This window comes from Azospirillum sp. B2RO_4 (assembly GCF_051124815.1).
Classification (GTDB): Bacteria; Pseudomonadota; Alphaproteobacteria; order Azospirillales; family Azospirillaceae; genus Azospirillum.
This window is the reverse complement of the sequence record NZ_CP118487.1, coordinates 595822-651245: the sequence shown is the minus strand read 5'-3', so window position 1 is coordinate 651245 and position 55424 is coordinate 595822. Positions and strand designations below refer to the sequence as shown.

At 66.9% G+C, this 55424-nt stretch carries 53 protein-coding genes and 2 tRNA genes (2 of these 55 only partly in view); 37 read left to right on the top strand and 18 right to left on the bottom strand.

The window, feature by feature from the left end; all coding sequences use genetic code 11:
• Positions 1-730: the final stretch of a PAS domain-containing sensor histidine kinase gene (locus tag PWS46_RS20545; RefSeq protein WP_434622511.1), read on the top strand. The gene continues 1046 nt to the left of window position 1, outside the view; 730 of the gene's 1776 nt are visible here — the last part of the coding sequence; its start codon lies off the left edge, out of view; its stop codon occupies positions 728-730.
• 55 nt (positions 731-785) lie between these two features.
• Here PWS46_RS20545 and PWS46_RS20540 read toward each other — a convergent pair whose 3' ends face one another.
• Positions 786-1022: a hypothetical protein gene (locus PWS46_RS20540; RefSeq protein ID WP_014188024.1), complete on the bottom strand. Its 237-nt coding sequence runs from the start codon at positions 1020-1022 to the stop codon at positions 786-788.
• Between the two features lie 282 nt (positions 1023-1304).
• On the opposite strand from PWS46_RS20540, the gene PWS46_RS20535 reads away from it, so the two are divergent.
• Positions 1305-1397, top strand: a tRNA-Ser gene (locus tag PWS46_RS20535).
• A gap of 630 nt (positions 1398-2027) precedes the next feature.
• Positions 2028-2279 (top strand): hypothetical protein, encoded by a 252-nt coding sequence (locus PWS46_RS20530; protein WP_434622509.1) that lies wholly within the window; start codon positions 2028-2030, stop codon positions 2277-2279.
• On the opposite strand, the gene PWS46_RS20525 is transcribed toward PWS46_RS20530, so the two are convergent.
• Positions 2224-3105: a DUF3108 domain-containing protein gene (locus PWS46_RS20525; RefSeq protein ID WP_434622507.1), complete on the bottom strand. Its 882-nt coding sequence runs from the start codon at positions 3103-3105 to the stop codon at positions 2224-2226. The two genes, PWS46_RS20530 and PWS46_RS20525, sit on opposite strands and share 56 nt — an antisense overlap.
• Before the next feature lie 160 nt (positions 3106-3265).
• Between PWS46_RS20525 and PWS46_RS20520 the strand changes: the two genes are divergently transcribed.
• From PWS46_RS20520 to PWS46_RS20505, 4 genes are all read left to right on the top strand, one after another.
• A tRNA-Val gene (locus PWS46_RS20520) sits at positions 3266-3340 on the top strand.
• 199 nt (positions 3341-3539) lie between these two features.
• Positions 3540-3704 carry a sugar tyrosine-protein kinase gene (locus PWS46_RS20515; RefSeq protein WP_085084036.1) on the top strand — a complete coding sequence of 55 codons (165 nt, stop codon included), beginning with the start codon at positions 3540-3542 and terminating at the stop codon, positions 3702-3704.
• Positions 3705-3887: 183 nt separating this feature from the next.
• Complete coding sequence (gene panC, locus PWS46_RS20510; protein WP_434622505.1) at positions 3888-4769, top strand: pantoate--beta-alanine ligase; 882 nt, start codon at positions 3888-3890, stop codon at positions 4767-4769.
• Positions 4770-4941: 172 nt separating this feature from the next.
• Entirely contained in the window at positions 4942-5352 is a 411-nt protein-coding gene (locus tag PWS46_RS20505; RefSeq protein WP_434622503.1) for a flagellar basal body-associated FliL family protein, read from the top strand.
• 47 nt (positions 5353-5399) lie between these two features.
• Here PWS46_RS20505 and oxlT (PWS46_RS20500) read toward each other — a convergent pair whose 3' ends face one another.
• A complete protein-coding gene (oxlT, locus tag PWS46_RS20500) occupies positions 5400-6707 on the bottom strand; it encodes an oxalate/formate MFS antiporter (RefSeq protein WP_434622501.1) in 1308 nt (435 codons plus the stop codon).
• Between the two features lie 374 nt (positions 6708-7081).
• Between oxlT (PWS46_RS20500) and PWS46_RS20495 the strand changes: the two genes are divergently transcribed.
• Together PWS46_RS20495 and PWS46_RS20490 are read left to right on the top strand one after the other, a co-directional pair.
• Positions 7082-7726 carry a thiamine phosphate synthase gene (locus PWS46_RS20495; protein WP_434622499.1) on the top strand — a complete coding sequence of 215 codons (645 nt, stop codon included), beginning with the start codon at positions 7082-7084 and terminating at the stop codon, positions 7724-7726.
• Between the two features lie 156 nt (positions 7727-7882).
• Positions 7883-8572, top strand: coding sequence for a GntR family transcriptional regulator (locus PWS46_RS20490; protein ID WP_085084025.1), 690 nt, complete (start codon positions 7883-7885; stop codon positions 8570-8572).
• A gap of 32 nt (positions 8573-8604) precedes the next feature.
• Here the strand turns inward: PWS46_RS20490 and pyk are convergent, their stop codons facing one another.
• Positions 8605-10071 carry a pyruvate kinase gene (gene pyk, locus PWS46_RS20485; protein WP_434622497.1) on the bottom strand — a complete coding sequence of 489 codons (1467 nt, stop codon included), beginning with the start codon at positions 10069-10071 and terminating at the stop codon, positions 8605-8607.
• A 199-nt stretch (positions 10072-10270) separates the two neighbouring features.
• On the opposite strand from pyk, the gene PWS46_RS20480 reads away from it, so the two are divergent.
• The 3 genes from PWS46_RS20480 to PWS46_RS20470 all read left to right on the top strand — a co-directional run bounded on the left by PWS46_RS20480 (position 10271) and on the right by PWS46_RS20470 (position 13498).
• A complete protein-coding gene (locus tag PWS46_RS20480) occupies positions 10271-11056 on the top strand; it encodes an NUDIX hydrolase (protein WP_434622495.1) in 786 nt (261 codons plus the stop codon).
• A 172-nt stretch (positions 11057-11228) separates the two neighbouring features.
• Entirely contained in the window at positions 11229-11765 is a 537-nt protein-coding gene (locus PWS46_RS20475; protein WP_434622492.1) for an NAD(P)-binding domain-containing protein, read from the top strand.
• Complete coding sequence (locus PWS46_RS20470) at positions 11762-13498, top strand: pyruvate, phosphate dikinase (RefSeq protein WP_434622490.1); 1737 nt, start codon at positions 11762-11764, stop codon at positions 13496-13498. The genes PWS46_RS20475 and PWS46_RS20470 overlap by 4 nt, the downstream gene beginning before the upstream one ends.
• A gap of 22 nt (positions 13499-13520) precedes the next feature.
• On the opposite strand, the gene PWS46_RS20465 is transcribed toward PWS46_RS20470, so the two are convergent.
• Positions 13521-14450 carry a histone deacetylase family protein gene (locus tag PWS46_RS20465; protein WP_434622488.1) on the bottom strand — a complete coding sequence of 310 codons (930 nt, stop codon included), beginning with the start codon at positions 14448-14450 and terminating at the stop codon, positions 13521-13523.
• Between the two features lie 71 nt (positions 14451-14521).
• Entirely contained in the window at positions 14522-14977 is a 456-nt protein-coding gene (locus tag PWS46_RS20460; protein ID WP_434622486.1) for a CBS domain-containing protein, read from the bottom strand.
• Positions 14978-15374: 397 nt separating this feature from the next.
• Between PWS46_RS20460 and PWS46_RS20455 the strand changes: the two genes are divergently transcribed.
• Positions 15375-15596, top strand: coding sequence for a hypothetical protein (locus PWS46_RS20455; protein WP_085084011.1), 222 nt, complete (start codon positions 15375-15377; stop codon positions 15594-15596).
• Positions 15597-15701: 105 nt separating this feature from the next.
• Here PWS46_RS20455 and PWS46_RS20450 read toward each other — a convergent pair whose 3' ends face one another.
• A complete protein-coding gene (locus PWS46_RS20450) occupies positions 15702-16145 on the bottom strand; it encodes a GNAT family N-acetyltransferase (protein WP_434622483.1) in 444 nt (147 codons plus the stop codon).
• A gap of 525 nt (positions 16146-16670) precedes the next feature.
• Here PWS46_RS20450 and oxlT (PWS46_RS20445) point away from each other — a divergent pair.
• The 7 genes from oxlT (PWS46_RS20445) (at position 16671) to PWS46_RS20415 (ending at position 23964) form a co-directional block, all read left to right on the top strand.
• Positions 16671-17978, top strand: a complete 1308-nt coding sequence (oxlT, locus tag PWS46_RS20445; protein WP_434622480.1) for an oxalate/formate MFS antiporter — start codon at positions 16671-16673, stop codon at positions 17976-17978.
• 287 nt (positions 17979-18265) lie between these two features.
• Positions 18266-19009: a sulfite exporter TauE/SafE family protein gene (locus PWS46_RS20440; RefSeq protein ID WP_434622478.1), complete on the top strand. Its 744-nt coding sequence runs from the start codon at positions 18266-18268 to the stop codon at positions 19007-19009.
• 229 nt (positions 19010-19238) lie between these two features.
• Positions 19239-20270 (top strand): 2-dehydropantoate 2-reductase, encoded by a 1032-nt coding sequence (locus PWS46_RS20435; protein WP_434622475.1) that lies wholly within the window; start codon positions 19239-19241, stop codon positions 20268-20270.
• A 75-nt stretch (positions 20271-20345) separates the two neighbouring features.
• Positions 20346-20831: a CBS domain-containing protein gene (locus PWS46_RS20430; RefSeq protein WP_434622473.1), complete on the top strand. Its 486-nt coding sequence runs from the start codon at positions 20346-20348 to the stop codon at positions 20829-20831.
• A 131-nt stretch (positions 20832-20962) separates the two neighbouring features.
• Positions 20963-22132, top strand: coding sequence for a Re/Si-specific NAD(P)(+) transhydrogenase subunit alpha (locus PWS46_RS20425; RefSeq protein WP_434622471.1), 1170 nt, complete (start codon positions 20963-20965; stop codon positions 22130-22132).
• A gap of 13 nt (positions 22133-22145) precedes the next feature.
• A complete protein-coding gene (locus tag PWS46_RS20420; RefSeq protein ID WP_434622469.1) occupies positions 22146-22565 on the top strand; it encodes an NAD(P) transhydrogenase subunit alpha in 420 nt (139 codons plus the stop codon).
• Between the two features lie 4 nt (positions 22566-22569).
• Positions 22570-23964, top strand: a complete 1395-nt coding sequence (locus PWS46_RS20415; protein ID WP_434622467.1) for an NAD(P)(+) transhydrogenase (Re/Si-specific) subunit beta — start codon at positions 22570-22572, stop codon at positions 23962-23964.
• 205 nt (positions 23965-24169) lie between these two features.
• On the opposite strand, the gene uraD is transcribed toward PWS46_RS20415, so the two are convergent.
• Entirely contained in the window at positions 24170-24712 is a 543-nt protein-coding gene (uraD, locus tag PWS46_RS20410; protein WP_434622465.1) for a 2-oxo-4-hydroxy-4-carboxy-5-ureidoimidazoline decarboxylase, read from the bottom strand.
• 8 nt (positions 24713-24720) lie between these two features.
• Positions 24721-25638, bottom strand: a complete 918-nt coding sequence (gene puuE / locus PWS46_RS20405) for an allantoinase PuuE (protein WP_434622463.1) — start codon at positions 25636-25638, stop codon at positions 24721-24723.
• A gap of 311 nt (positions 25639-25949) precedes the next feature.
• Here puuE and uraH point away from each other — a divergent pair, with 311 nt between their 5' ends.
• From uraH to PWS46_RS20385, 4 genes are all read left to right on the top strand, one after another.
• Positions 25950-26300 (top strand): hydroxyisourate hydrolase, encoded by a 351-nt coding sequence (uraH, locus tag PWS46_RS20400; RefSeq protein ID WP_434622461.1) that lies wholly within the window; start codon positions 25950-25952, stop codon positions 26298-26300.
• 124 nt (positions 26301-26424) lie between these two features.
• A complete protein-coding gene (gcl, locus tag PWS46_RS20395; RefSeq protein WP_434622459.1) occupies positions 26425-28194 on the top strand; it encodes a glyoxylate carboligase in 1770 nt (589 codons plus the stop codon).
• Positions 28195-28348: 154 nt separating this feature from the next.
• Positions 28349-29269, top strand: coding sequence for a LysR family transcriptional regulator (locus PWS46_RS20390; protein WP_434622457.1), 921 nt, complete (start codon positions 28349-28351; stop codon positions 29267-29269).
• Positions 29270-29382: 113 nt separating this feature from the next.
• Positions 29383-30126 (top strand): SDR family oxidoreductase, encoded by a 744-nt coding sequence (locus tag PWS46_RS20385; protein ID WP_434622455.1) that lies wholly within the window; start codon positions 29383-29385, stop codon positions 30124-30126.
• Here PWS46_RS20385 and PWS46_RS20380 read toward each other — a convergent pair.
• Positions 30007-31095, bottom strand: a complete 1089-nt coding sequence (locus PWS46_RS20380; RefSeq protein WP_434622453.1) for an AraC family transcriptional regulator — start codon at positions 31093-31095, stop codon at positions 30007-30009. The genes PWS46_RS20385 and PWS46_RS20380 overlap by 120 nt on opposite strands.
• A gap of 1 nt (position 31096) precedes the next feature.
• A complete protein-coding gene (locus PWS46_RS20375; RefSeq protein ID WP_434622451.1) occupies positions 31097-31942 on the bottom strand; it encodes an IclR family transcriptional regulator in 846 nt (281 codons plus the stop codon).
• 121 nt (positions 31943-32063) lie between these two features.
• Here PWS46_RS20375 and PWS46_RS20370 point away from each other — a divergent pair, with 121 nt between their 5' ends.
• The 7 genes from PWS46_RS20370 to PWS46_RS20340 all read left to right on the top strand — a co-directional run bounded on the left by PWS46_RS20370 (position 32064) and on the right by PWS46_RS20340 (position 40859).
• Positions 32064-32927 carry a GntR family transcriptional regulator gene (locus PWS46_RS20370; protein WP_434622449.1) on the top strand — a complete coding sequence of 288 codons (864 nt, stop codon included), beginning with the start codon at positions 32064-32066 and terminating at the stop codon, positions 32925-32927.
• Positions 32928-32970: 43 nt separating this feature from the next.
• Positions 32971-34734: an oxalyl-CoA decarboxylase gene (oxc, locus tag PWS46_RS20365; RefSeq protein ID WP_434622447.1), complete on the top strand. Its 1764-nt coding sequence runs from the start codon at positions 32971-32973 to the stop codon at positions 34732-34734.
• A gap of 45 nt (positions 34735-34779) precedes the next feature.
• Positions 34780-36054: a formyl-CoA transferase gene (frc, locus tag PWS46_RS20360; protein WP_434622445.1), complete on the top strand. Its 1275-nt coding sequence runs from the start codon at positions 34780-34782 to the stop codon at positions 36052-36054.
• Positions 36055-36307: 253 nt separating this feature from the next.
• Positions 36308-37507, top strand: a complete 1200-nt coding sequence (gene sucC / locus PWS46_RS20355; RefSeq protein WP_434622443.1) for an ADP-forming succinate--CoA ligase subunit beta — start codon at positions 36308-36310, stop codon at positions 37505-37507.
• A gap of 1 nt (position 37508) precedes the next feature.
• Positions 37509-38384: a succinate--CoA ligase subunit alpha gene (gene sucD / locus PWS46_RS20350; RefSeq protein ID WP_434622441.1), complete on the top strand. Its 876-nt coding sequence runs from the start codon at positions 37509-37511 to the stop codon at positions 38382-38384.
• Between the two features lie 122 nt (positions 38385-38506).
• Positions 38507-39454: an IclR family transcriptional regulator gene (locus PWS46_RS20345; RefSeq protein WP_434622439.1), complete on the top strand. Its 948-nt coding sequence runs from the start codon at positions 38507-38509 to the stop codon at positions 39452-39454.
• A gap of 406 nt (positions 39455-39860) precedes the next feature.
• Positions 39861-40859, top strand: coding sequence for an NAD(P)H-quinone oxidoreductase (locus PWS46_RS20340; protein ID WP_434622437.1), 999 nt, complete (start codon positions 39861-39863; stop codon positions 40857-40859).
• A 21-nt stretch (positions 40860-40880) separates the two neighbouring features.
• Here PWS46_RS20340 and PWS46_RS20335 read toward each other — a convergent pair whose 3' ends face one another.
• The 3 genes from PWS46_RS20335 to PWS46_RS20325 form a co-directional block, all read right to left on the bottom strand.
• Positions 40881-42320 carry a hypothetical protein gene (locus PWS46_RS20335; RefSeq protein WP_434622435.1) on the bottom strand — a complete coding sequence of 480 codons (1440 nt, stop codon included), beginning with the start codon at positions 42318-42320 and terminating at the stop codon, positions 40881-40883.
• Between the two features lie 12 nt (positions 42321-42332).
• Positions 42333-43052: a BON domain-containing protein gene (locus tag PWS46_RS20330; protein ID WP_434622433.1), complete on the bottom strand. Its 720-nt coding sequence runs from the start codon at positions 43050-43052 to the stop codon at positions 42333-42335.
• A gap of 120 nt (positions 43053-43172) precedes the next feature.
• On the bottom strand, positions 43173-43940 hold the full coding sequence (locus PWS46_RS20325) for an N-acetylmuramoyl-L-alanine amidase family protein (RefSeq protein ID WP_434622430.1): 768 nt from the start codon (positions 43938-43940) through the stop codon (positions 43173-43175).
• 338 nt (positions 43941-44278) lie between these two features.
• Between PWS46_RS20325 and PWS46_RS20320 the strand changes: the two genes are divergently transcribed.
• Entirely contained in the window at positions 44279-44446 is a 168-nt protein-coding gene (locus tag PWS46_RS20320) for a hypothetical protein (RefSeq protein WP_167393191.1), read from the top strand.
• Positions 44447-44724: 278 nt separating this feature from the next.
• Here PWS46_RS20320 and PWS46_RS20315 read toward each other — a convergent pair whose 3' ends face one another.
• Positions 44725-45111, bottom strand: a complete 387-nt coding sequence (locus tag PWS46_RS20315) for a hypothetical protein (protein WP_109074646.1) — start codon at positions 45109-45111, stop codon at positions 44725-44727.
• Between the two features lie 236 nt (positions 45112-45347).
• Between PWS46_RS20315 and purU the strand changes: the two genes are divergently transcribed.
• On the top strand, positions 45348-46214 hold the full coding sequence (gene purU / locus PWS46_RS20310; protein WP_085083946.1) for a formyltetrahydrofolate deformylase: 867 nt from the start codon (positions 45348-45350) through the stop codon (positions 46212-46214).
• A 24-nt stretch (positions 46215-46238) separates the two neighbouring features.
• Here the strand turns inward: purU and PWS46_RS20305 are convergent, their stop codons facing one another.
• Positions 46239-47042, bottom strand: coding sequence for a response regulator (locus PWS46_RS20305; RefSeq protein ID WP_434622427.1), 804 nt, complete (start codon positions 47040-47042; stop codon positions 46239-46241).
• Between the two features lie 954 nt (positions 47043-47996).
• On the opposite strand from PWS46_RS20305, the gene PWS46_RS20300 reads away from it, so the two are divergent.
• Together PWS46_RS20300 and PWS46_RS20295 are read left to right on the top strand one after the other, a co-directional pair.
• Positions 47997-48500 carry a hypothetical protein gene (locus PWS46_RS20300; RefSeq protein WP_434622425.1) on the top strand — a complete coding sequence of 168 codons (504 nt, stop codon included), beginning with the start codon at positions 47997-47999 and terminating at the stop codon, positions 48498-48500.
• 355 nt (positions 48501-48855) lie between these two features.
• Entirely contained in the window at positions 48856-50490 is a 1635-nt protein-coding gene (locus tag PWS46_RS20295) for an AMP-binding protein (RefSeq protein ID WP_434622423.1), read from the top strand.
• 11 nt (positions 50491-50501) lie between these two features.
• Here PWS46_RS20295 and PWS46_RS20290 read toward each other — a convergent pair whose 3' ends face one another.
• Together PWS46_RS20290 and PWS46_RS20285 are read right to left on the bottom strand one after the other, a co-directional pair.
• The gene (locus PWS46_RS20290; RefSeq protein WP_434622422.1) at positions 50502-51365 is read right to left on the bottom strand and encodes a ChbG/HpnK family deacetylase; all 864 of its coding nucleotides are present in this window, start codon (positions 51363-51365) and stop codon (positions 50502-50504) included.
• Between the two features lie 68 nt (positions 51366-51433).
• Entirely contained in the window at positions 51434-52384 is a 951-nt protein-coding gene (locus PWS46_RS20285) for a DMT family transporter (RefSeq protein ID WP_434622420.1), read from the bottom strand.
• A 401-nt stretch (positions 52385-52785) separates the two neighbouring features.
• Here PWS46_RS20285 and PWS46_RS20280 point away from each other — a divergent pair, with 401 nt between their 5' ends.
• Complete coding sequence (locus PWS46_RS20280; protein WP_434622418.1) at positions 52786-54384, top strand: ABC transporter substrate-binding protein; 1599 nt, start codon at positions 52786-52788, stop codon at positions 54382-54384.
• Positions 54385-54611: 227 nt separating this feature from the next.
• Positions 54612-55424 carry the 5' portion of an ABC transporter permease subunit gene (locus tag PWS46_RS20275; protein ID WP_434622416.1) on the top strand. 198 nt of this gene lie beyond the right edge of the window, so the window shows 813 of its 1011 coding nt (coding positions 1-813); its start codon is at positions 54612-54614; its stop codon lies off the right edge, out of view.

Sequence of the window (55424 nt, the reverse complement as noted above, 5' to 3'; positions counted from 1 at the left end):
CATCGGCCTGACCGCCGCCAGCCATATCGGCGAGCAGGCGCAGGCTCTGCGCGACCGATTCGCCGGCAACACGCTGCGGCGTTCGGATTTCCTGGAATTCCTGGATGGCTTGAGCGAAAGCAGCCGCCTGCTGATGGCCAACATGGACCGCGCGGCGTCCCTGGTGCAAAGCTTCAAGCAGGTGGCGGTCGACCAGTCCTCCGGCGACCGGCGGGTGTTCGAGCTGGGCGGCTATATCCGCGAACTGCTGTTCTCGCTGCGGCCCCGTCTGAAGCGCACCAACCTGAAGGTGGCGGTGGAGTGCGACGACGAGCTGACGATGGACAGCTTCCCCGGCGCGCTGGGGCAGGTGCTGACCAATCTGGTCATCAATGCCGTCGTCCACGCCTATGGCGACGGCGAGCGCCTGTCGGAGACGCCGTCCGGCACGATCAGGATCACCGCCCAGCCGGATGGCGCCGACAAGGTGCGGATCGACTTCATCGACGACGGCGCCGGCATCGCGCCGGAACATCTGTCGAAGGTCTTCGACCCCTTCTTCACCACCAAGCGCGGACAGGGCGGGTCGGGTCTTGGGCTGCACATCGTGTTCAACACCGTCACCGGCCCGCTGGGCGGCACCGTGTCGGTGCAGTCCTGGCCGGGGCAGGGCACCCGCTTCACCATCCTGCTGCCGCGCGAGGCGCCGGCCATGCAGCCGGTGCTGGCGGCGGAGCCGGCCTTGGGCTGAGGCGGAACCGCGGTCGGTCAGGCGGCGACCGGCGATGGTTCAGGCGACAGGGGGATCAGGCGACGTGCAGTTCGTGGAATTGCAGATGCTTGGGCCGCCGGCCGCGGCGCTTGGGGGCCGCGAAATTGGCAAGCGCACCGTTTTCCCCGCGCAGTTCGGCGTTCAGTTCCTGCACGCAGCGCTGCAGCAGTTCCTTTTCGCGCTGGTCCTCGCGGTCGGTGATCTCCAGGCAACTCAGCTTGATCTCGACAAGGTCGATCAGCGTTTCGGCGCAACGGCGTGACAGGGTCATGGCATCCTCCACGGCGACGGGGTGCGGCGTCACTGTCCGGCGGGGCGGGCCTTCGCGATGCCCCCGCGCGACCGAGTTGTGCGTCACCCAGGCTTTTTATTGCTCATGGTGGCATCATATCCGCCTTCCGTTAAAAAGTACCTAAAATTTTATACAGATTTGTCCTTCTCTGTCGATTTTCGGGAAAAGCGGATTTGTGCATCCGTAAGCGTTGACAAGGCTACGGCCGGCCGTTAGAACGCTCCCCACGCCAGCGGTGCCCCACGGGCAACCGCACTGGCTGGAGGGGTGGCCGAGTGGCTGAAGGCAACGGTTTGCTAAACCGTCATAGGGTTTAAAGCCCTATCGTGGGTTCGAATCCCATCCCCTCCGCCACCTTGCTTGGCAGATGCCAAGCCATTGATTTTCCCGAATGATTGAAATGTTCGACGTGCGCCGATGGTGCATGGTCCATCGGTGCGCGATGGAGCAATTCGGGGCACGATCTCTTTCCAATGTTCGGCAAGCCAGCGCACAAATCCCCCATCCTCGGGAGGAAGGCGCATTGTGGCCTCTTGTGAACAGGGCGGTTGGGAGCGGGTCGGGGTGCACGAACTGCACCTCGTGGCCGACCGCGCCGCCGGAGCTCGATTGAAAGCCGGTCGGTACCGGATGCGGCACCGATGGTCGCATACACTGATACTATCCCTTTGGACAGCAGGGGTATCCCTCAGGACCCGCGTGCCGGCTCTTTAAAGCCCCTAAACTGTTAGGGTCGATCCGGTTCCGCCGGGCGACAGGACGTCGATCCGGGGGAGGACGCGCCATGATGCAGGAAGATGCCCTGATGGTCGGTCCGCTGACCTTCATCGCCACAGTCCTGCTGCTGACGCTGGCCGCAACCGGCAGGCACAACAAGCAATCAAGAACCTGCCGGTTGCGGGTCGGGCGGCGGCGCGTCATGCCGCCGCCCGGCCGGCGTCACGGCGGTGGCCGATGGGAAGGAACTCCACCATGGTTTCTCGCATGGCTCGGATCGTTCATATGGGCAAGCTGGGCGGCTATGCGGCGTTGCTGGACGGCGCGCTGCTGGAACTCGACAGCCGCATCCTCTGGCCGTCGGTTCCGGCGCTGACGGAGGCCCTGCGGCAGGCCGGCATCACACCGTCCGACCTGATCCTGGACACCCGGTCTCCCGCCGGCATCATGCCGGCCGCCGCGGTCAGCGCGCCGGCGGCGGCATCGCACCGGAACGGCGGTCTGCCGCTGGCGGCGTGACGCCGGTCAGGTGAACCACCACGCTGCCGAAATCGCTGTCCGTCTCCAGCCGCACCGGCAGGGGCGGATAGCCGGCGGCGACCGGGGCCAGCCACAGATCGACCGGCGGCCTGTCCGACGGGCTGCTGCGCTGCCAGAAGCGGCCTGCCGGCGATGACTGGGCATAGCCGGCCACCGGCTTGTAGGTCACCCGGCATTGCTGTGCCACGCCGGCGAAGACCGAATAGCGCGACGGGTCGACGATCCGCCGCCCCACCTCGCTGAACACCATGTCGTAGCGGCGGCGGCCGTCGAACACCGGCAGCGACCGGTCACAGCCTTCGCTCGCCCCGACCGCGAACAGCAGGTCCAGCACGGCGCTCAGCGGGTCCAGGGTGCCGCGCTGCAGGGCCGGCGGCACCGGCTCGCGGTCGTCCTTCTCCGGCGGCGGCGAGACGCTGGCGTCGACATCGCCCTGGGGCCCATAGGTCAGGGTGACGTTGCGCGGCTCGCCGCGAAGCTGGCTGGTCTGGCGGTGGCTGGCCGGCCGCAGGTCGTCGCCGCGGACATATCCGTTTGTCAGCGAATCCGTGCGCCAGCTGAACAGCCGGCCGATGGTGCCGCCGGTCACCGCCGACACCTCGATCCGGTAACGGTCGCCGGTCACCTCAAGCATCGCTTCGACGTCGAGTGCGGTGATGCCGCCGACGAAGACGCGGTAGGTCGCCTTTACCGGCTCCGCCGACGCCGTGGCGGCGGCGAGGGGAAGCAGGGGAAGGGACAGGCCGGCCGCCATCAGGGCTGCCCGGACAGGTTTGGGAAGGCGGCGGTGGCTGGGCTGGGGCACGATCCGGGGCTCCTGCGGTCGGCTGATCTTTTTTAAGATGGGGATTAAACTGATGCTTGACACCCGGTGGGGAAGGCCGTAGAAACCCGCCCACCGCAGCGGCGGTGGCCGACGAAAGACGGCAGCGACGCAAAAGAGTTCGGTAAGAGTTTCACGGTTCGGGCGCGTAGCTCAGCGGGAGAGCATTCGCTTCACACGCGAAGGGTCACAGGTTCAATCCCTGTCGCGCCCACCATCACGAAAAGGCTTCGGACGAAAGTCCGAAGCCTTTTTGCTTTCCGGCACCGATGGCTGCGGGCCGCACGAAAATATTCATTATATAATGCTTATATGATTGGCGAATCCGCGGTCGATTGACGCAGATCAGCCCTTTGTGCGCTGCAATGCGGTAATAGGGAGGCCATCCCTGTCACCCGCTTCGGAAAGCCAATCAGATGGACGATACCCGTATCGCTTTGCTCTCCCTCGGCCTGCTGGTCGCCGTGCTCGCCGTCATCATCGGTTCCGTGGTCTTCGTCCCGTCCTTCACCGCCCTGCTGGCCACGCTGCTGGCTTGGGCCAACCTGGCCTATCTGGTCGGCATCACGATCAAGCGCTGATCCGGTTCCGCGGCGGGGGGCAGCTTTCCCCGCCGCGGGTGTCGGACCCTTGGGGTCGGGCAACAGTCTGTCCTGCGGAAAGCTTTTCTGGACAGGAACGGTCGGGCGGGTTATCCAGCGCCCGGTTTCGCCGTGCCCCCGATTTCGCCGCTCCCCGATCCTGCTGCGCCAAGGACCGACGCCATGACGCCGACCACTGCCACGACCTCCAGTCCGCTGCCGATCCTGAGGACGGTGGAGGACCTGAGAGCCCAGGTCGCGGCCTGGCGGCGGGAGGGGCTGACCGTCGCGCTGGTGCCGACCATGGGGGCGCTGCATGACGGTCATCTGGGCCTGGTGCGGCGCGGCCGCGAACTGGCCGACCGGGTGGTCGCCAGCGTCTTCGTCAATCCGACCCAGTTCGCCCCGCACGAGGATTTCGACCGCTACCCGCGCGACGAGAGCGGCGATTCCGCCAAACTGGCCTCGGCCGGCTGCCACGCGCTGTATGCGCCGACCGTGCGCGCCATGTATCCGGAGGGCTTCGCCACCGCCATCTCGGTCGGTGGCCCGGCGGAGGGGCTGTGCGGCGCCTTCCGGCCGCAGATGTTCGGCGGCGTCTCCCTGGTGGTGACCAAGCTGTTCCTGCAGGCCCTGCCCGACGTCGCGGTTTTCGGCGAGAAGGATTACCAGCAGCTGATGGTGATCCGCCGCTTCACCCGCGACCTCGACATTCCCGTGCGGGTCGAAGGGCTGCCGACGGTGCGCGAGGCCGACGGGCTCGCCATGTCGTCGCGCAACGCCTATCTCAGCGCCGACGAACGCGCCCGTGCCCCCGAACTGCACCGGGCGCTGACCACGGCGGCCGAGGCGCTGGCGCGGGGGGCGGAGCCCGACGGCGCCCTGACCGGCATCCGCGGCCGCATCGCCGAGGCGGGGTTCGGCGCCATCGACTATGTCGAACTGCGCGACGCCGAAACGCTGGAGCCGGTGACCGCCGTCACCCGTCCGGCCCGCCTGCTGGCCGCCGCTTGGATGGGCAAGGCCCGCCTGATCGACAATGTGCCGGTGATTCCCGCCGGTTGAACCTTGCCGGCTGATATGGGCCGCCCCAATGGCATTTGACCGGCATTTGTTGCGCGCCTAACATGAGTTTCGTCGGGCATGGTCCCGATGGGAATCGGACCCCCGCCATGGGGGCGGAAAGGCGATCTTGCGGCTCGTCCGTCGCAACCGGCAGGGGGAAACGGTTTCCCTGATGCCGCTCGTTCTGACCGGCCTCCTGCTGACGCTGGCGGCGCTCGGCGCTGGCGGCGCCATGATCGCCGGCCGCAACCGGGCTCCGGCGCCGCAGGCGCAGACGGGTCCCGACAAGAAATACGCCGCCCTGCCGATGATGACCTTCAGCCTCGGCGGCGGCGATGCCCGGATGGTGGACGTCAAGGTCCTGCTGGAGATTGATCCGTCGGTAGACGGCAAGGTCGCCGACCCCTATGTCCCCCGCATCACCGACCGCCTGTCCGACCGGATGCGCCAGATCGACCCCGCGCAGCTGACCGGCGCCGACGGGGCGAAGCTGATGAAGAGCACCATCGCCGGCGTGCTCGACCGCGAACTGCGCGGCGTGCGGGTGAAGGAAATCCTGCTCGACCGCATGGTGGTCAGGTAGGGGCCGGAAACGTCCGGCCCCCCCTTGGACGAGGTGATTGGACGAGGTCAGTCGGCCAGCCGGGTGGTCAGGCGCGGTGCGGTGCTGCGGGCCGCCGCGATATAGCGGGCGCGCAGCGGCTTCAGGACGAACAGGGCAAGGAAGGCGGCCAGCGCGTTGACGATGGCGACGCTGTAGAAGACCGTCTGCCAGCTGCCGGTCGCCTCCACCATCAGGTTGCCGACGGGGACCATCAGGGCGGCCACGCCCTTGGCGGTGTAGAGCATGCCGGCGTTGGTCGCCGCGAAGCGCGAGCCGAAGGTGTCGGCGCAGCAGGCCGGAAACAGGCTGAAGATCTCCCCCCAGGCGAAGAACACCAGACCGGTCAGGATGACGAAGGCCACCGGATCGGCGCCGTATGCGCTGAGCGCCATCACCCCGACCGCCTCGATGGTGAAGGCGATGAACATGGTGTTCTCGCGCCCGATATGGTCGGAGACCCAGCCGAAGAAGGGCCGCGTGATGCCGTTCATCACCCGGTCGATGGACAGGGCGAAGGTCAGCGCCGGCAGGGTCAGGCCCAGAAGGCTGACCGGCGCGTCGATCAGGCCCATGTCGGTGGCGATGGGGCCGAGCTGGGCCGTCACCATCAGGCCGCCGGCGGCGACCATGGTGAACATGCCGTACATGATCCAGAAGACGGGGGTGCGCAGCATCTCCTGCGGGGCATAATGGCGGCGCTGCGGCGCAGCCGTGCCGCGGCTCTGGCCGTATCCCAGCTTGGGCGGGTCGGTCATGAAGCAGGCCAGCACCAGGATCACCAGCCCCTGGCCGAGGCCAAAGGTCATGAAGGTGGTCTCGAAGCCGGACGACTCGATCATGGTGGCGATCGGCACCACCGTCAGGGCGGAGCCGGCGCCGAAGCCGGCGGCGGTCAGGCCGGCCGCCAGCCCGCGGCGGTCGGGAAACCATTTCAGCGCATTGCCGACGCAGGTGCCATAGACGCCGCCGGCGCCGATGCCGCCGATCACCGCGGCCAGATAGAGCAGCGCCAGAGAATCCGCCACCGCGTTCAGCGCCCAGGACAGAGCGCACAGCGCGCCGCCCACCAGCACGACGATGCGCGGGCCGAACTTGTCGACGAACCAGCCCTCCACCGGCACCAGCCAGGTTTCGGTGACGATGAAGATGGTGAAGGCCACCTGGATCGCGGTGCGACCCCAGCCATGCTTGTCGTCGATCGGCTCGACGAACAGGGTCCAGCCATATTGCAGATTGGCGATCATCGACATGCAGACGATGCCGATGGCCAGCTGCATCCAGCGCCCGCCCCAGGGTGCGACCTGGGCCGTATTGCCGTGCGTCTCACGCACCATGTCCTTCCTCCCCAATGCACCCGACATGTTCTGTTCGGCGTCTTTTGTTCGGCATCTTCTGTTCGGATGTCCGGACTTGTATGGTCTTCGGCCCTGTTTTTCGGTTCCGTCCGTCCGGTTCGATAAAGGCTGCGGGACGGGACTTGTGCTGCCAACTTATGGTTGCTGGCATGCCAAATGCCCCATGCCTCCCTCACGATCATCAGTTTGACTGACTATGTCAATACGAACCATTTGTCGACACAGTGACATGCATGCGAATTGTCCATATGAATCCGCTGGAATTCCGCGATCCGGAAAATACGGTGGTCCGCGTCTGGTCGAACGCGCCAAGCCGTTGCGGGGATGATCGGCCGAACAGGAGGACTCCACCCATGCCGTTGCCCGATCCGCCGCTGCTGGTCATCACCGACCGCCGCCTGGCCGAGCAGCCGTTGCCGCAGGTTGCTGAATGCCTGTTCGCCTGCGGCGTGCGCTGGCTGTCGTTGCGGGACAAGGATTTGCCCGATGCCGAGCGGCTGGAGCTTGCTCGCGCATTGATGGTACGCGCCCGGCCGTGGGGGGCCTGCGTCACCCTGCATGGCGACCCGGCGCTGGCGGCGGCGGCGGGGTTGGATGGGGTGCATCTGCCGTCCGGCGGTGACCCGGCGGCGGCGCGTGCGCTGTTGGGGCCGGGGGCGCTGATCGGGCTTTCACTCCACGACTCGGAGGGCGCGGACGTGATGGAGAGCGGCAGGGGGCAGGCCGATTACGTGACCCTGTCGCCGGTTTTCCCGTCCGCCAGCAAGCCGGGCTATGGGCCCTGCCTGGGTGCCGCCGGGCTAAGGACGTGGGTAGGACGCGGCATGCCGGTGATCGGGCTGGGCGGCATCGACCACGCCGGCAGGGTGGCCGAATGCCGGGCTGCCGGGGCGGCGGGCGTGGCGGTGATGGGGCTGGCGATGCGCGACCCGCAAGCGCTGGCGCCGCTGCTGGACGCGCTGGCGCCCGACAAAGCAGCCGTGCCGTCTTCCGGTTGACCTCTGGCGCGTTCCACGCCGGTCGCCCTGGACATTTCAACGGCTTGCATGCATCTGGTATGTAGGATACGAAAATGCCGGAAGCCTAATGCGTAACCATGCTAGGGCTTACCGGGTGCGCCGCGACCGCCGGCGAGACATGAGGACAGCCACTCCATGACCTTTCCCGCTCTCAACGTCCAGCCCCTCGACACCGGAACCACCTTCCGCAGTCAGGTCTACCACGCGCTGAAGCAGGCGATCACGGAGATGGACATCTACGACCATGACCGCGAGATCCGGCTGGACGAACGGCAGCTCAGCGACAAGCTGGGCGTCAGCCGCACCCCGATCCGCGAGGCGCTGACCCTGCTGGAGCAGGAGGGCTTCATTCGCCTGCAGCCGCGCCGCGGCATCTTCGTCGTCCGCAAGACCAAGACCGAGATCGTCGAGATGATCCAGGTCTGGGCCGCGCTGGAAAGCATGGCCGCCCGCATGGCCGCCGAACATGCCCCCGCGGCGGAGATCCACAAGCTGTGGGACCTGTTCGGCAGTTTCGAGCAGCGCAGCCCGAAGGACCATGTCAGCGAATATTCCGACGCCAACATCGCCTTCCACAAGAGCATCATCCAGCTGAGCGGGTCGAAGCTGATCCAGGACGTCACCGACAATCTGTTCATCCACATGCGGGCGATCCGCAAGCTGACCATCGGCCAGGAGGACCGCGCCGAACGCTCGATCCACGACCACCGCGCCATCATCAAGGCCCTGGAAGAGCGCAACGCCGACCTCGCCGAACGGCTGGTGCGCGAGCACACCATGGGTCTTGCCGCGCATGTCGAGAAGCATTGCGATTTCCTGGAGTGAGGGCGCGGTCAGGGGGGCGTTAGCCCCCCACCTCAAACCGTCACCGCCTCCTTCTGCGCCGCCTCCACCTTCGGCATATCGTCGCCGTCGATGGTCACCACCCGCAGGGAATTCGTTTTGCCGGGCGTTCCGAACGGCACGCCCGCGGTGACCACCAGAGACTGGCCGGAACTGCCGATGCCGGTTTCCGCGGCGGCGGTCAGCGCCCGTCCAACCATTTCCGAGAAATTCGCCACGTCGTCGGTCAGCACGGCATGAACGCCCCAGGCCAGTGACAGCCGCCGCGCCGTCGCCTCGTTCGAGCTGAGGCCGAGGATCGGCACGCCCGGCCGTTCACGCGACGCGCGCAGCGTGGTGGAACCCGTGGTGGTGTAGGTGACGATGGCGGCGGCGCTGATGGTTTCCGCCACCTGTCGCGCCGCGGCGGTCAGCGCGTCGGGGGCGGTCGCCTCAGGGCTGGGATGGTCGGCGTCCATGATGCGGCGGTAGAGCGGGTCGCCCTCCACCCGGCGGACGATGCGCTCCATCATCGCCACCGCGTCCACCGGATAGCGGCCGGAGGCGGATTCGGCGCTCAGCATCACCGCGTCGGCGCCGTCATAGACGGCGTTGGCGACATCGGAGGCTTCGGCGCGGGTCGGGGTCGGCTCCGACACCATGGATTCCAGCATCTGGGTGGCGACGATCACCGGCTTGCCCATGGCGCGGCTGAGCCGGATCATCTTCTTCTGCAGGCCCGGCACGTCTTCCGGCGGCAGTTCGACGCCGAGGTCGCCGCGCGCCACCATAACCGCGTCGGACAGCTCGATGATGCGGTCCAGCGTCGGCAGGGCAGCCGGCTTCTCGATCTTGGTCATCACATGGGCGCGGTTGCCGATCAGCTCGCGCGCCTCCAGGATGTCCTCCGGCCGCTGGACGAAGCTGAGGCCGATCCAGTCGACGCCGAGGTCGAGGCCAAAGGCGAGGTCGCTGCGGTCCTTTTCCGACAAAGCGCTGAGCGCCAGCGCCGCGCCCGGCACATTGACGCCCTTGCGGTCGGACAGGGTGCCGCCGGCCACCACCTCCGTCTCGGCGAAGTCGGGGCCGCAATCCAGCACGCGCAGCCGGATGCGCCCGTCGTTCAGCAGCAGGTCGAGGCCCGGTTCCAGGCTGGCGAACACCTCCGGATGGGGCAGGCAGACGCGGCGGCCGTCGCCCGCCGCACGGTCGAGATCCAGGCGGAAGCGGTCGCCGATGGCGAGATCCACCGGCCCGGAGCCGAAGGTCCCGACCCGCAGCTTCGGCCCCTGGAGGTCGAGCAGGACGCCGATCGGCCGGCCCAGGGTCTGTTCGGCGGCGCGGATGCGGGCGTAGCGCTCCGCATGTTCGGCCTGGGTGCCATGGCTGGCGTTCAGGCGGAAGACATTCACGCCCGCGCGGGCCAGGGCCGTGATCTGGCTTTCCGAAGAACTGGCGGGACCCAGCGTGGCGACGATCTTTGTGCTGCGGTGAAACGGCATGACGACAGCCTTCCTCCGCCCGGCCCTTTGCGAAAAGGGGCGGGACTGGCGAATGATGATGAGCGAGGTTCGGTGTTGCCGGGATGCTGGAAGTCCTAGGCCGGACGGTCAAACGGCACCCGCCCCTTATTCCGCATCGTGAGAGTGGTTCTTTTCGCGTCACATGGACAGCCGAACCGCCTGTCGGCGACACTGGGGCATGTCCGAGATCGCCACTTCCACCCCCGTTCCGCCCCATCCGGCCGCCACGCTGATCCTGCTGCGCGACGGCCCGGACGGGCTGGAACTGCTGGTGATGGAACGCAACGCCGGCCTGCGCTTCGCCCCCGGCGCCACCGTCTTTCCCGGCGGCCGGCTGGAGGCGGCGGACCATCACCCGCTGTGGCGCGCCCGCTGGCCGGAGGGGGATCCGCCCGCCGACCTCGCGCACCGGGTTGCGGCCCTGCGGGAGTGCGTGGAGGAGTGCGGCCTGCTGCCGACCTGCGCCCCGCTTTCCTCCGCGGTGCTGGCGGATCTGCGCCGCGGACTGGCGGCGGGGGAGGGCTTCGCCGCGGCGCTGGCGCGGGTCGGAGTCGCGCCCGCGCTCGACCGCATGACGGTGCTGGCCCGCTGGATCACGCCGGAGATGCTGCCGCGCCGGTTCGACACCTTGTTCTTTCTGGTCATGGCGCCGCGCGGGCAGGAGCCGGTCTGCGACGGCGGGGAGGCGGTCGGCGTGCTGTGGGCCACCCCGCGCCGCCTGCTGGCGGAGGAGGAGGCCGGACGTCGCCGGCTGGTCTTCGCCACCCGGATGACCCTGCTGCGGCTGGCGCGATGTGCCGACACGGCGGCTGCGATGGCCAGCGGGGCGGTGTCCGGCCAGGGCTTGCCGACGCCGATCATGCCGCAATTGGTGGAAACGGCGGCCGGACCGGTGTTCCGGATTCCGGCCGGCTGCGGCTTTTTGCCACTGGAGACATCCGCCGGAAGTGTTAGGCTTGGGTAAGATTAGGCAAGCTCAGGCGGGTTTCCGCGATGTGAAAATTGCGCGGACGTGCTATTGTGCGACGCGACATGAGCAATCAATCTCCAGCCTGACGCTCGGCGCCGGATGATGGCGCTCCGCGCGGAGGCGGGAGGATCGCGGAATGGATGTCGGGTTCATCGGGGATGGGGAGATGGCCGAAGCGATCATGGACAGGCTGCGCGACGCCGGGCACCGGCTGCACCGCCACCCCCATGGCCGAGGCGCCTTCCGCGACCGGGCCGGAGCGTGCGACGTGGTGATGATGCTGTTGCCCGACGCCCGCGCGGTCGAGAGCGCCTTGTTCGCCGGGGACGGCTTCGCCGCCGCCCTGCCGCCGGACGGGCTGGTGATCGACCTGTCCTGCATTTCGCCGGTCGAGGCTTCGGCCAACGCGACCCGGCTCGCCGATCTGGGCGCGCTGCTGGTCGACGCGCCGGCAGGCGCCGGTTCCATCGTCGATCTCGGCGGCACCGACGCGGCCTGCGCGCGGGCCGAACCGCTGCTGCGGCTGTTTACCGATGGCGTCGTTTTTGCCGGCGGTCCCGGTTCGGGGCAGCGGGCACGTCTGGTACGGGTATCGGACGGAAAGATGGCGGACAGGAAAAACGACGATCCGGATGGACTGCACCGGCTGCTGCGTCTGATGGCCTTCGACGGGCCGGCTGAATCCAGGTTGGGCACATCATGAACACCTCCACCGCTCCCGACATCGCCCCGATGCGCCGCCCGGCCTCCCGCGTCTTCGCGACCGCACATGACATGATCGTCCCTTTCGGAGCCGGTCTTGCCGCCGGTCTGGTCGCCGGGCGGGCCGATGTGGGGCGGCTGGGCAACAAGGGCGGTCGCCTGGTGGAGATGGCGGCGCTCGGCATTCCGGTGCCGCCGGGCTTCGTCATCGCCGCGGAGGCCGGGCGCGGGCTGGGCGCGGATGACGCGCTGCCGGCGGAGCTGCTGAAGCGGATCGACGACGCCGTCCTGGCGCTGGAGCGGCAGGCGGGCGGGCGTTTCGGTGACAGCAAGGGCGGTAGGGACTTGGGCGGCGGGCCGCTGCTGCTGTCCGTCCGCTCCGGCGCGGCGGTGTCGATGCCGGGCATGATGGACAGCATCCTGAACCTCGGTCTCAACGACCGGACGGTGCAGGGGCTGGCGGCGGCCTCGGGCGATGCGCGGTTTGCCTATGACTGCTATCGCCGGCTGGTCCAGTGTTTCGGCTGCGTTGTCATGGGCGTGCCCGGCCACCGGTTCGAGGCGCTGCTCGACGAATACAAGGAGGAGAACGGGCTTCAGCGCGACGGCGAGCTGACGGCGGAGGACTGGCGCAGCCTGATGCCGCGCTTCCTGCGGCTGGTCGAGACGCGCTGCGGCCGGCCCTTTCCGCAGGACCCGGCGGAACAGCTGCGGCTGGCGGTGGCGGCGGTCTTCCGCTCCTGGATGAACCCGCGGGCGGTCGCCTTCCGTGCCCTGCACGATGTTCCGGAGGATCTGGGGACGGCTGTGACGGTGCAGGCGATGGTGTTCGGCAACCGCGGGCCGGAGTCCGGCACCGGCGTTCTGTTCACCCGCGATCCCTCCACCGGCGCACCCGGCCTGTGCGGCGAGTTCCTGGCCGATGCCCAGGGCGAGGACGTCGTGTCCGGCACCTGCGATCCCGACCCGCTGAGCGCCAGCCAGCCCAACCCCGACCGCTCGATGGAGCGCCGCATGCCGGCGGTCCATGCGGAGCTTTGCGCGGTGGCCGAACGGCTGGAACGCGCCTTCGGCGACATGCAGGACATCGAGTTCACCGTGGACGGCGGGCGCCTGTTCATCCTGCAGTCGCGCAGCGGCAAGCGGTCTTCCGAAGCGGCCGTCCGCATCGCCGTCGACATGGCGGAGGAGGGGATCATCACCCGCGACGAGGCGGTGAGCCGCGTCGATCCGCAGGCGCTGGACGAGTTGCTGCGCCCGACCCTGACGCCGGAGGCGCTGGCCGCCGCCATCGCGACCGGGCTCCCCGCCTCGCCTGGGGCGGCGACCGGGCGGGCCGCCTTCACGACGGAGGACGCGCAGCGGCTGGCGCGTGGCGGCGCGCCGGTGATCCTGTGCCGGCCGGAAACCTCGCCGGAGGACATCCATGGCATGCAGGCCGCCGTCGGCATCGTCACCGCGCGCGGCGGCTTCACCAGCCACGCCGCCACCGTCGCCCGCGGCATGGGCCGCCCTTGTGTCTGCGGTGCCCGCGGGCTGCGCATCGACCTGGAAGAGGGGGTGATGCGGGCTGGCGAGGTGACGGTGCGCACCGGCGATTTGCTGACCATCGACGGCAGCAACGGCGCCGTTGTGCTGGGAACCGCGACGCTGCAGCGGCCGGCGCCGGACGGTGCGACCGCCCGGCTGCTCGACTGGGCGCGGGAGTGCGGGGTGGGGCTGGCGGCGGATTGACGGGGAGGTCGGAATGCGGGCGTTATGCCCGCATCAGCGCCGTCAGATGGGCGGCGCAGCCTTCCGCCAGTCCGGTCGCGTCATAGCCGCCCTCCAGCGCAGACACCACCCGGCCGCCACAGACGCGGTCGGCAAGCTCGACCAGCTTGCGCGTTACCCATTCGAAATCCTCGGCGGTGAAGCCGAGCTGGGCCAGCGGGTCGCGCTTGTGGGCGTCGAAGCCGGCGGAGATCAGCAGCAATTCCGGCTGGAATGCCTCCAGCGCCGGCAGGATGGCGCGCTCCACCGCCTGGCGGAATTCGACGGAGCCGCTGTAGGGCTCCAGCGGCAGATTCAGGATGTTGCCGTCGACGCCGCGCTCCCATGAATTGCCGGTGCCGGGATAAAGCGGCGACTGATGGGTGGAGGCGAAGAACAGGTCGGGGTCGTCGGCGAACATCGCCTGGGTGCCGTTGCCGTGATGCACGTCGAAATCGACCACGGCGACGCGGCTCAGCCCATGGGTCTTGCGGGCATGCTCGGCCCCGACGGCGATGTTGTTGAAGACGCAGAAGCCCATGGCGCGGGCCGGTTCGGCATGGTGGCCGCAGGGGCGCACCGCGCAGAAGGCGTTGGTCGCCTCGCCGGCCAGAACCGCGTCCACCGCGGCGCAGACCGATCCGGCGGCGCGCAGGATGGCGCCGCGCGACCCCGGCGACAGCAGCGTGTCGCCGTCCAGCCGCTGATACCCGTCGGCCGGCACCGCAGCGAGCACGGCATCGACATAAGCGCGGTCATGGACGCGCGACAGCTGCTCCACATCGGCCTCGGGGGCGGACCGGCGCTCCAGGTCGCGGAACTCCGGCCGGTCCAGCACTTGCCACACGACGGCCAGCCGTTCCGGCGCCTCCGGATGGCCGGGGCCGGTGTCGTGCGCGAAGCAGTCGGGATGGGTGAAGATCAGGGTGGTCACGGGGCGGCCTCTCCCATAGGAAAGGCGCCGCCGGACAGGATGTGCCGGCGGCGCCATGGTCGGGGAATGGTTCAGTGGGCGAAGGTTGTGGCCGGCGGCGGCTCGGCGACCGAGGCGACGGTGCCTTCAAGCTCCTGCAGATGCAGGCGGGTGAAGTCGCGCGCGCTGACGACGCCGACCAGATGGCCGTCCTCCAGAACCGGAAGATGGCGGATATGGTGCTTGTCCATCAGCTGCAGCGCCTGCTGGACGCTGTCCGACGGGGTGCAGGTCACCGGCTGCCGCGTCATCAGCTGCGACACCGGCATGGACAGCAGCGAGCCGCCGCGCTCCAGCAGGGCATGGACGACGTCGCGCTCCGAGAGCACGCCGGCCAGCGTGTTGCCTTCGGTGCGGCAGACATCCTTGACGATCAGGGCGCTGATGTTCTCCGCCTTCATCAGCTTGACGGCCTCGGCGACCGTTGCGCTGGTCCGCACGGCGACGACGCGGGATTCCTTGGTGCGCAGGATATGTTCGACCTTCATGGCGTGACTCCTGATCGGCTGGCGGCTGGCAGGAAGACCGTCTGTCGGGCGGCTCCCCTCGGGGCGGCAAGGCGCCCGGCCGGGCGTCGTGCTTTGAATATGGTATGCCAAATACAGTACGCCACGCAAACAATTTCTATGTCGGCGTAAGCGATGGTGCAGCGCAATCGGAATCACTCTGTTGGGACCGTAATGCCAAAGCACAAGAGGCAAAATGTTTGATGTGCGGTATGTTTGTTATGCACACGAAACACCGGAGGCATGCGGTATTCGCATGTCCGGCATCGTGTACCTTGTATACCAAAAAACTTGAAGCTTATGCTGCGGCGCGTCATAACAGAATGGTCACGCCGAAGCCGACCAAACAAAAAAAGCACCCCACCGAGACACTGGAGCGATGAACATGTTGGAAATGCTGGTTCTGGCGCTTGTGCTGTCCGTCTTCGGCGGCACGGTCCATTATATTCTGTCGATGCAGATCGCGGCCGCCGGCAAGTCGCAGCGCGATTTCTCTTCCGCGCCGCTTCGCCTCGCCAACCCGACCGAAGCCGATCTCAAGGAACCGGAAGACGAACTGCCGCCGGGCCCGGCCTGGGCGAGCTTCCCCCGCGCCTTCTGATCCGCGGGTTCACATCCCCGATTTTTGAGAAAGACGGCCGTTCCAGGCCGTCTTTTTCGTTTTTACCCCAATCGGGCCTTTCGACCGATCAGGCATTTGGCCCGGTCAGGCGAGCGGCAGTACCAGCTGGAAGCTTTTGATGGTCATCCGCTTGCGGTGATAGAAGCGGTGGGCCTCGCCGCGCTGGATGCCGGAGATGATCTCCATCTGGGCGCAGCCACGCTCCCGCGCCTCGCCCGCCAGCCAGTCGAACAGCTTGTCGCCCAGCCCGTAGGACCGCTTGGCGGAGCTGGTGACCAGATCCTCCACATACATATAGCGACCGCGCGACAGCGTTTCATGGACGCGGAAGCCGCCGCAGCCGGCGATCTCGCCGTCCAGCCGCAGAAGGGCGAGGTTGTAGCCGTCGTCCATCTGCCGGCTAATCTGCGCGCGGTAGGCCTCGGGGTCGGTCATGTGGGTCCGCAGCTCCTTCATGACCGGGTAGCTGGCGGCGATATCGGCATCGTCACGCGCCACGACGATCTCGATGTTCTGCTGCTGGTCCATGGCGGTCGACTCCTTATCAATATGGGTTCTGCCGGGAAGGGCGTCAGCACCGGCGGCGGAGACCATGCCGGCCGGCAACTTGCCGGGCCGAACCATGCCGTCGGGACTGGCATACCATATGCCAATAGATTGTCCGGCTGAAAGCGGCGCCGCCCCGCTTTCCGCGTGCCGGAAAATCAAAATGCGATTGTCGCCTCCGGCTCATAAGCGAATGCAGCCTGCAGAAACAGTTCGCCCCTTCTACTAATCGCTTGTCAGGTGTCAGGCATCTGGTATACCATATTGAAAATTCCAGATCGGACCCCAGCATCGACCGGGACCGCACCGAACTGGTGGGGGGCGAAACCCGTCACCCGATCCTGGCAGCGCCCCGAGGCCGCATCCTCGCCGCGCTGCCAAGCACAAGCGAACAACAGCGTCAAATCTCTGAAAGCATCTAAGAAGACGCCAAAAGTAACGCCTAAGCATCAAAACAGAAGCGACGCCCGAATCGGCAGAGAACCGCTTCCTAGGAGGAGATAGAAGATGCAGCATACGAATTCGGAGGCGCAGGGAGCACCGCTCGGCGGCCGCTGGATGCAGTTGGTCATCGGCGTGATCTGCATGTCGATGATCGCGAACCTGCAATATGGCTGGACGCTGTTCGTCAACCCCATCGATGAAAAGTACCATTGGGGCCGTGCCGCCATTCAGGTCGCCTTCACCATTTTCGTCGTGACCGAAACCTGGCTGGTGCCGGTCGAAGGCTGGTTCGTCGACAAGTTCGGTCCCCGCATCGTCGTTGTGGTCGGCGGCATCCTTTGCGCGCTGGCTTGGGTCATCAACTCGATGGCCGACTCTCTGGCGCTGCTGTACCTCGGTGCGGCCATCGGCGGCATCGGCGCCGGCGGCGTGTACGGCACCTGCGTCGGCAACGCGCTGAAGTGGTTCCCGGATCGCCGCGGTCTGGCCGCCGGCGTGACGGCTGCCGGTTTCGGTGCCGGTTCCGCGCTGACGGTCGTGCCGATCGCCACCATGATCCAGACCTCGGGCTTCGAGCAGACCTTCCTGGTGTTCGGTCTGGGCCAGGGCCTGATCGTCTTCGCGCTGGCCTGGTTCCTGAAGGAAGCCGACCCGGCCCTGCTGCCGAAGAACAAGGCCACCATCAACCAGAGCCGCCGCAACTACACCCCGCAGGAGACGCTGAAGTCGCCGGTCTTCTGGGTGATGTACCTGATGTTCGTCATGGTCGCCGCCGGCGGTCTGATGGCCACCGCCCAGCTCGGCCCGATCGCCAAGGACTTCCACCTCGACGGCGCTCCCGTCAGCATCATGGGCCTGACCCTGCCGGCGCTGACCTTCGCGCTCACCATCGACCGCGTGCTGAACGGCGTGACCCGTCCCTTCTTCGGCTGGGTGTCGGATCATATCGGTCGTGAAAACACCATGTTCGTCGCCTTCGCTATCGAAGCGGTCGGCATCCTGGCGCTGAACCAGTGGGGCCATCATCCGGTCGGCTTCGTCATCCTGACCGGTCTGGTGTTCTTCGCCTGGGGCGAGATCTACAGCCTGTTCCCGTCCTGCTGCGCCGACAGCTTCGGGTCGAAGTTCGCCACCACCAACGCCGGCCTGCTCTACACCGCCAAGGGTACCGCCTCGCTGGTCGTTCCCTTCGCCAACATCATCGTGGCGTCCAGCGGGTCCTGGCAGACGGTGTTCTTCTTCGCCGCCGCGGTCAATGCCATCGCCGCCTTCATGGCCCTGTTCGTCCTGAAGCCGATGCGTGCCCGTCAGATCGCCGAGGACACCGTCCAGCCGGTCGGCGGCAAGCTGGCCACCGAGGGCGCCGACTGAAAGGAAAGGGGAGTCCCCGCTGACCGGGGGGCCAACCGGGACTCCGGATAAAGGGCGGCATCTTTCACCGCCGAATTCACCGCCAATCGGCACGACAAGCCGGCATCGGGACCACCGCATTGGTCCCGGTGTCGGTTTGTCGCGTTTTGGGAGGCTGTTTCGTGAACTGCTCGAGGAGGTGAGCGTCACAAACCACCCGTCCCGGCAGAGCCCGCTTCAAAGGCTGATATTCTGTATACAGAATACGACTTGCACCGTCAACACCGATCGAAAGGGGTGGATCGATCATGCTGGGTATCGTCGTCCTGATGCTGGCGGCTTTTTCCTCGGGCGCGTTGAACGCCGTTGCCGGCGGCGGCGCCTTCATCACCTTTCCGGCCCTGCTGTTCGCCGGGGTGGCGCCTGTCGCCGCCAATGCCTCCAGCACTGTGGCGCTGTTTCCCGGACAGGCGGCCAGCAGCTGGGCCTACCGGCGGGAGATCGCGGCGGGCGGGCAGGTGAATGTCCCGGTCTTCGCCGCGCTCAGCCTTGTCGGCGGGCTGATCGGCGCTCTGCTTCTTCTGCTGACGCCGAATGCGGTGTTCGCCCGCTTCGTGCCGTGGCTGCTGCTGTTCGCGACAGCCGTCTTCGCCATCGGCGCCTATGCGCCCGGCATCGTGTCCAGGCTGCGGCTGGGCGGGCGCAGCGTGCTGGTGGTTCAGTTCCTGATCTCCATTTATGGCGGCTATTTCGGCGGCGGCATCGGCTTCCTGATGCTGGCGGCGCTGACCCTGTTCGGGCTGCGCGACATCCACGCCATGAACGGGCTGCGGCTGTTGCTGGCGATGCTGATGAACGCCGCGGCGGTCGGGACCTTCATCGTCGCCGGGGCGGTGTCCTGGCCGGAAACGCTGGCGATGGCGGTCGCGGCGATCGCCGGCGGCTATGCCGGCGCCATGGGGGCCAAGCGGGTCGACCCGAAGCTGTTGAAAACGCTGGTGGTCATCATCGGAACGGCACTGACCCTCTACTTCTTTGCGAAAGGAGCCTGATTCGATCGGGTAGGCGCCCGGATCCGCAATCTTCTGCCGCAACCCCCCACATTCCGCATTGACATACGGTATGTGGTATACCAAACTCCAAACACAGTTTGCGCGACAGACTGTTGGATGCCGCTGCAAAGCAACCGGTCTGCCGATGGATGCGGCCGGTGTGGGCAGGCTGGCGTCGTCCAGCCCCACAGCATTCAAAAAGTGAAATCGGGGGAGAGGGGAATCCGGCATGAAGATCTGCATCTACGGATCCGGGGCCATCGGCGGCTATCTCGGCGTGCGCCTGCACCAGGCGGGTGCCGAAGTCAGTCTGGTGGCGCGCGGTGCGCATCTGGCGGCGATGCGCGAGAACGGCGTCACCTTGCTGATGGGGGAGGAGAAGACCGTCGTCCACCCCCGTTGCACCGACAACCCGGCCGAGCTCGGCCCGCAGGACTATGTGATCGTCGCGTTGAAGGCCCACTCCGTCCCCGGTGTCGTGCCCGCGATGCAACCGCTGCTGGGTGACGACACCGCCGTCGTCACCGCCGTCAACGGCATTCCCTATTGGTATTTCCATGGCACCGGCGGCGAGTTCGACGGCCGTACGCTGGAGACGGTCGATCCGGGCGCCGTGCAGTGGAACGGCCTGGGTCCGCAACGCGCCATCGGCTGTGTCGTCTATCCGGCGACCGAGGTGGTGGAGCCCGGCGTCATCCAGCATGTCTATGGCGACAAGTTCTCGCTCGGCGAACCCGACGGATCGAAGTCGGAGCGTGTCGTCGCCCTGTCCAAGGCGATGGAGGCCGGCGGCCTGCGCGCCCCCGTGCTCGACCGCATTCGCGACGAGATCTGGCTGAAGCTGTGGGGCAACCTGTGCTTCAACCCGATCAGCGCGCTGACCCACGGCACGCTGGAAGGCATCTGCGGCGATCCGGACACCCGCGCCGTCGCCAAGGCGATGATGCTGGAGGCCAAGGACATCGGCGACAAGCTCGGCGTCCATTTCCGCGTCGACGTGGAACGCCGCATCAACGGTGCCGCCGCGGTGGGCGCGCACAAGACCTCCATGCTGCAGGACCTGGAGCGCGGCCGGCCGATGGAGATCGATCCGCTGCTGTCGGTGGTGCAGGAGATGGGCCGCATGGTGGGCGTGCCGACGCCGACCATCGACGTGGTGCTGGCGCTGGTGAAGCAGCGGGGCGAGAACGCCGGCTGCTACAGCCGGCCGCAGCCCGCGGCGGCTCCCGCCTCCGCCCCCGAAGTGGTCGCGGCCCAGTAATCAAGACAGTGGCACGGCCGGCGCCGGGTCCGAAGGATCACGGGGCCGGCCGCATCGAACAGGGGGAGGAGCGCCATGAAGGTCGAGGACATTCTCCGCAAGAAGGGCACGCGCATCGGCATGGTGCGCATCAACGAGACGGTCGCCACCGCGCTGCGCCTGATGAAGGCGGAGAACACCGGCGCGCTGGTGGTCAAGGACGTCTGCCGCACCGAAGGCAACACGGTGGTCGGCGTCATTTCCGAACGCGACGTGGTCCGCGCGCTGGTCGACCGCGGACCCGGCATCCTGGAGCAGGCGGTATCGGCGCTGATGACGCGCGATCCCTACTGCTGCAACCCGTCGGATTCGGTACGCCATGTGCTGAGCCTGATGGACGAGCACGGCATCCGCCACGTCCCGGTGCTGGAGGGCACGACCCTGGTCGGCGTCGTCAGCGTCCGCGACCTGATCCGCCGCCAGTTGGAAGATCTGCCGGTGGACAATCAGTCGGCTGGCGAGCTGCCCATCGCGGCCTCTGCCGCCGAAAGCTGGGACTTCCCGGTCGTCGCCAACCAGTGACCAGTGCCGGTGGGGCCGGCGCAAACCGGTTGCCGGCCCGCCCGACTTTGCCGCTTCGGCGCTAGTCCGCCTTGATCTGGACGCGGGTGGATTCTGCCCGCCGCCATGGCCGGCCTTCGAAAGCAAACGACATGAAGATCGCGATACCCAGGGAGCGCCGCCCGGGCGAGCGCCGCGTCGCAGCGTCTCCCGAAACCGTCAAGAAATTCAAAACTCTCGGTCTGGACGTGGTGGTGGAGAGCGGGGCCGGCCTCGGCTCCAGCATCACCGACGCGGCCTATGAGGCGGCGGGGGCGTCCATCGCTGCCGACGAGGCGTCGGCGCTGGCCGATGCCGACATCGTGCTGAAGGTGCAGCGTCCGCTGATCGCCGCCGAAGGGGGTGAGGACGAGCTGGCGCTGATGCGCAAGGGCGCGCTGCTGTTCGCCATCCTCAACCCCCACAACAGCCGCGACCATGTGAAGGCCTATGCCGATGCCGGCGTGAACGCCTTCGCCATGGAGTTCATGCCGCGCATCACCCGCGCCCAGGTCATGGACGTGCTGTCCTCCCAGGCCAACCTCGCCGGCTACAAGGCCGTGGTGGATGCCGCTTCGGAATATGGCCGCGCCTTCCCGATGATGATGACCGCCGCCGGCACCGTTCCGCCGGCGCGCGCCTTCATCATGGGCGTCGGCGTCGCCGGCCTGCAGGCCATCGCCACCGCCAAGCGCCTCGGCGCCATCGTCTCGGCCACCGACGTGCGCCCGGCGGTGAAGGAGCAGGTGCAGTCGCTGGGCGGCAGCTTCGTCGCCGTCGAGAACGACGAGTTCAAGCAGGCTGAGACCGCCGGCGGCTACGCCAAGGAGATGTCCGACGACTACAAGCGCCAGCAGGCGGCTTTGGTGGCCGAGCACATCAAGAAGCAGGACCTCGTCATCACCACCGCACTGATCCCCGGCCGCAAGGCGCCGATCCTGGTGACGGCGGAGCATGTGGCGTCGATGAAGCCGGGTTCGGTCATCATCGATCTGGCGGTGGAGCAGGGCGGCAATGTCGAGGGCGCCAAGCTGGGCGAGGTGGTGACCACGGCCAACGGCGTGAAGATCGTCGGCCATGCCAACTACGCCAGCCGCATCGCCGAGAGCGCCTCGCTGCTCTACGCCAAGAACCTGCTGGCGCTGCTGACTTCCTTGCATGGCAAGGACACCGGCGTGGCCGTCAATTGGGACGACGAGATCGTCAAGGCCATCGCGCTGACCCGCGACGGCGCCATCGTGCATCCTGCCTTCGCGGACGCCCGCGAAGCGCAACCCGCGTGAGGAGGCGGATCCCATGGAACACCCGGATCCCGCAAGCAACATCGCCGCATTCCGTGAAACCCTGGCGAACCTGAGCAATCAGGTCGATCTGCTGGCCGCTCAGGTGGCCCATTCGTCCCAGCCCGTCGCCGAGGCCGCCGGCGGCCATGGCAGCTTCTTCGTCACCGGCCTGACGGTGCTCGTTCTGGCCTGCTTCGTCGGCTACTACGTCGTCTGGCGCGTCACCCCGGCCCTGCACTCGCCGCTGATGGCGGTCACCAACGCCGTGTCGTCGGTCATCATCGTCGGCGCCCTGATCGCCGCCGGACCCGCCGGTTTGGATTTCTCCAAGGTCCTGGGCTTCCTCGCCGTCATCCTGGCATCCGTCAACATCTTCGGCGGCTTCCTCGTGACCCAGCGCATGCTCTCCATGTTCAAGAAGAAGGGCAAGTAAGACCATGGAAACCTTGTCGGCCCTTCTATACCTCGTCGCCTCCATCTGCTTCATCATGGCGCTGCGCGGGCTGTCCAGCCCGGAGACCTCGCGCCAGGGCAACATCTACGGCATGGTCGGCATGACCATCGCCATCCTGACCACGCTGGCCTCGCCCATCGTCCAGTCCTATTGGATGATCGTGCTGGGCATCGCCATCGGCGGCGCCATCGGCTACGTCGTCGCCAAGAAGATCGAGATGACGGCGCTGCCGCAGCTGGTCGCCGCCTTCCACTCGCTGGTCGGTCTGGCCGCCGTCTTCGTCGCGCTCGCCGCCTTCTATTCGCCGGAGGCCTATGGCATCGGCGTCCGCGGCGCCATCGCCAAGGGCTCGCTGATCGAGATGGCGCTGGGCACCGCGGTCGGTGCGATCACCTTCACCGGCTCCATCGTCGCCTTTGCCAAGCTGCAGGGTCTGGTCACCGGCAAGCCGCTGGTCTTCCCGATGCAGCATCCGCTGAACGCGGCGCTGGGCGTGCTGACCGTCATCCTGATCGGCTGGCTGGTGCAGTCGAATGCCGACGCGGCGATGTGGCTGATCGTGGCGGTCGCCCTCGCCCTGGGCTTCCTGCTGATCCTGCCGATCGGCGGCGCCGACATGCCGGTGGTCATCTCGATGCTGAACAGCTATTCGGGCTGGGCGGCCTGCGGCATCGGCTTCACCCTGCAGAACAACCTGCTGATCATCACCGGTGCGTTGGTCGGTTCGTCGGGCGCGATCCTGTCCTACATCATGTGCAAGGGCATGAACCGCTCGATCTTCAACGTCATCCTCGGCGGCTTCGGCGGAGAGGCTGCGGCGGCCGGCGGCGAGGCCAAGGGTCCGCAGGGCTCGGTCAAGGCCGGTTCGGCCGAGGATGCCGCCTACATCATGAAGAACGCCCAGTCGGTGATCGTGGTGCCGGGTTACGGCATGGCGGTGGCCCAGGCTCAGCATGCGCTGCGCGAGATGTCCGATGCGCTGAAGCATGAGGGCGTCGACGTGAAGTACGCCATCCATCCGGTGGCGGGCCGCATGCCCGGTCACATGAACGTGCTGCTGGCCGAAGCCAACGTGCCCTACGACGAGGTGTTCGAGCTGGAGGACATCAACCGCGACTTCGGCACCGCCGACGTGGCCTTTGTCATCGGTGCCAACGACGTGACCAACCCGGCCGCCAAGACCGACCCGTCGAGCGCCATCTACGGCATGCCGATCCTCGACGTGGAGAAGGCCAAGACGGTGTTCTTCATCAAGCGCGGCATGGCCGCCGGTTACGCCGGCGTCGAGAACGAGCTGTTCTTCCGCCCCAACACCATGATGCTGTTCGGTGATGCGAAGAAGGTCACCGAAGAGGTCGTCAAGGCGATGGAAGCGTAGGGAATATTGGATGAAAAAGCGCGCCGCTCCGGTTGGGGCGGCGCGCTTTTCTGTTTTTGGAGGATCCCCTCTCCCCCCGCTCACGCGCAAACGAAGTTTGCGCTGACGCGACAGGCGGATCGAAGATCCGCTGAAAGCGGGGAGAGGGTTAGGGTGAGGGGGATGCGCGGCGGGACCTTTGCAAAAATCCTGCGACGTTTCCCCCTCACCCCATCCCTCTCCCCGGGGGGGAGAGGGGGGCATCCACCAGATCGTCCAACCTGAAACCGGCGATCTTGTAGATCTCCTCCAGCGCCCGGCCGAACTCCACGTCCGGGTCATTCGCCACACGGCTGCGCATTGCCGCCAGGATTTCCTGCTTGCTGCTGAAGCGCACCGCCATGATGAAGGGGAAGCCGAAGCGTTCGCGATAGGCGCGGTTCAGGTCTCGCTGTTCCTGCGCCTCCGCCTCGGTCAACTCGTTCAACCCCGCCTTCGCCTGCTCGGTCTGCGAGAAGGCGGTCAGGTTGGCCGGGCGGCTGGCGCGGTCGGCAAGGTCGGGGTGCGACAGGATCAGGGCACGCTGCCGCTCCGACCCGGCATGGCGGACGATGTTCGTCATCGCGGCGCGCAAGGCGGGAGCATCGGCGAATGGGCGTTTGTCCCAGGCGGCTTCGGCCACCCAGGGGCTTTCCTCGAACACCGCGCCCAGCGCCGCGACGAAGGCGGCGCGGTCCATGCGGTTCAGATCGTCCAGGCTGTAGGGCATCTGCGCTCTCACTTCGCGGTGTAGGGGTGTTCGGCGATCCAGTGGCGGGCGATGTCCAGCCGCGTCGCCACCCACGCCTTGTCATGGCTGCGCACATAGTCGAGGAAGCGCGCCAGCGCCGCCGCGCGTCCGGGACGACCGACCAGACGGCAGTGCAGCCCGACCGACATCATCTTCGGCGCCGTCTCCCCCTCCGCATAGAGCGTGTCGAAACTGTCCTTCAGATAGGCGAAGAACTGGTCGCCGCTGTTGAAGCCCTGGTTCGTCGCGAAGCGCATGTCGTTGGCGTCGAGCGTGTAGGGCACGATCAACTGCGGCCGGCCATGGCTGTCGTCCCAATAGGGCAGGTCGTCGGCATAGGAATCGGCGTTGTAGACGAAGCCGCCTTCCTCGGCGACCAGCCGCCAGGTGTTGGGGCTGCAGCGCCCGAGATACCAGCCGAGCGGGCGCTCTCCGGTGACGCGGGTGTGGACGTCGATGGCGCGCAGCATGTGTTCGCGCTCCACCTCGGCCGGCAGATGCTGATAGTCGATCCAGCGCCAGCCATGGGTCGCGATCTCCCAGCCGGCGGCCTTCATCGCGGCGACCACCTCCGGATTGCGCTCCAGCGCCATGGCGACGCCGTAGACGGTGACCGGCAGATTGCGCTCGGTGAACAGGCGGTGCAGCCGCCAGAAGCCGGCGCGCGAGCCGTATTCGTAGATCGACTCCATGTTCATGTGGCGCGCGCCGGGAATCGGCTGGGCGCCGACGATCTCCGACAGGAAGGCCTCCGACGCGGCGTCGCCGTGGAGGACGCAGTTCTCGCCGCCCTCCTCGTAATTGATGACGAACTGTACCGCCACCCGGGCGCCGCCCGGCCAGTTGGCCTGCGGCGGGGTGGCGCCATAGCCGATCATGTCGCGGGGATAGGCGGGCTCGGTCATCGTCGTCTCGCTCGCTGCGGTCGAAGCGGGGACTACGCTAAGCCATTGGCGGCAGGGGGTTCAATCGGCGGATTGGGCGCGGGGATGAAGACAGTTTCCGGATTTCGCGGGGTGGGCTTGTGATGTGGATGCGCTTAAGCTGTGGGGTGTGAGATGTCGTCGGCTGACGATGCCCCCACCCTGACCCTCCCCCGCTGGGCGGGGGAGGGGATCAGACCTTTGTCGGCGTTCAGCGGCAGTCCCTCCCCCGCCCAGCGGGGGAGGTTAGGTGGGGGTCTAACGCCGACAACGCGCAGAATGGAGACCACCCCATGGGCCGCCTGACCACCCACGTCCTCGACATCGCAGCGGGCCGTCCGGCACCGGGCATGCGCATCCGATTGACGGCGCTCGACAGCGGCACCGTCCTCGGCGAGTTCACAACGAACGCCGACGGCCGGCTCGATGCCCCCGCACTTCAGGGCGAGGATTTCAAACCCGGACGCTATGAGCTGCTGTTCATGGCCGGCGAGTATTTCCGCCGCAGCGGTGTCATTTCCGGCGACGGACCGGACTTCATCGACGAGGTTCCGCTGCGTTTCGGCATCAAGGACTCCGCCCAGCATTACCATGTGCCGCTGCTGGTTTCGCCCTGGGCCTATTCCACCTATCGCGGCAGCTGACGCGCTCTCCCCCGTTCGCGCCGCTTTCCAGCCTGTGGAAAAGGCAACCCATTGATTTGCCGCACCCACCATCCGCGCGCTTAGCTGTCCCTGGGAATAATCGCGTTTGGTGAGGAGTCGAGCGATGGCGAGAATGACGGCGGCGGAAGCGGCGGTGCGGGTGCTGGAGCGGGAGGGCATCGACGTCTGCTTCGGCGTCCCCGGCGCCGCGATCAACCCCTTCTATGCGGCGATGCAGCGGCGCGGCACGATGCGCCATGTCCTGGCCCGCCATGTGGAGGGCGCCTCGCACATGGCCGAGGGCTATACACGGGCCAATGCCGGCAACATCGGCGTGTGCATCGGCACCTCCGGCCCGGCCGGCACCGATATGATCACCGGCCTCTATTCGGCGATCGCGGATTCGATCCCGATCCTGTGCATCACCGGACAGGCGCCGCGCGCCCGGCTGCACAAGGAGGATTTCCAGGCCATCAACGTGCCGGACATCGCCAAGCCGGTGACCAAGTGGGCGCTGACCGTGCTGGAGCCGGCCCAGGTGCCCTACGTCTTCCAGCAGGCCTTCCACCTGATGCGCAGCGGCCGTCCCGGCCCGGTGCTGATCGACCTGCCGATCGACGTCCAGATGGCCGAGATCGAGTTCGACGAGGAGGCCTATGAGCCGCTGCCGGTCTACAAGCCGGCGGCGACCCGCCAGCAGGTCGAAAAGGCGCTGGCGATGTTCGCGGCGTCGGAGCGTCCGCTGGTGGTGGCCGGCGGCGGCATCATCAACGCCGACGCCTCCGACAAGTTGGTGGAGTTCGCCGAGTTGCTGGGCGTGCCGGTGATCCCGACCCTGATGGGCTGGGGCACCATCCCCGACGACCATCCGCTGATGGCCGGCATGGTCGGTCTGCAGACCGCCCACCGCTACGGCAACGCGACGATGCTGAAGTCCGACTTCGTGCTGGGCATCGGCAACCGCTGGGCCAACCGCCACACCGGCTCGGTCGAGGTCTACACCAAGGGCCGCAAGTTCGTGCATGTCGACATCGAGCCGACCCAGATCGGCCGGGTGTTCATGCCCGACCTCGGCATTGTGTCGGACGCCGGCGCGGCGCTGGACATGTTCATCGCGGTGGCGAAGGAGTGGAAGGCCGCCGGCAAGTTCAAGGACCTCGGCGGCTGGGTCAAGGACTGCCAGGGCCGCAAGCGGTCGATGCACCGCCGCAGCGACTTCGATCAGGTGCCGATGAAGCCGCAGCGCGTCTATCAGGAGATGAACAGCGCCTTCGGCCAGGACACCACCTACGTCACCACCATCGGCCTGTCGCAGATCGCCGGCGCGCAGTTCCTGCACGTCTACAAGCCGCGGCACTGGATCAACTGCGGCCAGGCCGGCCCGCTGGGCTGGACCCTGCCGGCGGCGCTGGGCGTGCGGGTGGCCGATCCGAAGCGGCGCATCGTCGCCCTGTCCGGCGACTACGACTTCCAGTTCATGATCGAGGAACTGGCGGTCGGCGCCCAGCACAAGCTGCCCTATATCCATGTGCTGGTGAACAACGCCTATCTCGGCCTGATCCGGCAGGCGCAGCGCGCCTTCCAGATGGACTTCCAGGTGCAGCTGTCCTTCGAGAACATCAACGCGCCGGAGATCGGCGTCTATGGCGTCGACCATGTCGCGGTGGCCGAGGGGCTGGGCTGCAAGGCCATCCGTGTCACCGAACCCGACCGCATCCAGGACGCCTTCGCCCAGGCCCAGGCCTGGATGGACGAGTATCAGGTGCCGGTCGTCGTCGAGCTGGTGCTGGAGCGGGTGACCAACATTTCCATGGGCACCGACATCGACAACGTCACCGAGTTCGAGGAGACGCTGGACCTGCCGGTGGACGAGAGCGAGACCGTTCTGGTCTGACGATCCTGACCGTCTGACGAAAGCCGCCGGGGCGCCGATGCGCTCCGGCGGCTTTCTTTTTTGACGGAATTGCTGCATCGCGCAAATTCCCTCGCCGCAGCGTGCGTGCTAGCGTCGATGCCGATCCGTAGCCGGAAAGGGAGTCCGCGCGAGCATGGCGTTGCTTGAGAACATGCGCATCTTCGTCCGCGTCGTCGAACTGGGCAGCCTGTCGGCCGCCGGACGGAACCTGCGCATGTCGCCGGCCATGGTCAGCCACCGCATCCAGCAGCTGGAAACCCATCTCGGCGTCCGCCTGCTGAACCGCACGACGCGGCAGTTGCAGGCAACCGAGACCGGCATGGACTTCTACCAGAGCTGCCTGGAGGTGCTGGAAGCGGTGGAGCGCGCCCACAGCAGCATCGCCGCCGGGTCCGGCGTACCGTCGGGCAGCGTGCGGGTGACGGCGCCTCTGGGCTTCGGCCGCCGCATCCTGGCGCCGCTGGTCCCCGACTTCTGCGCCGCCCACCCGCTGGTGGAGGTGCGGCTGCGCCTGTCCGACCATCTGCTGGATCTGCTGCGCGAGGCGGTGGACGTGGCGGTGCGGATGGCGACGCTGAAGGATTCAAGCTTCGTCGTGCGCAAGATCGCGGATGTGCGCCGCGTGCTGGTGGCTGCGCCCTCCTATCTGGCGGAGCGCGGGACGCCTTCGATGCCTGCCGACTTGTCCGGCCACAACTGCCTGCTGCTGCGCTTCCCCGGCACCCAGCAATATCAATGGAGCGTGCTGGAGAATGGCGAGCCGGTGAAGCTGCCGGTGTCGGGCCGCTTCGACGCCGACGACGGCGACGTGCTGACCGGCTGGGCGCTGGACGGGCGCGGCATCGCCATGAAACCGCTGTGGGAGGTGGCCGAGCATCTCGCCAGTGGCGCCCTGGTGCCGGTTCTGCCGGACTTCCCGCCGGAGCCGGTGACGCTTGCCGTGCTCTATCCCCACCGGGCGCTGGTGCCGGCCAAGGTGCGGGCCTTCGCCGACCACATGGTGCCGAAGATCAAGGCGGCGCTGACGGCGATCTCGCCCGATACGATCCAGTAGGGCGGTGAGTACCGTCATTTCCTGAACGATCGCGCAGATCTTGCGAACGCCGGCGCATTCAGCGTTCGGCGCCCGGCGTCTATCGTTTCCGTCCACCACAACGGAGACGACTCATGAACACCTCGACATCCACTCCGAAGGTCGTGGCGATCACCGGTGCCAGCAGCGGCATCGGCGAGGCGACGGCCCTGCGTCTGGCCGCATCCGGCGCGAAGCTCGTCCTCGGCGCCCGCCGGGCGGATCGGCTGGAAGCGCTGGCTCGACGCATCGCGCAGGCCGGCGGCGAAGCGGTCTTCCTGCCGACCGATGTCCGTCGGCGCAATGACCTGACCGCTCTGGTCGGGCTGGCGTGTGAGCGGTTCGGACGGCTCGATGTCCTGATCAACAACGCGGGGATCGGTCCGATCTCGCCGCTCGACGAACTGCGGGTCGAGGATTGGGAAGACATGGTCGACGTCAACATCAAGGGCGTGCTCTACGGCATCGCTGCGGCGCTGCCGGTCTTCCGTGCCCAGGGAAGCGGCCATTTCGTCACCACGGCATCGACCGCTGCACACCGCACGGTGCCGACCATGGCCGTCTATGCCGGAACGAAGGTCGCCGTCCGCACCATCTGCGAAGGGCTGCGGCAGGAAGCCGGCGAGACCCTTCGGGTGACGGTCATATCCCCCGGCTTCGTTCGCACGGACTTTATCGACGGCATCACCAGTGCGGAGGTGCGGGCGCGGCTTGCCGCATCACGCGACGCGCTTGGGATCCCGCCGGACGCCGTCGCCCGTGCCATCGCTTTCGCCATCGACCAGCCCGCCGATGTCGACATCAACGAGATCATCGTGCGCCCCACCGCGCAGGCCTGACCGCCGCGCCGAAAGACCGGTTGCCGCATGCCGGTTGCGGTAGAGGCTCGGCGCCAAACCGAAGGTCCGCTTGAAGGCGTTGCTGAATGCGCTTTCCGACTGGTAGCCGAGCGACAGGGCGATGGCCGACACCGGCGTCGTGCCGCAGCACAGCTCCCGCTCGGCCAGCCGCATGCGCCAGTTCAGCAGATAGGTGAGCGGCCCGACCCCGGCCGCCGCCTTGAATCGCACGGCGAAGGTCGTCCGTGACATGCCCACTGCCCGTGCCAGTTCCCCGAGTTGCCAGGCGCGGCCGGGATCACCGTGCATCAGCCGCAGGGCGGGAGCGAGGCGTGCGTCGCGCAACGCGCCGGCCCAACCGTGACCGAGCGGACCGGATGTGGCGAGATGGGCGCGGATGATCTGGACGAACAGCATCTGCGCCAATTGTCCTGCCACCAGGGCGGTGCCCGGCCGTCCTCCGGCCAATTCCGCCCCGAGCTGGTCGAGCAGCCAGCGCATGGCCGGCGCCTCCGGCGCTCCCGACCGAACATGGATCAGCGGCGGCAACACGTCGCGGAGCAGGTGGCCACGGATTGGATCGAGCGTGACATGCCCGCCGACCGCCAGGAACTCCGCGCCATTGCCGACCGTCACCCGGTCACCCTTCGTCGGATCACCGGCCGCCGCGGCAAAGGCGACGCCGCCGTCCGCCGCCGGCAGGTCAAGGTCGCTGCCGAGCCGAAAGGGCCGCTCCGCGCCCAGCATGATCACATCGCCGGTGTCGAGGTGCCGCGGCTCATCGATCCCGTCCACCGCCAGCCAGCCGTTGCCCGTCATGATGGCGATGAATTTGATCATCTCCGGCGGCGGAAAGCGCAACGCCCAGTTCCCGCCAGCCTCCAGCCGGCCAGACACGGCGCAGCGGCTGCCCGCCAGCGTCAGGATGTCCGAGAGTGGATCGCCGTCCGCAAAAGGGCGGACCTCCACCTCACACCCCCCGCGCCCGCACCAGCAGCACCCGCGCCTCTTCCGCCGCGCGGGTCAGGTGGGGCAGGAACTGCACCTCCATCTCCGGGCAGGTGACGCGGGCGGCCTGGGCGCTGATGTTCATCGCCGCGACCACGCCGCCCGACGCGGTGCGGATCGGCACGGCGATGGAGCGCAGCCCCAGCTCCAGCTCCTGGTCCACCAGCGAGAAGCCGCGGTCGCGCACCCGCTCCAGCTCACGCTTCAGGGCGTCGGCCGCGGTGATGGTCCGCTCGGTGTAGGGCTTCAGCGGCACCCGCGCCAAATAGGCGTCAAGCTCCGGCTCCGGCAGCGCCGCCAGCAGGACGCGGCCCATCGAGGTGCAATAGGCGGGCAGGCGGCTGCCGACATTCAGCCCGACCGACATGATCCGCTTGGTCGCCGCGCGGGCGATATAGACCACGTCGTCCTCGTCCAGCACGGCGGCGGAGCAGGATTCCTGCACCGCGCCGCTGACCTGTTCGATCAGCGGGTCGAGGATCGTCGCCAGCGGCGCCGACGACAGGAAGGAATAGCCCAGCGCCAGGATCTTCGGCCGCAGATGGAAGGTCCTGCCGTCCGATCCGGCATAGCCCAGCTGCATCAGCGTCAGCAGGCAGCGCCGTGCCGCCGCCCGCGGCAGGCCGGTGATCTTGGCGATGTCGGCGATGGTCAGGTTCGGCTCCCGCTCCGTGAAAGCGCGAATCACCGACAGCCCGCGGGCCAGCGAGGTCATGAAGTTCGGGTCGGAGGCTTCCTCCGCCGCGCCCGGCACTGTCTTGTCGGCAGGCTCGTCCGCGGCCTTGGCCAGATGCTGAGTGTCGGCCATGCGATGGCTCCTTCCCCGAAGAGCGGTCCCAGGACGGCCAAATTAGGGCGATTACCGCGCAATAGCCAGAGAAATCGAACAAAACCGCCCATAACTCCGTCTGCGGCAGAAATAGTTCGAGGTGCCCGCAATTGATGTTGCGGGTGTCTGGCATCTGGTATACCGTATCGATAATTCAAAACGACGCGCCGCTCACAACGACGCAGCGGAGAGCGGTCATCCGAACGCTCGCACAGGAACGCTCACGACAACAAGCGGCGCCGATGGCGTCGGCGCGCAAAGGGTCGGAAACGTGATGAACCGGGAAAGATTCAGTGTTGAACCCCTCGAGCAGGGGATGAGCTTCAAGGCCAAGGCCTACCAATCGCTGCGACAGGCCATCACGCAGATGAACATCTACGGCCAGAGCAACGAGATCAGGTTGGACGAACGCCGCCTGTGCGAGGCGTTGGGTGTCAGCCGCACCCCGGTGCGTGAGGCGATGGCGCTGCTGGAACAGGAGGGGTTCATCCGCTCCCAACCGCGGCGCGGGATCTTCGTGGTGCGCAAGACGAAGGCCGAACTGGTGGAGATGATCACGGTGTGTGCCGCCCTGGAAGGCATGGCGGCACGACTGTTCGTCGAAAACGCCACCACGGAAAAGCTGGAACTCCTGCACGCCGCGTTCGACAAATACACGAAAGCCGAGTTGGCGGAACATGTCGCCGAGTATTCGGACGCCAACATCGTCTTCCATCAAAGCATCGTCCAGGCTTCCGGCTCCGCGTTGATCTCGGACCTGACCGACCGCTTCTTCATCCATATGCGTGCGATCCGCCGCGCGACGATGGGCCTCGGCGACCGTGCCGACCAGTCCATCCACGAGCATCGGGACATCATCGAGGCGCTTGCCGCCCGCGATGCCGATCTCGCGGAACGCCGCGTCCGGGAACACACGCTCGGTCTCGCACAGTACGTGGAACGGCATTGCGCCTTCCTCGACTAACCGATCTTGAACCTTTTTGGAGCCTCGGGGAGGAGTCACCCATATGTCTACTGCGGCTGCAACGATCACTAAGAACCAGGCCACGGAAGCATCTGTTGTCGAAGACGCGCCGGCGCTGACCGACGGCTTCCAGCTCGTCATCGACGCGCTCAAGCTCAACGACATCACCAATCTGTATGTCGTCCCCGGTATTCCGATCTCCGACCTGCTGCGCATGGCGCAGGCCGAGGGCATGCGCGTCGTCTCGTTCCGCCATGAACAGAATGCCGGCAATGCCGCCGCGATCGCCGGTTTCATGACGAAGAAGCCGGGCGTCTGCATGACGGTTTCGGCGCCGGGCTTCCTGAACGGCCTGACCGCGCTGGCGAACGCCACCACCAACTGCTTCCCGATGATCCTCATCAGCGGCTCGTCGGAGCGCGAGATCGTCGACCTGCAGCAGGGCGACTATGAGGAGATGGACCAGCTCGCCATCGCCAAGCCGCTGTGCAAGGCCGCCTTCCGCATCCTGCACGCCCAGGACATCGGCATCGGCGTGGCGCGCGCCATCCGTGCCGCCGTGTCGGGCCGTCCGGGCGGCGTCTACCTCGACCTGCCGGCCAAGCTGTTCTCGCAGGTGATGGACGCGGTCGAGGGCGCCAAGTCGCTGGTCAAGGTGGTCGATCCGACCCCGGCGCAGTACCCGTCGGCCGACGCGGTGAACCGCGCGCTCGACCTGCTGAAGGGCGCCAAGCGTCCGCTGGTCATCTTCGGCAAGGGCGCCGCTTACGCCCAGGCCGACGAGACGATCCGCAGCTTCGTCGAGAAGAGCGGCATCCCCTTCCTGCAGATGAGCATGGCCAAGGGCCTGCTGCCCGACACCCATCCGCAGTCGGCCGGTGCCGCCCGGTCGCTGGTGCTGCAGGAAGCCGATGTGGTCATGCTGGTCGGCGCGCGGCTGAACTGGCTGCTGTCGCACGGCAAGGGCAAGACCTGGGGCAAGCCCGGCTCGAAGAAGTTCATCCAGATCGACATCGAGCCGAAGGAGATGGACAGCAACGTCGAAATCCATGCTCCGCTGGTCGGCGACATCGCCTCGGTCATGGAAGTTCTGCTGAAGGGCATCGACGGCGGCCTCACTCCGCCGACCGAGTGGATGGCCACCGTCGCCGCCAAGCGTGAGCAGAACGTCGCCAAGATGGCGCCGAAGCTGATGAGCAACGCGTCGCCGATGAACTTCCACGGTGCGCTGGGCGCTCTGCGCCGCGTCATCAAGGAGCGGCCGGACGCCATGCTGGTCAACGAGGGCGCCAACACCCTCGACCTCGCCCGCGGCATCATCGACATGTACGAGCCGCGCAAGCGTCTGGACGTCGGCACCTGGGGCGTCATGGGCGTCGGCATGGGCTACGCCGTCGCGGCGGCGGTGGAGAGCGGCAAGCCGGTCCTGGCGGTTGAGGGCGACAGCGCCTTCGGCTTCTCCGGCATGGAGGTGGAGACGATCTGCCGCTACAACCTGCCGGTCTGCATCGTCATCTTCAACAACAACGGCATCTATCGCGGGACCGACATCAACCCGACCGGCGGTGACGATCCGTCGCCGATGGTCTTCGTCCCCGGTTCCCGTTACGACAAGATGATGGAAGCCTTCGGCGGCGTCGGCGTCCACGTCACCAACCCGGACGAGCTGTACCGCGCGGTCAGCGAGGCGATGGACAGCGGCCGTCCGACCCTGATCAACGCCGTCATCGACCCGGCGGCGGGCACCGAAAGCGGCAACATCGGCAGCCTGAACCCGACCAGCTCGGTCCGCAAAATGCCGTCCTAAAAGGACGGCCGACCACACGACACTAAAAAGCAGGGGGAGAGATACATGGGCAAGGCACTTCAGGGCGTGCGGATTCTCGACTTCACGCATGTGCAGTCGGGACCGACCTGCACCCAGTTGCTCGCCTGGTTCGGCGCCGACGTCATCAAGGTCGAACGGCCGGGCGAGGGTGACATCACCCGCAGCCAGCTGCGCGACCTGCCGGACGCCGACAGCCTGTATTTCACCATGCTGAACCACAACAAGCGGTCCATCACCCTCGACACCAAGACGCCCAAGGGCAAGGAGGTGCTGGAGGCTCTGATCAAGTCCTGCGACGTGATGGTCGAAAACTTCGCCCCCGGCGTGCTCGATCGCATGGGGTTCACCTGGGAACGCATCCAGGAACTGAACCCCGCGATGATCGTCGCGTCGGTCAAGGGCTTCGGCCCCGGGCCGTTCGAGAACTGCAAGGTGTACGAGAACGTCGCCCAGTGTGCGGGCGGCGCCGCCTCGACCACCGGCTTCGACGACGGCCCGCCGATGGTCACCGGCGCCCAGATCGGCGACAGCGGCACCGGTCTGCATCTGGCGCTGGGCATCGTCACCGCGCTGTACCAGCGCAAGGAAACCGGCCGGGGCCAGAAGGTGCTGGCCGCCATGCAGGACGCGGTGCTGAACCTGTGCCGTGTCAAGCTGCGCGACCAGCAACGTCTGGCCCATGGGCCGATGAAGGAATACCCGCAATACCCGAACGGCGAGTTCGGCGACACGGTGCCGCGTGCCGGCAACGCGTCGGGCGGTGGCCAGCCAGGCTGGATTTTGAAGTGCAAGGGCTGGGAGACCGATCCCAACGCCTACATCTACTTCATCGCCCAGGCGCCGGTTTGGAAGTCGATCTGCAAGGTCATCGGCAAGGAGGAGTGGATCACCGATCCCGACTACGCCACCCCGGTGGCCCGCCTGCCGCGCCTGATGCAGATCTTCGGCACGGTCGAGGAGTGGACCAAGACCCTGACCAAGTTCGAGGTCATGGACATCCTCAACAAGTACGACATCCCCTGCGGCCCGATCCTGTCGATGAAGGAAATCGCCGAGGACAAATCGCTCTACGAGACCGGCACGCTGGTCGAGGTGGAGCATCCGACCCGCGGCAGCTACCTGACGGTCGGCAACCCGATCAAGCTGTCCGACAGCCCGACGGAGGTCACCCGCTCCCCGTTGCTGGGCGAGCACACCGACGAAATCCTGCGTGACGTCCTGGGTTTCGGTGAGCGCGAGATCGTCGAAATCCGCGACAGCGGCGCCATTGGCACCGTGGAGCGGTTAGCGGCGGAGTAGGTTCCGCTCCGGTGCCCCCACCCCAACCCTCCCCCGCTGGGCGGGGGAGGTTAGGTGGGGGTCTAACGCCCCAAAATTTGAAACGCCTACCGCATTCATACCAGCGCGCCTCGCTCTCCCCCGACCGTCCCCTTCCCGGTCGCCCGAGAGCCGAAGCCCGCAGTTTTAAAAAATCCGCCGCCCGCCAGCCGATGAATTTCCGGCGCCCCGCGGCATCCAAAAGACCATTCCCGACAGGGTTGAGACGCAAATCATGAACATTCACGAATATCAGGCCAAGGAACTGCTGCGGGGGTACGGCGTCGCCGTTCCGCGCGGCGGCGTGGCCTTCACCCCGGAAGAGGCTGAATCGGTCGCCCGTGAACTCGGCGGTCCGGTCTGGGTGGTGAAGTCGCAGATCCATGCCGGCGGCCGTGGCGCCGGCCGGTTCCAGAACAACCCGGCCGGCAAGGGCGGCGTCCGCGTCGTCAAGTCGGTCGAAGAGGTGGCCTCCAACGCCGCCGAGATGCTGAACAGCGTGCTGGTCACCAAGCAGACCGGCCCGTCGGGCAGGCAAGTCAAGCGCCTCTATGTCGAGGAAGGCGCCGACATCAAGCGCGAGCTGTACCTCGGCCTGCTGACCGACCGCGGCACCGGCCGCGTCACCATCATCGCCTCGACCGAAGGCGGCATGGAGATCGAGGAGGTCGCCCACAACACGCCGGAGAAGATCGTCAAGGTCGCCGTCGACCCGGCCACCGGCATCCAGGGCCACCACACCCGCAAGGTCGCCTTCGCGCTGGGCCTGGAAGGCAAGCAGGTGGGATCCGCCGCCAAGTTCATCCAGGCCGCCTACAAGGCGTTTACCGAGCTGGACTGCGCCATCGTCGAGATCAACCCGCTGATCGTCACCGGTGCCGGCGACATCCTGGCGCTCGACGCCAAGATGAGCTTCGACGACAACGCGCTGTTCCGCCACAAGGACGTGGCCGCCCTGCGCGACGAGGCCGAGGAAGACCCGGCCGAGATCGAGGCGGCTAAGCATGAGCTGAACTATGTGAAGCTCGACGGCAACATCGGCTGCATGGTCAACGGCGCCGGCCTCGCCATGGCGACGATGGACATCATCAAGCTGTATGGCGCCGAGCCGGCCAATTTCCTCGATGTCGGCGGCGGCGCCACCAAGGAGCGCGTCACCGCGGCCTTCAAGCTGATCCTGTCCGACAGCGCGGTCGAGGGCATCCTGGTCAACATCTTCGGCGGCATCATGCGCTGCGACGTGATCGCCGAAGGCGTGGTCGCCGCCGCCCGCGACGTGAAGCTGCATGTTCCGCTGGTGGTGCGCCTGGAAGGCACCAACGTCGCTCTCGGCAAGAAGATCCTGGCAGACTCCGGTCTGCCGATCCTGTCCGCCGACAATCTGGACGACGCAGCCAAGAAGATCGTCGCCGCCGTGAAGAAGGAGGCCGCGTGAGATGGCTGTTCTCGTCGATAAGAACACGAAGGTGATCTGCCAGGGCTTCACCGGAGCCCAGGGCACCTTCCACTCCGAGCAGGCCATCGCCTACGGCACCAGGATGGTCGGCGGCGTGACCCCGGGCAAGGGCGGCGCCAAGCACCTCGACCTGCCGATCTTCGACACCGTGTCGGAAGCGGTGGAGAAGACCGGTGCCAACGCCTCCGTGATCTACGTGCCGCCGCCCTTCGCCGCGGACGCGATCCTGGAAGCCATCGACGCCGAGATCCCGCTGGTGGTCTGCATCACCGAAGGCATCCCGGTGCTCGACATGGTCCGCGTCAAGCGCGCGCTCGATGGTTCGGCCACGCGACTGATCGGCCCGAACTGCCCCGGCATCATCACGCCGGACGAGTGCAAGATCGGCATCATGCCGGGCCACATCCACAAGCGTGGCAAGATCGGCATCGTCTCGCGCTCCGGCACGCTGACCTATGAGGCCGTCGCGCAGACAACGGCGGCCGGTCTCGGCCAGACCACTTGCATCGGCATCGGCGGCGATCCGGTCAACGGCACCAACTTCGTCGACAGCCTGGAGCTGTTCGTGAAGGACCCGGAGACCGAGGGCATCATCATGATCGGCGAGATCGGCGGCGACGCCGAAGTCCGCGGCGCCGAGTTCATCAAGGCCTCGGGCACGAAGAAGCCGGTCGTCGGCTTCATCGCCGGCCGCACGGCGCCTCCGGGCCGCCGCATGGGCCATGCCGGCGCGGTGATCTCCGGCGGCAACGACACCGCCGACTTCAAGATCGACTTCATGAAGTCGGTCGGCATCGCCGTCGCCGACAGCCCCGCCAGCCTGGGCTCCACCATGCAGTCGATCTTCAAGGGTTGACCGATACCCGCGGGGCCGCCGTCCGCGACGGTCCCGCGGTTTCAGCGAAGCTTCTGTCACTCACGCCATCAGCCGCAACAGACAGGCGCAGCCAAAGCGCCGGACCCCGAGGGAGATGGGACATGAAAGCGCAAGCCCGCACGAGCAGCATGACCTCCAACAGCATGACGGCCGGCACCATGGCACGCCGCGTCATTCACGACGACCCCAGCGAGGGCGCCGCCGCGATCATCAAGACCGCGATCATCGAGACGCCGCGGGTGAAGAACGACAACGGCAAGGACGCCAAGGCCGATCGCGGTCAGGTGGTCCAGTCGCTGTGCCGCGCGTTGAACATCCTGACGATCCTCGGCTCCAATGACGGGCCGATGACCCTGACCGAGCTGTCGGAGGCCGCGACCCTGTCGCCCTCCACCACCCATCGCCTGCTGACGACCCTGCAATACGAGCGCTACGTCCGCTTCGACCAGAGCGCGCGCGGCTGGGTGGTCGGCGTTCAGGCCTATATGACCGGCGCCAATTTCCTGAAGACCCGCAATCTGGTCGACGTCGCCCGTCCGCGCATGCGCCGCCTGATGGAGGAGAGCAGCGAGATCGTGAATCTCGCCGTCGAGGAGAATGGCGAGGCGCTCTATCTGGCCCGCGTCGGCGGTCCCCGCGCCGCCCAGGTCGCGGTTCCGCAGACCGACCGCACGCTGCTGCACTGCTCCGCCGTCGGCAAGGCGCTGCTGGCCGGCATGCCGGAGACCAAGGTCCAGACCATCGTCACCCAGCGCGGCATGCGCCAGTTCACCCGCAGCACCCTGTCGTCGCTGCCGGCGCTCTACCGCGACCTTACGCTGGTCCGCACCCGCGGCTATGCCCTGGACCAGGAGGAACGGGTGTCCGGCCTGCGCTGTGTCGCCGCCCCGATCTTCGACGAGAATTCCCGTGTGATGGGCGCCCTGTCGCTGTCCGGCTCCAGCCGGCGCATCGAGGACGCGCGGCTGCGCGCCCTGGGCGAGATGGTCAAGCGCGCCGCCGCCGCGGTGACGCAGGAACTGGGCGGCCGCGTGCCGGTTCCCAACTGACCCGACCCTCATACGGACAAAGAGACGCCAAGAGCTGACGGCAGGTGGTGCACGTTGGCATTCCTCCCTGGCGCACTCAGGGCCGCGTTCCTCACGGGACGCGGCCTTTTTTCTTGAGAAAAGAACCGTTTCCACGGAATGGAAAAGCGTCTTTTTTCTCGGGCAGATCGGGTGGATTGGTGCGATTGTCTGTCTCGGGAAAGGCGTTCCTTTCTCATCGGGCGGATGTGTTGTTTTGCATGTTCGCGCTTCTCTCGGAGACTGGCCGTGCTGTGTGCAGCACGGCCATTTTTTTTGACTTTTCCGCAGGACGAAATCGGATCCATCGCCGCGTGGACGGGTGGTCCGCCACGGCGACACAGTGCCCCCAAACCCATCACGACGACAGGGCAGGGGAGCGATCCGAATGACAGACTCCAGAAGCATGACCGCCATCGAAGTCAGCCAGCCGGGCAAGCCGGAGGTGCTGGTCGCGGCCCGCCGTCCGGTCCCGGACGCGGCGCCGGGCGAGATTCGCATCGCCGTGCAGGCGGCCGGCGTCAACCGGCCCGACGTGCTGCAGCGGCTCGGCAAATACAACCCGCCGCCGGGCATCACCGACATCCCCGGCCTGGAGGTGGCGGGCATCGTCGATGCGCTGGGCGAGGGGGTCGAGGGCTGGAGCGTCGGCGATCCGGTCTGCGCCCTGCTGGCCGGCGGCGGCTATGCCGAGTTCTGCGTGGTGCCGGCCGCCCAATGCCTGCCGATTCCCGCCGGCCTGTCGATGGCCGAGGCGGCGGCCCTGCCGGAAACCTTCTTCACCGTCTGGTCCAACGTATTCGAGCGCGGCGCGCTCCAGCCCGGCGAGACGCTGCTGGTGCATGGCGGCACGTCGGGCATCGGCACCACGGCGATCCAACTGGGCGCGGCCTTCGGCGCGCGCGTCTTCGCCACCGCCCGAGGGGCGGAGAAATGCGGCGCCTGCGTCCGGCTCGGCGCCGAACGCGCCATCGACTATGCCGAAGAGGATTTCGTCGCGGTGGTCAAGGAGGCGACCGGCGGGACCGGCGTCAATGTGGTGCTGGACATCGTCGGCGGCGATTACGTCGCCCGCAGCATCGACGCGCTGGCGGTCGAGGGCCGCTATGTCTGCATCGGCTTCGTCCGCGGGGCGACGGCCAATGTGAACTTCTTCCCGGTCATGACCAAGCGGCTGGTGCTGACCGGCTCCACCCTGCGGGCGCGTCCCGTAGCCTACAAGCAGGCGGTGGCCGACCAGTTGAAGGCCCGCGTCTGGCCGCTGATCGAGCAGGGAAAGGTCAAGCCCGTCGTCCACGAGGTCTTCCCGCTCGCCAACGCCGCCGACGCCCACCGGCTGATGGAGAGCAACCAGCATGTCGGCAAGCTGGTGCTGACGGTGGGGTGAGGGAGACCCTCTCTCCCCTCATCAATCCAGCATCGGCAGGCCGGTCTCGATCCTGACCAGTGCGGCCAGCAGCGGGGCGCCGATGTCGCGGCGGACGAAGTTGCTGGCCTTTTCCGCCGCGTTGATCGCCTGCTGGAAGGTGCGGCGCCAGCGGTCGTCGTTGTAGAAGGCCTTTTCCGCCTTGGCCCGCTGCGCCAGCAGGCCGGGGCGGCGGCCGGCGGAATCGTCCGCCAGCTTGTTCAGGCGGTTCATCAGGTCGTTGGCGACGGCCGGCTCGCCGCGCTTCATCGCTGCTTCGATCAGCTCGGCAAACGCCTCGCCACGGGTGTCGATGTCGGTGACCTGTTCGGCATAGGCGACGGCCATCGCCGTCTCGCCGCGCTTGGCCAGCCGCCCGAGCACCGCCGGGATCGTCCACGGGTTCTCGTCCTGCACGGTGCTGAGCAGGCCCAGCGCCAGCTTCGGTTCGCCGATGTCGGCCGCCGCCACCGCCAGTTCCGGCGGGCAGCAGTCGCCGCGGGTTTCCTTGAACTTTGAGAACTGGGTCTCGACCGTGTTCAGGAACAGGGTGCGTGCCTGCGCCTCCTTGCCGGCGCGCAGCAGCGTCTGGGCGACCAGCCCCAGCTCCCACGAGCAATTGTGGCTGGAGGCATAGCTCTTGGCCTCGTCGGCCAGCGCGTTGGTCAAGGCCGTGTCGCCGCGCCAGGACGCCGCCTTGGCGATGTCGGCGAGGTTGTAGATGCGGGTCGAACAGTCGTTGATCTGCCGGGTGATGTCGAGCGCCAGCGGCGACTGCCCCATCAGCGACAGGGCGCGGGCGACGAACAGGTCCTGGCCGGAGCTGTCGGCGACGCCGCCGCGGCGCACCGCGCTGACGAAGGGCGCCATGATCTCCTTGGCGCGGCCGGGATCGCCCAGCTGCTGATAGGCGACCGCCAGCGACAGCCAGTCCCAGCGCGCGGCGGTGATCGGCGTCTCCACCGGGGGCAGCATCTCACCGATGCGGTGGAGGAAGCACAGGCTGCTCAGCGCGTCGTTGCAGACCAGCGCCCGGATGCGCGAGCGGAATTCGTAGAAGTCGAAGTCGCCGACGAACTGGTTGGTGACGAGCTGCACCGCCAGCGGGCTGTCGGGGTATTTCGTCACGATCTCGTTGAACAGCTTGTCGGCCTCCTTAAGAAAGCGCGACTCCTCGGCGACGTCATAGGTGTTGTCGGCCTGCCGGATCAGTTGCAGAGCCTGGACGAACAGGCGGTTGGCCGGACCCGGCGTGCCGGCGGCGGGGGAGTCCGCCCCGCCGCCGTCCTGATCCTGGGCCACCACGTTTTGCGCCATCACGTCCTGTGTCGCCCCATCCTGCGCCGAAACGGGACCGGCCGCGACCGCCGCCGGCAGGATCAGAGCTGCGGCGACTGCGGCGGTGCGGAGAACGGCGAGGACGCGGGATAGGGCGGAGGCCATGGCGGTCGGGTTTCAACCCTGGATGTTTGGGTTTGGGAGCAGGCGCACGTAGCTGACGACACGCTGGACCTTGGGCACTGAGCGCGCATGCTGGAGCACGCGGTCCAGCTCTTCCTGCGAACTGGCGACACCCATCAGGTAGACAACACCATCGACGGTATCGATGCTGTAATTCTGGCTATGAATATCCGCATCGAACGTAATGCCGCTGCGGATCTGGGTTGAAATCCAGGTGTCGCGTGCGGTGTCCAGGATGCTGGACCCGTTGTCGATCTGGATTTCGTTGATGACTTCCTTGACGCCGTCGGCCTGCCAGACGAGACGCACGGCGTCGAGGCGCATCTGCGCGTCGGCGGCGCGGCCGGTCAGCAGCACGCGGCCCTGGTCGACGGTCAGGCCGATCCGGTTCGTCATGTCGATCGAATGCTGCAGCCACAGCGAATTGATGCGGGCGCGGATTTCGGTGTCGCTGACGAAGCCGCCGAAGCCGCGCTCCTGCGACGCCACAACCGCGGCGCCCCCCGCGGTGCCCAGCACCAGCGGCCCACAGCCTGACAGCGAAGCTCCTGCGGCGCAGGCAAGCGCCATCATCGTCCAAAGGCGGCTCAAACCCGTCACAGCGTGCCTCCCCCTGCCTGCATGTCGAGCGCCGGGCGGATGCGGCGCGCGGCCGGAAAAAGTCACGGCGGAACGGTCTTTGCAATGGGGAAATTCAAGGGTTTCACCAGTCATCGTCACTTTGTCCCGAGGTGATGCACGGATGTTGCAGTCGCTGCGATTGCGAAGGAGCGGCTGCGGCAGGATTTTCGCCGCAGCGCCCCCAGGCGGCTTCCGGGCAGTCTCGGGGCAAAATCAGGCGAAAGCTGGGCTGGAGATTACGCGCGCGATCTCGCGCGCCAGGACGCGCGAAACCACCCGCCGCGCGGTGGCGTCACGCAGGATTTCCTCGTCCCTGGGGTTCGACAGGAAGCCGGTCTCCACCAGAACCGACGGCACGTCCGGCGCCTTCAGCACCGCGAAATTGGCCGAACGCATCGGGTTTTCCAGCAGGCGCAGTTCCTTGCCCGCGCCTTCCACCAGAAGCTGGCGGGCGGCCAGCGAGGCATGGCGGGTATGGCGCGCCGTCAGGTCCAGCAGGATGTCCTTGACGATCCGGCCGCCGCCGAAGGAACCCGGCTTGCCGAAGCGGTCGGCCTGATTCTCCTGCTGGGCGAGGCGCGAGGCGAAGGAGTCCGACGCCTTTTCCGACAGGATATAGGCCGACAGTCCGCGCGCATCGGCATTGGGGGCGCTGTCGGCGTGGATCGACACGAACAGGTCGGCCCCGGCCTCGCGCGTCAGCGCCACCCGCTCGTCCAGCGCCAGGAAACGGTCGTCCCGCCGCGTCAGCTTCACCGCGACATTCGTCCGGCCGGCCAGGATGCGGGCGACCTCGTGGGCGATGTCGAGCGTGACCTCCTTCTCGAAGGTGCCGCGGGTGCCGATCGCGCCGGGATCGTTGCCGCCATGGCCGGGGTCGAGCATGACCAGCCGGGGCCGCGACGAAGCGCCGCCGGCCGGCTTGCGGCCGGGCCGCCGCTCCGCAGCCATGGCCAGGCCCAGCGGCTGGGCCAGCGCCATCGCCGCCGTGCCGAAAGCGGTTAACCAAAGTTTGCTCAGCCCGAGCCCAAGCAGCTGCCGTCGATCCATTGCCAGAAATACCATGCTGCAAAGGTGGGGAGAACGCGGCGTCAGGTCGCCCGACCCGCCGTGCCACCCGTTGGTCTAGCCTGATTCATTAACCAATGCGGCTGCAAAAAAGTATTGTCAAGACCGGGCAGGTTACCGTTTCTGAATATTTGTGAGCCTCCGGTCATATGGGCACACTTGACAGGCTGAGGATTCGACAGAGGTGATTGGTTGCTTGATGACGGATTGAAAAAGCGCTAAAATTTTAGCGATCAGCTCGGGAGGTGTCGATGTTGAGGAAAGCCCTGTTCAACATCATCCGGCAAGAGCAGCGCGATATCGAGGACAAGCTCGAACGCGAGGAACAGCAGCCCAGTCCCGACGTCCGCCGGATCGTCGGCCTGCGGCAGGAGGCGACCAGCCTGCGTCGTGAGTTGGAGCATTTCCACGACGTGTAAGACCTGATGCCGGCCGTCATCCGGCCACCGGGCGTCGCTTTGGAAGGTCGCCACTGAATATGTGACCGATACATGTGACCTATCGGTCGCGCCCCTTCTCCGCAGGACCGCGGGGGAGGGGATTTTTGTTTTTGTCGCCCGGCGGGGTCCACTCTCGTCCGTCATCCCCGCGAAGGCGGGGAACCAGGAAACCTTTCCGGGAAACCGCTGACATGGCTGGATTCCCGCCTGCGCGGGAATGACGGCCGAAGGAGTTTTCCTAAGAAAATGCCCGCCCCTCACCCCAGCTTGGCGTATCCGCGCTCGATCACCCGTTCGGCGGCTTCATAGACGGCCAGCATCTCCTCGTAGGCCGCGCGCAGGCGGGCGAGGTCGGTGACGGTCGATGAGTCCGGATGCCGGGATTCGGACATCTTCAGGCCGGCGCGGATATAGTCGGCGCGCAGTTCCGCCACCCGCACCGCCATGCGCAGAAAGCTGTCGCGGTCCAGGTTGGGCAGCTCGCGCCCGATAACCTCGCAGTTGGCCTCCAGGATCGCCGCATCCATGTTTTCCAGGAAATGGCGGATGCGCTGGCTGCGGCTGCTGTCGGCGGCATCGGCCGTCATCAGCTTGTCGACCTTGCCCTTGGTGTATTCACCGATGATCTTGCCGCCGGTTGCCATGGGTGATCCCGCCTCTCTTCGCCGGCCAGTCCGGCCGCTGCCGATTGTCGCACCGCCGGCGCATCTGCGCCAGAGCGGTGTGGGCCGGGCGGGATCGGGGGCAATCCCACTTGTCGGTACAGCCCGCCAGACGGTGCAGCCATGTGCGCATCCGCTCATGAAGCGGGTGCAACATCGCGACGTTCGTGCTAGGGAAGCTTCCCCCTTTTCTTGCTGTACGCCATGGTGGACGCGCGATGTCTGAGACCGGCTCCGACTATATCCTCACCGTTTCCTGCCCCGACACCGTCGGCATCGTCTTCGCGGTGTCCGGCTTCCTGGCGGAGCGGAGCTGCAACATCATCGACAGCGCGCAGTTCGGCGACCGCATCTCCGGCCTGTTCTTCATGCGCGTCAGCTTCAACGGCAACCCGGCCGGCCCGACGAAGGAACAGCTCGAGGCCGAATTCGCCGCCCAGGTGGCGGAACGCTTCGGCATGACCTGGCAGATCCACGATGCCCGCCGCCGGCCGCGCGTGCTGATCATGGTGTCGAAGTTCGGCCACTGCCTGAACGACCTGCTGTACCGCTACCGCACCGGCTACCTGCCGATCGAAATCCCGGCCATCGTCTCCAACCACCGCGACTTCTACCAACTGGCGGCGTGGCACAACATCCCGTTCCACCATCTGCCGGTCGCCCCCGGAAACAAGGCGCAGCAGGAAGCCCGCCTGCTGGAGATCGTGGAGGAGGAGAAGGTCGATCTCGTCGTGCTCGCCCGCTACATGCAGGTGCTGTCGGGGGCGCTGTGCGAGCGGATGGCCGGCCGGGTCATCAACATCCACCACAGCTTCCTGCCCAGTTTCAAGGGGGCCAAGCCCTACCATCAGGCCCATGCACGCGGCGTGAAGCTGATCGGCGCCACCGCGCACTATGTCACCTCCAACCTCGACGAAGGCCCGATCATCGAGCAGGAGGCGGAGCGCGTCGACCATACGATGACGCCCGACGACCTGGTGGCCATCGGGCGTGACATCGAGAACATCGTGCTGGCCCGCGCCGTCCGCTATCACGTGGAGCACCGCGTGCTGCTGAACGGCAACAAGACGGTGGTCTTCCGCTGAAGCCGGATCAGGCGGCGCCGCCCCTCAGTGGGGCTGCGCCGTCTCACGGGCGTCTTCCGGCTGGGGCATGAACACCGCGCGGGTGATCGCCTGTTCGATCTGGTCGCGGGTGAAGGGCTTCGGAATGACCGGCCCCAGATGCTCCAGACCGTGCTTGGCCAGATCGTCGGGGAAGGCGGTGACGAAGATCACCGGCAGGAACCGGCGGGCCCGCAGCTCGCGCGCCACCTCCAGCCCGTTGTCGCCGTCGGCCAGCCGGATGTCCATCAGGGCCAGCGTCGGCCGATGCTCCGCCGCCAGCGACAGCGCCTCGTCCATCGTCGCCGCGTTGCCGCAGACGATGTGGCCCATGCCGCGCACCGTTTCCGCCAGATCGAAGGCGATGATGGCGTCATCCTCGACGATCAGGATGGTGGCGGTCAGGCGGGCGCGGACACGCTCGCGGGCGTGGTTCAGACGCTCCATCGCGTCTTCCGGGGCGATGCCCAGGACGATGGCGGCATCGCCGACCGGCAGGTCCTCCAGATTGACCAGCAGGTAGAGCCGGCGGTCGGTCTCCTCCAGAGTCATCAGGGCCGATTCGACCGGATGGTACGGCGCCACCGCCGGGGGGGCGCCTTCCTCGTCCTGCAACTCGTTCAGATGGCGATAGAGCGTGCCGCGCGACAGGTCGCCGCCCCGGCCGGTCTCCGCCTCGTCCGCCTCCAGATACCATTCCAGGGTGCGGGTCACCAAGGCGTCCCCCCGCCCGTTCGTCCCGGTCAGCGCGCGGGCATAGCGGCGCAGGTAGGGCAAATGCTGCATGAAGTGACCGGTGTACTGCTCCATCTCTCTCCCCGTGCCTTTCTGCGGCGCGTGTTCCTGGCATCCACCCGACATGCCGCTCCGGGTACCCGGATGCGGCCGGTGCAACCCGATCCTTCCGGGCGTTAGGTGTCCGGCGGCGAAAGCCGGCAACGAATTCCGGAAGGTCGGTGCCCGCCGGAGGTCGAGATGCCGTCGACGCTGCCTTCACAGCAGACTGACGCATCGCGACCTGCAACGGTCAAATTCATATGGCGCAGTCCACGGCCTAACGGGAGTGAACCCGAAAGATTTATTCGAGATACCTGTAACGGATTACTCAGTATGCATAATATGAAGCACGGCCGGAACTGGTCCGACGGCAACGACCGGCGGTCTATGACCCCCTCCACATAGGGGTTGCCGGAGGAGAAGGCTTAACCGTTCCGAAAGACTTAGCGGCCTACTCTGACATTGCCCTCCGGCAGTTGCCGCGCATCTGCCGTGCGAGGGCGAGGCGAGTGTTCCCGATCCTCGAACGCGCCGGCCACCCCCAGGCCGGCGCGTTTTTTCTTCTCACGCGTCGTGGCTTTCGGGTGCCGCGGTCCCGGGATTGAAAAAACCAAGCATGCCGCCCGGGAACAAACCGGTAGAAGGCGTGTTGGAACCGCCAATGGTGTGATTCCTCCCTGAACCGCCAGTCCTCATCGCCGCCGGGCGCCGCCGCGACATCATGCGGACAGGCGCCGGCGGCGAGTTTTTATCTGGATGGATAACGGCCCTGTCGCCGTTTCCATTTCGTCAATTGGTGACTTTCACAACCCGACGCTTGCAAGCCGTTTAATCCAACGTTAAGGACATCGGCACACGGTTGGGGTTGGGCGTCTTGGGACGCACCGTCCGTGTGACGGGCCGGAACGAGCCGGCCGGGGTGTCGCGTGGGCTGCCGCATCGGGTCCGGGTTTGTGCATGGAAGACCAAGAGTTGGATCGGTCCCTGATGGATGGCATTCCGCCGGATGAGCTTGCCGACTTCCTCCGGTGGCGGGACCGCGTGCGCGGCACGAACATCTCGGAAAAGACGCTGCTGGCGACCGATTATCTCAATCACTTCAACGAAATCGTGATGCTGATCGAGATGATCCCGGACATGCCGGACATGCTGGAGGAATGCCGCATCTGGCAGCCCAAGAGCTATGCCGAGCATTTCCGCGACAGCGGCTTTTCCGACAAGGAACTGGCGATCGAGGCGTACGGCCATGTGCCGTCGAAATTCCTCCGCCCCTTCGAGGACACCATCGCCCAGGCCCATCAGGTGATCGCCCACACGCTGGAGCGGATCGGCACCGACATCGACAGCGGCGATCCAGACAAGCTGCGGATGGACTGCCAGGCCTCCGTCGCGATGATCCACCGCATCATCCAGGTCGCCAACGGCATCATCCACGGCACCGCCCATGTGATGGAACAGGGCGAGATCGACATCTATCTGCAGAACGGCTGAAAGTTGGTACGCCGACCCGTACTTTCGGTCCGAATCATGTGTCTTACCAACGAAAAACAGGCGTTTTCAGTCACTTGTCCCGGCACGAATGGCGATTGATGGTGCACCCACCATTCGTTCGTTGCATGGCTCACGCGCGCCCCCTGGCACTATAGTCGGAGCATAAAAGATAAGACGGAGGCGTGTTCATGCGTCCTCTGCGGGGGGAGATGGAGCATTGCCCATGAAGGGATGCGCATTCGCGCCGGCCGATGGTATGGCCGTGTCTGAACCGCGCGTGTGGCGGCCGGTTCCGCCCACCGATCACGCCGGACCCATCCTCCCCGTCAGCCAATGGGGGGAGGCAGCACCGCGCATGACGCCATCCGGACATCTGGACAGCTTCACCCGTGACCGGCTGCCGGCGCCGGCGCAACGCCCCGACCTGATTCTCGAACGACCCGAACTCCAGTACCCGAAGCGCCTGAACGCCGCCTCCGCCCTGATCGACGGCTGGCGCGAGCGCGGCTGGGACGGTCGTCCCTGCCTGATCGGCGGCGACGGCGAGGTGTGGAGCTATGGCCGGATGCGCGACACCGTCGACCGCATCGCCCGCGTCCTGACCGAGGATTACGGGCTGGTCGCCGGCAACCGCGTCCTGCTGCGCGGCCCCAACACGCCGATGCTGGCCGCCTGCTGGCTGGCGGTCATCAAGGCCGGCGGCGTCCTGGTGCCGACGATGCCGCTGCTGCGTGCGCCGGAACTGGCCGACGTGCTGAAGCGCGCCGCCATCGACATGGCGCTGTGCGACACCCATTTCCTCGACGATCTGGAAGAGGCGGCGCTGCCGTCGCTGCGCATCGTCGGCTTCCGCGACGGCGAGCTGGAACACCGCATCGCCACCAAGCCGGCCGGGTTCGAGGCCGCCGACACGGCGCAGGACGACGTCGCGCTGATCGCCTTCACCTCCGGCACCACCGGAACGCCGAAGGCGGCCGCCCACTTCCACCGCCATCTGCTGGCGATCTCCGACCTGTCGCCGCGCTCCGTGCTGGGCACGACGGCCGAGGACGTGTTCTGCGGCTCGCCGACGCTGGCCTTCGCCTATGGGCTGGGCGGGCTGCTGCTGTTCCCGCTGCGCATCGGCGCGTCGGTCATCCTGCTGGAGCGCGGGACCGCCGACCGGCTGCTGGAGGCCGCCACCCGCCATCGGGCGACGGTTATGTTCACCGTGCCGACCGTCTATCGCGGCATGATCGGCCGCATGGCCGCCGATCCTGCGCTGGCGAAGGGGCTGTCCTCCCTGCGCCTCTGTGTCTCCGCCGGGGAGCCGCTGCCGCAGCAGACCTTCGAGGGCTGGCGCGACGCCACCGGGCTGCAGATCCTCGACAGCCTGGGCACCACCGAGCTGCTGAACGCTGTGCTGCACGCCGTCCCCGGCGACGTCCGGCCCGGCTCCACCGGCAAGCCGGTGCCGGGCTACGAGGCGATGGTGGTCGACGACCAGTTCCGCCGGCTGCCGCCGGGACAGGTCGGCCGGCTGGCGGTGCGCGGTGCGACCGGCTGCCTCTATCTCGACGATCCGCGCCAGGAAAGCTATGTCCAGCAGGGCTGGAACCTGACCGGCGACGCCTTCCACGTCGATGAGGACGGCTTCTTCTGGTATCACGCCCGCACCGACGACCTGATCGTCTCGGCCGGCTACAAGATCTCCGGGCTGGAAGTCGAGAACATCCTGCTGAGCCACGAGGCGGTGCAGGAATGCGCGGTGATCGCCGCCCCCGACCCGGTGCGCGGCACCATCCCCAAGGCCTTCGTCGTCCTGCGCGACGACGTCCGCCCCGACGACCGTCTGGCGGAGGAACTGCAGAGCTTCGTCAAGGAGCACATCGCGCCCTACAAATACCCCCGCGCGGTGGAATTCCTCGACGCGCTGCCGCGGACGGAGACCGGCAAGGTCCAGCGCTTCAAGCTGCGCCGCCGGGCCTGGCAGCCGGACGACGAGGAGTAGAGGGCGTTCCTCTACCGGGGAAAGCCGGCGAAGCGGGTCAGACGGATGTTGCGCGCTTCCAACAGGGCGGCAAACTCCGGCCCGCGCAGGTAGTCGTATTCGGTGCGCCGCGGCTCGACCAAGGTGTCGACACGGCGCAGTTCCTCGTCGGGCAGGCCGGGGTGGACCATCACCAGGGTCCGGCCGGCGATGCCATCGAGAAAGCGGGGCATCAGCTCGGCGAAGGGCCGGTTGCCGGCGAAGTCGTAGACTCCGGCGAAGCGGTCGTTGGCGGGAATGCCGCGGTCCCGCACCATGCGCTTCAGCCCGCCGCCCAACCCGCCGATCAGCAAGGTCTTCGGTACCGCCACGCCGCGGCGCAGCACCGCCGACACCGGCTCCCCGCACAGGCGGACATAGGCGCCGGGCAATTCCGCCAGCGCCTCCACCACACCGTCGCGCACGCCGGGCAGCTGGTGGATGTGCTGGTGGCCGTCGATATAGTCGGGCGGCGCCCCCCAGGCCTCGGTGAAGGCGGCGATCTGGCGCGACAGTTCGTCACGGATCTCCGCCCGCGCCGCCGGCGCCGCCAGCTTTCCGCGATAGGCCCAGCCCATCAGCCGCCCCAGCGGCGGCAGCCGCCCATCCGGCGCCAGCGTCGGCATGGTCCCCAGTGGCGGCTGGTCGGTCAGGGTGAAATGCAGCCCGACATCGGCCTTGTCCTTCAGCTCGCGCAGGGCCGCGGCGCCCTCTCGCCAATGCGGGCAGAGGCTCATGACCGAGGTCGCGGTCAGCCGCCCCTGGGCGATCAGGTCGCGGATGGCGGCGTTGACGCCGGGGGCCAGACCATAGTCGTCGGCGCAGAGCAGGAGCCGGGTGGGCGCGGTATCGGGCATGACCGGACGGAGGCAGGATGCGGAATTCCGGCCAAGATGGGTGGGGCGCCCCGATCAGGCAATAGCATTCAGGCCGCTTCGGCTGCCGGCTCCGCCGCCGGCTTGCGCGCCTGCAGGGTTGCCAGCATCACGCCGGGCAGCACCAGCGCCACCCCCATCAGGTGAAAGCCCTGCAGCGGTTCGGAAAGCAGGACCCAGGACGCCAGCGCCGCCCACAGCGGTGAGACGTACAGCGCGGTGGAGGCGCGCGCGGCCCCCATCATCGCGATGGTCTTCTGATAGGCCAGCAGCGCCAGGACCGAGGCGAACAGCGCCACCGCGACGATCGACAGGACGGTGGAGACGGAGAAGGGCACCGGCCGCACCGCCACCGTCTCCCATGCATAGAAGGGCGCCAGCACCAGCACCCCAGCGAAGGCGTTGGCGGCGAAGGCGGTGACCACCGGCAGGGGTGTGCCCGATTGCCGCAGCAGGATGGTGTAGACCGACCAGGACACCGCCCCGGTCAGCACCAGCAGGTCGCCGCCATTGAAGGACAGGTGGCGCAGGGCGTCCAGATCGCCGCGGGTCAGGATCACCAGAACGCCCGCCATCGCCAGCAGGATGCCCAGCACCTGCCGCGGCCGGATCGCGTCGCCCAGCCAGACGGCGGCGAGCGCCAGGATCATCGCCGGGCTGGTGGCGTAGATCAGGCTGGCGTTGGTGGCGCTGGTCCGCTCCAGCCCGTAATAGACGATGGCCCCCGAAATCCCCTGGCCCAGCACGCCCAGCAGCAGATAGCGGCGCCATTGCCGCTTCAACTGGTTGCGGTGGGTCAGCAGCCCCGGCAGGGCGAAGGGCAGCACGATCAGGAAGGCGATCAGCCAGCGCCAGAAGGCCAGCCCGATCGGCGGCACCACATGCGCGACCGCCCGCCCGACCACCGGGTTGGACGCCAGCAGGGCGGAGCCGACGATGTAGAGGCCATAGGCGGCCAGCGGGCCGGAACGCAGAAAAGACGGCAGGAGCGGAAGCGACATCGCCGGACCGGTATCCGAAAAGGGGTTCCATCACAGGTGCAACCGAGCCTAGCATGACGGGCGAAGGCACCCTTCACGGCGGCTGTGCATGGCAGCCGTCCGACTCCCGTCGGCTGCGGGCATTGCCGGAATGGCCCACCCGGATAACCTGAGTCGCAAGGGAAGGGAGCTACCGATTCGGTAAACCTGATGGTTGGCTTTGCAACTGTTTCGTTTTTAGGGGCGAAAATGTGTCCATACGGACGTATTGGTGCCCAAAAATATGCTCTGCGCCACGGTATAGCCACGTATGCATGTTGGCGTTGACAGGCGCCTTTGCCACGCGCCAAATGGCGGCGCTATTTCCAAAAGCGTTCTGGCAAATTTCCGTACGCTCCAACCGGAATCGGGAGGCAAGACGAATGAAGCGCATCCTGCTGGGTGCCGGGCTAAGTGTGGCCGCGGCGCTGGCGCTGTCGGCGCCGGCCCAGGCGGCGAAGACCCTTGTTTACTGCTCCGAGGGTAGCCCCGAAAACTTCAACCCCATGTTGAATACGACCGGCACCAGTTTCGACGTTGCTCTCCCGGTCTACAACAACCTCGTCCAGTTCGAGTATGGCGGCACCAAGGTCGTTCCCGGCCTTGCCGAGTCCTGGACCATCTCCGACGACGGTCTGGTTTACACCTTCAAGCTGCGTGCCGGTGCCAAGTGGCACAGCGTCGGCGATTTCAAGCCGACCCGCGACGCCAACGCCGACGACGTGATCTTCTCGTTCGAGCGCCAGTGGAAGGCCGACAACCCCTTCCACAAGGTGTCGGGCGGCTCCTACGACTACTTCAACGACATGGCGATGCCGAAGTTGTTGAAGTCGATCGAGAAGGTTGACGATCTGACGGTCCGATTCACGCTGAACCAGGTCGAGGCGCCGTTCCTGGCCAACCTCGCCATGCCGTTCGCGCCGATCATGTCGGCCGAATATGCCGCGATGCTGCTGAAGAAGGGCACGCCGGAGAAGCTGGACCAGGTTCCGGTCGGCACCGGTCCCTTCCAGTTCGTCGCCTATCAGAAGGACGCCGTCGTCCGTTACAAGGCGTTCGATCAGTATTGGGGCGGCAAGCAGCCGCTCGACAACCTCGTCTTCGCGATCACGCCCGATGCGGCGGTTCGTCTGGCCAAGCTGAAGGCCAACGAATGCCAGGTGATGCCGTACCCGAATCCTGCCGACATCGAAGGCATGAAGAAGGACAGCTCCATCGTCGTGCAGGAGCAGGAAGGCCTGAACGTCGGCTACCTGTCCTTCAACGTGACGAAGAAGCCGTTCGACGACGTCCGCGTCCGCCGCGCCGTCAGCATGGCGATGGACAAGAAGGCGATCGTCTCCGCGGTCTATCAGTCCGCCGGCGTCCCGGCCAAGAACCCGATCCCGCCGACCATGTGGTCGTACAACAACGCGATTGAGGATTATCCGTACGACATCGAGCGGGCCAAGAAGCTGCTGGCCGACGCCGGCTACCCCAACGGCTTCGAGACCGATCTGTGGGCGATGCCGGTGCAGCGCCCCTACAACCCCAACGCCAAGCGTATCGCCGAGATGATGCAGGCCGATCTTGCCAAGGTCGGCATCAAGGCGAAGATCGTGCAGTACGAGTGGGGCGAATACCGCAAGCGGATGCAGCAGGGCGAGCACCAGATGGGCATGCTCGGCTGGACCGGCGACAACGGCGATCCGGACAACTTCCTCTACAATCTGCTGGGTTGCGAGGCGGCCCGTCCGGGCGGCAGCAACCTGTCGAAGTGGTGCAACAAGGAGTTCGACGATCTCGTCGTTCAGGCCAAGCGCACCACCGACATCGCCGCGCGCACCAAGCTGTACGAGCAGGCGCAGGTGATCTTCAAGGAAGAGGCGCCCTGGTTCACCATCGCCCACTCGGTGGTTTACGTCGGTCTCGCCAAGAACGTCGTCGGCTTCAAGATGGACCCGTTCGGCGTCCATCGTTTCGAAGGCGTCGACCTGAAGTGATGCGTGGCGCCGCCTCGCAAGAGGGGGCGCGTTCGCAGCCGGTTGCCGGGGCGGGGGCGTGGCGATCACTCTCCCGCCCCGGTCTGAGTTGAGAGACAGTGCCCGTCGCCTGCGAAAGTGGGTGGCGGGATCGAGGTGGGGCAGGTGCCCCTGAGGGAACGGGGCGACGTCGGTTCGGCGCTCCGTTCCGGTTTTCACCGAATTTTTAAAAAAACGAGTACCCGTCGATGCTTCGCTTCATCCTGACGCGGGTGAGCTTGGTGATTCCGACCTTTCTCGGCATCACCTTTCTGACCTTCATCCTGATCCGGCTGGTTCCCGGCGACCCCATCGAGGTGCGCACGGGCGAGAGAGGCATCGCGCCTGAACGGCTGGCCGAGCTGCGCCACGAGATGGGCCTCGACCAGCCGCTGTGGCAGCAGTTCCTCCATTATGTCGGCAACGTGCTGCACGGTGATTTCGGCCTGTCGCTGATCACCCACAATTCGGTCTTGAGCGAATTCCTGACGCTGTTCCCGGCGACGCTGGAACTGGCGCTGTGCGCCATGCTGTTCGCGACGCTGGTCGGGCTGCCCGCCGGCATCGTGGCGGCGGTGAAGCGCGGGTCGCTGTTCGACCATGGCGTGATGGGCCTCAGCCTGACCGGCTATTCGATGCCGATCTTCTGGTGGGGCCTGCTGCTGATCCTGTTCTTCTCGGTCGGGCTGGGCTGGACACCGGTGTCGGGCCGCCTGGATCTGGTCTATTACGTGGAGCCGTCGACCGGCTTCATGCTGATCGACACGCTGAAGGCCGGCGATTACGAGGCGTTCCGCTCCGCGCTCGGCCATCTGGTGCTGCCGACCATCGTGCTGGGCACCGTGCCGCTGGCCGTGGTGGCGCGCATGACTCGCTCCGCCATGCTGGAGGTGCTGGGCGAGGATTACATCCGCACCGCCCGCGCCAAGGGTCTCGCCGATGGCCGGGTCATCGGCATGCACGCGCTGCGCAATGCGCTGATCCCGGTGGTGACCGTCATCGGTCTGCAGGTCGGCACGCTG

What these genes read in the sequence shown, in the direction of transcription:
- PWS46_RS20540 (WP_014188024.1), bottom strand. Translation starts at nt 1,022, where the DNA reads ATGACCCTGTCACGCCGTTGCGCCGAAACGCTGATCGACCTTGTCGAG.
- PWS46_RS20530 (WP_434622509.1), top strand. Translation starts at nt 2,028, where the DNA reads ATGGCTCGGATCGTTCATATGGGCAAGCTGGGCGGCTATGCGGCGTTG.
- PWS46_RS20515 (WP_085084036.1), top strand. Translation starts at nt 3,540, where the DNA reads ATGGACGATACCCGTATCGCTTTGCTCTCCCTCGGCCTGCTGGTCGCC.
- panC (WP_434622505.1), top strand. Translation starts at nt 3,888, where the DNA reads ATGACGCCGACCACTGCCACGACCTCCAGTCCGCTGCCGATCCTGAGG.
- PWS46_RS20505 (WP_434622503.1), top strand. Translation starts at nt 4,942, where the DNA reads ATGCCGCTCGTTCTGACCGGCCTCCTGCTGACGCTGGCGGCGCTCGGC.
- oxlT (WP_434622501.1), bottom strand. Translation starts at nt 6,707, where the DNA reads ATGGTGCGTGAGACGCACGGCAATACGGCCCAGGTCGCACCCTGGGGC.
- PWS46_RS20495 (WP_434622499.1), top strand. Translation starts at nt 7,082, where the DNA reads ATGCCGTTGCCCGATCCGCCGCTGCTGGTCATCACCGACCGCCGCCTG.
- PWS46_RS20490 (WP_085084025.1), top strand. Translation starts at nt 7,883, where the DNA reads ATGACCTTTCCCGCTCTCAACGTCCAGCCCCTCGACACCGGAACCACC.
- pyk (WP_434622497.1), bottom strand. Translation starts at nt 10,071, where the DNA reads ATGCCGTTTCACCGCAGCACAAAGATCGTCGCCACGCTGGGTCCCGCC.
- PWS46_RS20480 (WP_434622495.1), top strand. Translation starts at nt 10,271, where the DNA reads ATGTCCGAGATCGCCACTTCCACCCCCGTTCCGCCCCATCCGGCCGCC.
- PWS46_RS20475 (WP_434622492.1), top strand. Translation starts at nt 11,229, where the DNA reads ATGGCCGAAGCGATCATGGACAGGCTGCGCGACGCCGGGCACCGGCTG.
- PWS46_RS20470 (WP_434622490.1), top strand. Translation starts at nt 11,762, where the DNA reads ATGAACACCTCCACCGCTCCCGACATCGCCCCGATGCGCCGCCCGGCC.
- PWS46_RS20460 (WP_434622486.1), bottom strand. Translation starts at nt 14,977, where the DNA reads ATGAAGGTCGAACATATCCTGCGCACCAAGGAATCCCGCGTCGTCGCC.
- PWS46_RS20455 (WP_085084011.1), top strand. Translation starts at nt 15,375, where the DNA reads ATGAACATGTTGGAAATGCTGGTTCTGGCGCTTGTGCTGTCCGTCTTC.
- PWS46_RS20450 (WP_434622483.1), bottom strand. Translation starts at nt 16,145, where the DNA reads ATGGACCAGCAGCAGAACATCGAGATCGTCGTGGCGCGTGACGATGCC.
- oxlT (WP_434622480.1), top strand. Translation starts at nt 16,671, where the DNA reads ATGCAGCATACGAATTCGGAGGCGCAGGGAGCACCGCTCGGCGGCCGC.
- PWS46_RS20440 (WP_434622478.1), top strand. Translation starts at nt 18,266, where the DNA reads ATGCTGGGTATCGTCGTCCTGATGCTGGCGGCTTTTTCCTCGGGCGCG.
- PWS46_RS20435 (WP_434622475.1), top strand. Translation starts at nt 19,239, where the DNA reads ATGAAGATCTGCATCTACGGATCCGGGGCCATCGGCGGCTATCTCGGC.
- PWS46_RS20430 (WP_434622473.1), top strand. Translation starts at nt 20,346, where the DNA reads ATGAAGGTCGAGGACATTCTCCGCAAGAAGGGCACGCGCATCGGCATG.
- PWS46_RS20425 (WP_434622471.1), top strand. Translation starts at nt 20,963, where the DNA reads ATGAAGATCGCGATACCCAGGGAGCGCCGCCCGGGCGAGCGCCGCGTC.
- PWS46_RS20420 (WP_434622469.1), top strand. Translation starts at nt 22,146, where the DNA reads ATGGAACACCCGGATCCCGCAAGCAACATCGCCGCATTCCGTGAAACC.
- PWS46_RS20415 (WP_434622467.1), top strand. Translation starts at nt 22,570, where the DNA reads ATGGAAACCTTGTCGGCCCTTCTATACCTCGTCGCCTCCATCTGCTTC.
- uraD (WP_434622465.1), bottom strand. Translation starts at nt 24,712, where the DNA reads ATGCCCTACAGCCTGGACGATCTGAACCGCATGGACCGCGCCGCCTTC.
- puuE (WP_434622463.1), bottom strand. Translation starts at nt 25,638, where the DNA reads ATGACCGAGCCCGCCTATCCCCGCGACATGATCGGCTATGGCGCCACC.
- uraH (WP_434622461.1), top strand. Translation starts at nt 25,950, where the DNA reads ATGGGCCGCCTGACCACCCACGTCCTCGACATCGCAGCGGGCCGTCCG.
- gcl (WP_434622459.1), top strand. Translation starts at nt 26,425, where the DNA reads ATGGCGAGAATGACGGCGGCGGAAGCGGCGGTGCGGGTGCTGGAGCGG.
- PWS46_RS20390 (WP_434622457.1), top strand. Translation starts at nt 28,349, where the DNA reads ATGGCGTTGCTTGAGAACATGCGCATCTTCGTCCGCGTCGTCGAACTG.
- PWS46_RS20385 (WP_434622455.1), top strand. Translation starts at nt 29,383, where the DNA reads ATGAACACCTCGACATCCACTCCGAAGGTCGTGGCGATCACCGGTGCC.
- PWS46_RS20375 (WP_434622451.1), bottom strand. Translation starts at nt 31,942, where the DNA reads ATGGCCGACACTCAGCATCTGGCCAAGGCCGCGGACGAGCCTGCCGAC.
- oxc (WP_434622447.1), top strand. Translation starts at nt 32,971, where the DNA reads ATGTCTACTGCGGCTGCAACGATCACTAAGAACCAGGCCACGGAAGCA.
- frc (WP_434622445.1), top strand. Translation starts at nt 34,780, where the DNA reads ATGGGCAAGGCACTTCAGGGCGTGCGGATTCTCGACTTCACGCATGTG.
- sucC (WP_434622443.1), top strand. Translation starts at nt 36,308, where the DNA reads ATGAACATTCACGAATATCAGGCCAAGGAACTGCTGCGGGGGTACGGC.
- sucD (WP_434622441.1), top strand. Translation starts at nt 37,509, where the DNA reads ATGGCTGTTCTCGTCGATAAGAACACGAAGGTGATCTGCCAGGGCTTC.
- PWS46_RS20345 (WP_434622439.1), top strand. Translation starts at nt 38,507, where the DNA reads ATGAAAGCGCAAGCCCGCACGAGCAGCATGACCTCCAACAGCATGACG.
- PWS46_RS20340 (WP_434622437.1), top strand. Translation starts at nt 39,861, where the DNA reads ATGACAGACTCCAGAAGCATGACCGCCATCGAAGTCAGCCAGCCGGGC.
- PWS46_RS20335 (WP_434622435.1), bottom strand. Translation starts at nt 42,320, where the DNA reads ATGGCCTCCGCCCTATCCCGCGTCCTCGCCGTTCTCCGCACCGCCGCA.
- PWS46_RS20330 (WP_434622433.1), bottom strand. Translation starts at nt 43,052, where the DNA reads ATGACTGGTGAAACCCTTGAATTTCCCCATTGCAAAGACCGTTCCGCC.
- PWS46_RS20325 (WP_434622430.1), bottom strand. Translation starts at nt 43,940, where the DNA reads ATGGCGCTGGCCCAGCCGCTGGGCCTGGCCATGGCTGCGGAGCGGCGG.
- PWS46_RS20320 (WP_167393191.1), top strand. Translation starts at nt 44,279, where the DNA reads ATGTTGAGGAAAGCCCTGTTCAACATCATCCGGCAAGAGCAGCGCGAT.
- PWS46_RS20315 (WP_109074646.1), bottom strand. Translation starts at nt 45,111, where the DNA reads ATGGCAACCGGCGGCAAGATCATCGGTGAATACACCAAGGGCAAGGTC.
- purU (WP_085083946.1), top strand. Translation starts at nt 45,348, where the DNA reads ATGTCTGAGACCGGCTCCGACTATATCCTCACCGTTTCCTGCCCCGAC.
- PWS46_RS20305 (WP_434622427.1), bottom strand. Translation starts at nt 47,042, where the DNA reads ATGGAGCAGTACACCGGTCACTTCATGCAGCATTTGCCCTACCTGCGC.
- PWS46_RS20300 (WP_434622425.1), top strand. Translation starts at nt 47,997, where the DNA reads ATGGATGGCATTCCGCCGGATGAGCTTGCCGACTTCCTCCGGTGGCGG.
- PWS46_RS20295 (WP_434622423.1), top strand. Translation starts at nt 48,856, where the DNA reads ATGACGCCATCCGGACATCTGGACAGCTTCACCCGTGACCGGCTGCCG.
- PWS46_RS20290 (WP_434622422.1), bottom strand. Translation starts at nt 51,365, where the DNA reads ATGCCCGATACCGCGCCCACCCGGCTCCTGCTCTGCGCCGACGACTAT.
- PWS46_RS20285 (WP_434622420.1), bottom strand. Translation starts at nt 52,384, where the DNA reads ATGTCGCTTCCGCTCCTGCCGTCTTTTCTGCGTTCCGGCCCGCTGGCC.
- PWS46_RS20280 (WP_434622418.1), top strand. Translation starts at nt 52,786, where the DNA reads ATGAAGCGCATCCTGCTGGGTGCCGGGCTAAGTGTGGCCGCGGCGCTG.